General features: G+C 66.5%; 48 protein-coding genes, 5 tRNA genes and 1 pseudogene (2 of these 54 only partly in view). 21 read left to right on the forward strand and 33 right to left on the reverse strand.

The annotated features are described in order from the left end of the window. On the forward strand, positions 1-228 hold the end of the coding sequence (locus AC5P53_RS09425; protein ID WP_241886683.1) for a response regulator transcription factor. Its footprint begins 342 nt before the window's first position; only the last 228 of its 570 coding nucleotides appear in the window; its start codon lies beyond the left edge, outside the window; the stop codon is at positions 226-228. A 198-nt stretch (positions 229-426) separates the two neighbouring features. Here AC5P53_RS09425 and pgi read toward each other — a convergent pair whose 3' ends face one another. The 6 genes from pgi to pcnB form a co-directional block, all read right to left on the reverse strand. Next, complete coding sequence (gene pgi, locus AC5P53_RS09430; protein WP_049442316.1) at positions 427-1,941, reverse strand: glucose-6-phosphate isomerase; 1,515 nt, start codon at positions 1,939-1,941, stop codon at positions 427-429. Further along, positions 1,938-2,318, reverse strand: a complete 381-nt coding sequence (gene panD, locus AC5P53_RS09435; protein WP_014646751.1) for an aspartate 1-decarboxylase — start codon at positions 2,316-2,318, stop codon at positions 1,938-1,940. Before panD ends, pgi begins: the two co-directional genes overlap by 4 nt. Before the next feature lie 161 nt (positions 2,319-2,479). Further along, positions 2,480-3,319 (reverse strand): pantoate--beta-alanine ligase, encoded by an 840-nt coding sequence (gene panC, locus AC5P53_RS09440; protein ID WP_014646750.1) that lies wholly within the window; start codon positions 3,317-3,319, stop codon positions 2,480-2,482. Then, a complete protein-coding gene (gene panB / locus AC5P53_RS09445) occupies positions 3,316-4,131 on the reverse strand; it encodes a 3-methyl-2-oxobutanoate hydroxymethyltransferase (RefSeq protein WP_014646749.1) in 816 nt (271 codons plus the stop codon). Before panB ends, panC begins: the two co-directional genes overlap by 4 nt. Before the next feature lie 34 nt (positions 4,132-4,165). After that, entirely contained in the window at positions 4,166-4,651 is a 486-nt protein-coding gene (folK, locus tag AC5P53_RS09450; RefSeq protein ID WP_032960824.1) for a 2-amino-4-hydroxy-6-hydroxymethyldihydropteridine diphosphokinase, read from the reverse strand. A 3-nt stretch (positions 4,652-4,654) separates the two neighbouring features. Next, positions 4,655-6,034, reverse strand: coding sequence for a polynucleotide adenylyltransferase PcnB (gene pcnB, locus AC5P53_RS09455; RefSeq protein WP_241887015.1), 1,380 nt, complete (start codon positions 6,032-6,034; stop codon positions 4,655-4,657). Between the two features lie 52 nt (positions 6,035-6,086). On the opposite strand from pcnB, the gene AC5P53_RS09460 reads away from it, so the two are divergent. Then, a tRNA-Glu gene (locus AC5P53_RS09460) sits at positions 6,087-6,161 on the forward strand. 428 nt (positions 6,162-6,589) lie between these two features. Here the strand turns inward: AC5P53_RS09460 and AC5P53_RS09465 are convergent. Further along, complete coding sequence (locus AC5P53_RS09465; RefSeq protein ID WP_495227327.1) at positions 6,590-8,014, reverse strand: sugar porter family MFS transporter; 1,425 nt, start codon at positions 8,012-8,014, stop codon at positions 6,590-6,592. 180 nt (positions 8,015-8,194) lie between these two features. On the opposite strand from AC5P53_RS09465, the gene fdxA reads away from it, so the two are divergent. Beyond that, the gene (gene fdxA / locus AC5P53_RS09470; RefSeq protein ID WP_005409054.1) at positions 8,195-8,518 is read left to right on the forward strand and encodes a ferredoxin FdxA; all 324 of its coding nucleotides are present in this window, start codon (positions 8,195-8,197) and stop codon (positions 8,516-8,518) included. 119 nt (positions 8,519-8,637) lie between these two features. On the opposite strand, the gene AC5P53_RS09475 is transcribed toward fdxA, so the two are convergent. Both AC5P53_RS09475 and dapA read right to left on the reverse strand, forming a co-directional pair. Then, positions 8,638-9,153, reverse strand: coding sequence for a hypothetical protein (locus AC5P53_RS09475; RefSeq protein WP_049442314.1), 516 nt, complete (start codon positions 9,151-9,153; stop codon positions 8,638-8,640). A gap of 32 nt (positions 9,154-9,185) precedes the next feature. Continuing rightward, positions 9,186-10,079, reverse strand: coding sequence for a 4-hydroxy-tetrahydrodipicolinate synthase (dapA, locus tag AC5P53_RS09480; RefSeq protein ID WP_014646744.1), 894 nt, complete (start codon positions 10,077-10,079; stop codon positions 9,186-9,188). Between the two features lie 163 nt (positions 10,080-10,242). On the opposite strand from dapA, the gene AC5P53_RS09485 reads away from it, so the two are divergent. The 10 genes from AC5P53_RS09485 to AC5P53_RS09530 all read left to right on the forward strand — a co-directional run bounded on the left by AC5P53_RS09485 (position 10,243) and on the right by AC5P53_RS09530 (position 16,195). After that, positions 10,243-10,803, forward strand: a complete 561-nt coding sequence (locus tag AC5P53_RS09485; RefSeq protein WP_005409051.1) for a glycine cleavage system transcriptional repressor — start codon at positions 10,243-10,245, stop codon at positions 10,801-10,803. 91 nt (positions 10,804-10,894) lie between these two features. Continuing rightward, positions 10,895-11,374, forward strand: coding sequence for a peroxiredoxin (locus tag AC5P53_RS09490; RefSeq protein ID WP_014646743.1), 480 nt, complete (start codon positions 10,895-10,897; stop codon positions 11,372-11,374). An 84-nt stretch (positions 11,375-11,458) separates the two neighbouring features. Continuing rightward, positions 11,459-12,859 (forward strand): PhoH family protein, encoded by a 1,401-nt coding sequence (locus AC5P53_RS09495; RefSeq protein WP_014646742.1) that lies wholly within the window; start codon positions 11,459-11,461, stop codon positions 12,857-12,859. Then, on the forward strand, positions 12,856-13,362 hold the full coding sequence (locus tag AC5P53_RS09500) for a hypothetical protein (protein WP_014646741.1): 507 nt from the start codon (positions 12,856-12,858) through the stop codon (positions 13,360-13,362). Before AC5P53_RS09495 ends, AC5P53_RS09500 begins: the two co-directional genes overlap by 4 nt. A 12-nt stretch (positions 13,363-13,374) precedes the next feature. Then, positions 13,375-14,043, forward strand: a complete 669-nt coding sequence (locus tag AC5P53_RS09505) for a YoaK family protein (RefSeq protein WP_032957720.1) — start codon at positions 13,375-13,377, stop codon at positions 14,041-14,043. 108 nt (positions 14,044-14,151) lie between these two features. Continuing rightward, positions 14,152-14,961: a bifunctional hydroxymethylpyrimidine kinase/phosphomethylpyrimidine kinase gene (gene thiD, locus AC5P53_RS09510; protein ID WP_046429932.1), complete on the forward strand. Its 810-nt coding sequence runs from the start codon at positions 14,152-14,154 to the stop codon at positions 14,959-14,961. Continuing rightward, positions 14,958-15,884: an alpha/beta hydrolase family protein gene (locus tag AC5P53_RS09515; RefSeq protein WP_142234573.1), complete on the forward strand. Its 927-nt coding sequence runs from the start codon at positions 14,958-14,960 to the stop codon at positions 15,882-15,884. Before thiD ends, AC5P53_RS09515 begins: the two co-directional genes overlap by 4 nt. After that, positions 15,875-15,951, forward strand: a tRNA-Arg gene (locus tag AC5P53_RS09520). The genes AC5P53_RS09515 and AC5P53_RS09520 overlap by 10 nt, the downstream gene beginning before the upstream one ends. A 58-nt stretch (positions 15,952-16,009) precedes the next feature. Next, positions 16,010-16,086 (forward strand) — tRNA-Arg (locus AC5P53_RS09525). Between the two features lie 32 nt (positions 16,087-16,118). Beyond that, positions 16,119-16,195, forward strand: a tRNA-Arg gene (locus AC5P53_RS09530). A gap of 689 nt (positions 16,196-16,884) precedes the next feature. Here the strand turns inward: AC5P53_RS09530 and AC5P53_RS09535 are convergent. Further along, positions 16,885-17,805, reverse strand: coding sequence for a LysR family transcriptional regulator (locus tag AC5P53_RS09535; protein WP_046429929.1), 921 nt, complete (start codon positions 17,803-17,805; stop codon positions 16,885-16,887). A gap of 140 nt (positions 17,806-17,945) precedes the next feature. On the opposite strand from AC5P53_RS09535, the gene AC5P53_RS09540 reads away from it, so the two are divergent. Then, positions 17,946-18,647: a pirin family protein gene (locus AC5P53_RS09540; protein ID WP_241886681.1), complete on the forward strand. Its 702-nt coding sequence runs from the start codon at positions 17,946-17,948 to the stop codon at positions 18,645-18,647. A gap of 115 nt (positions 18,648-18,762) precedes the next feature. Here AC5P53_RS09540 and AC5P53_RS09545 read toward each other — a convergent pair. Then, positions 18,763-19,002 (reverse strand): annotated as a pseudogene (locus tag AC5P53_RS09545) (TonB-dependent siderophore receptor); the annotation flags it as partial. 27 nt (positions 19,003-19,029) lie between these two features. Next, positions 19,030-19,725: an alpha/beta hydrolase gene (locus AC5P53_RS09550; RefSeq protein WP_241886680.1), complete on the reverse strand. Its 696-nt coding sequence runs from the start codon at positions 19,723-19,725 to the stop codon at positions 19,030-19,032. A 184-nt stretch (positions 19,726-19,909) separates the two neighbouring features. Here AC5P53_RS09550 and AC5P53_RS09555 point away from each other — a divergent pair, with 184 nt between their 5' ends. Then, a complete protein-coding gene (locus AC5P53_RS09555; protein WP_032957729.1) occupies positions 19,910-21,049 on the forward strand; it encodes an MFS transporter in 1,140 nt (379 codons plus the stop codon). Between the two features lie 82 nt (positions 21,050-21,131). Here AC5P53_RS09555 and AC5P53_RS09560 read toward each other — a convergent pair whose 3' ends face one another. Further along, positions 21,132-22,250 carry an alpha/beta fold hydrolase gene (locus tag AC5P53_RS09560; RefSeq protein ID WP_014646733.1) on the reverse strand — a complete coding sequence of 373 codons (1,119 nt, stop codon included), beginning with the start codon at positions 22,248-22,250 and terminating at the stop codon, positions 21,132-21,134. A 184-nt stretch (positions 22,251-22,434) separates the two neighbouring features. Between AC5P53_RS09560 and AC5P53_RS09565 the strand changes: the two genes are divergently transcribed. The 4 genes from AC5P53_RS09565 to AC5P53_RS09580 all read left to right on the forward strand — a co-directional run bounded on the left by AC5P53_RS09565 (position 22,435) and on the right by AC5P53_RS09580 (position 29,315). Continuing rightward, positions 22,435-23,781 (forward strand): c-type cytochrome, encoded by a 1,347-nt coding sequence (locus tag AC5P53_RS09565; protein ID WP_014646732.1) that lies wholly within the window; start codon positions 22,435-22,437, stop codon positions 23,779-23,781. Further along, positions 23,778-24,704 (forward strand): c-type cytochrome, encoded by a 927-nt coding sequence (locus AC5P53_RS09570; RefSeq protein ID WP_014646731.1) that lies wholly within the window; start codon positions 23,778-23,780, stop codon positions 24,702-24,704. The genes AC5P53_RS09565 and AC5P53_RS09570 overlap by 4 nt, the downstream gene beginning before the upstream one ends. A 115-nt stretch (positions 24,705-24,819) precedes the next feature. Further along, on the forward strand, positions 24,820-27,198 hold the full coding sequence (locus AC5P53_RS09575; RefSeq protein ID WP_126411927.1) for a TonB-dependent receptor domain-containing protein: 2,379 nt from the start codon (positions 24,820-24,822) through the stop codon (positions 27,196-27,198). Positions 27,199-27,206: 8 nt separating this feature from the next. After that, positions 27,207-29,315 (forward strand): phosphocholine-specific phospholipase C, encoded by a 2,109-nt coding sequence (locus AC5P53_RS09580; RefSeq protein WP_069117229.1) that lies wholly within the window; start codon positions 27,207-27,209, stop codon positions 29,313-29,315. A gap of 108 nt (positions 29,316-29,423) precedes the next feature. On the opposite strand, the gene AC5P53_RS09585 is transcribed toward AC5P53_RS09580, so the two are convergent. The 4 genes from AC5P53_RS09585 to AC5P53_RS09600 all read right to left on the reverse strand — a co-directional run bounded on the left by AC5P53_RS09585 (position 29,424) and on the right by AC5P53_RS09600 (position 35,639). Beyond that, positions 29,424-31,019 carry an alkaline phosphatase D family protein gene (locus tag AC5P53_RS09585; RefSeq protein ID WP_126411925.1) on the reverse strand — a complete coding sequence of 532 codons (1,596 nt, stop codon included), beginning with the start codon at positions 31,017-31,019 and terminating at the stop codon, positions 29,424-29,426. A gap of 10 nt (positions 31,020-31,029) precedes the next feature. Then, a complete protein-coding gene (locus tag AC5P53_RS09590; RefSeq protein WP_241886677.1) occupies positions 31,030-33,963 on the reverse strand; it encodes a TonB-dependent receptor in 2,934 nt (977 codons plus the stop codon). Between the two features lie 141 nt (positions 33,964-34,104). Continuing rightward, positions 34,105-35,127 (reverse strand): FecR domain-containing protein, encoded by a 1,023-nt coding sequence (locus AC5P53_RS09595; RefSeq protein ID WP_241886676.1) that lies wholly within the window; start codon positions 35,125-35,127, stop codon positions 34,105-34,107. Continuing rightward, entirely contained in the window at positions 35,124-35,639 is a 516-nt protein-coding gene (locus AC5P53_RS09600; RefSeq protein WP_041863300.1) for an RNA polymerase sigma factor, read from the reverse strand. Before AC5P53_RS09600 ends, AC5P53_RS09595 begins: the two co-directional genes overlap by 4 nt. A 320-nt stretch (positions 35,640-35,959) precedes the next feature. Between AC5P53_RS09600 and aceE the strand changes: the two genes are divergently transcribed. Continuing rightward, entirely contained in the window at positions 35,960-38,635 is a 2,676-nt protein-coding gene (aceE, locus tag AC5P53_RS09605) for a pyruvate dehydrogenase (acetyl-transferring), homodimeric type (RefSeq protein WP_241886675.1), read from the forward strand. Positions 38,636-38,686: 51 nt separating this feature from the next. Here the strand turns inward: aceE and AC5P53_RS09610 are convergent, their stop codons facing one another. Then, positions 38,687-39,169: a LuxR family transcriptional regulator gene (locus AC5P53_RS09610; protein WP_075076276.1), complete on the reverse strand. Its 483-nt coding sequence runs from the start codon at positions 39,167-39,169 to the stop codon at positions 38,687-38,689. A 221-nt stretch (positions 39,170-39,390) separates the two neighbouring features. Between AC5P53_RS09610 and AC5P53_RS09615 the strand changes: the two genes are divergently transcribed. After that, complete coding sequence (locus tag AC5P53_RS09615) at positions 39,391-41,721, forward strand: TonB-dependent receptor domain-containing protein (protein WP_241886674.1); 2,331 nt, start codon at positions 39,391-39,393, stop codon at positions 41,719-41,721. 59 nt (positions 41,722-41,780) lie between these two features. Here AC5P53_RS09615 and AC5P53_RS09620 read toward each other — a convergent pair. The 15 genes from AC5P53_RS09620 to rlmE all read right to left on the reverse strand — a co-directional run. Continuing rightward, positions 41,781-41,873 (reverse strand) — tRNA-Ser (locus AC5P53_RS09620). A gap of 78 nt (positions 41,874-41,951) precedes the next feature. Then, the gene (gene csrA / locus AC5P53_RS09625) at positions 41,952-42,155 is read right to left on the reverse strand and encodes a carbon storage regulator CsrA (protein ID WP_004152909.1); all 204 of its coding nucleotides are present in this window, start codon (positions 42,153-42,155) and stop codon (positions 41,952-41,954) included. 147 nt (positions 42,156-42,302) lie between these two features. Further along, a complete protein-coding gene (alaS, locus tag AC5P53_RS09630; RefSeq protein ID WP_126411919.1) occupies positions 42,303-44,951 on the reverse strand; it encodes an alanine--tRNA ligase in 2,649 nt (882 codons plus the stop codon). Positions 44,952-45,060: 109 nt separating this feature from the next. Then, positions 45,061-45,552 (reverse strand): recombination regulator RecX, encoded by a 492-nt coding sequence (gene recX / locus AC5P53_RS09635; RefSeq protein WP_005409024.1) that lies wholly within the window; start codon positions 45,550-45,552, stop codon positions 45,061-45,063. 110 nt (positions 45,553-45,662) lie between these two features. Continuing rightward, entirely contained in the window at positions 45,663-46,700 is a 1,038-nt protein-coding gene (gene recA / locus AC5P53_RS09640) for a recombinase RecA (protein ID WP_005412937.1), read from the reverse strand. Between the two features lie 204 nt (positions 46,701-46,904). Continuing rightward, positions 46,905-47,540 (reverse strand): transcriptional repressor LexA, encoded by a 636-nt coding sequence (gene lexA, locus AC5P53_RS09645; RefSeq protein WP_032962190.1) that lies wholly within the window; start codon positions 47,538-47,540, stop codon positions 46,905-46,907. Between the two features lie 210 nt (positions 47,541-47,750). Further along, positions 47,751-49,433 (reverse strand): 2-polyprenylphenol 6-hydroxylase, encoded by a 1,683-nt coding sequence (ubiB, locus tag AC5P53_RS09650; protein WP_032962195.1) that lies wholly within the window; start codon positions 49,431-49,433, stop codon positions 47,751-47,753. 34 nt (positions 49,434-49,467) lie between these two features. After that, positions 49,468-49,962, reverse strand: a complete 495-nt coding sequence (locus AC5P53_RS09655) for a nicotinamide-nucleotide amidohydrolase family protein (protein WP_241886673.1) — start codon at positions 49,960-49,962, stop codon at positions 49,468-49,470. 119 nt (positions 49,963-50,081) lie between these two features. Further along, positions 50,082-51,392, reverse strand: coding sequence for a ribosome rescue GTPase HflX (gene hflX, locus AC5P53_RS09660; RefSeq protein ID WP_049405705.1), 1,311 nt, complete (start codon positions 51,390-51,392; stop codon positions 50,082-50,084). A gap of 14 nt (positions 51,393-51,406) precedes the next feature. Further along, complete coding sequence (hfq, locus tag AC5P53_RS09665; protein ID WP_004152891.1) at positions 51,407-51,682, reverse strand: RNA chaperone Hfq; 276 nt, start codon at positions 51,680-51,682, stop codon at positions 51,407-51,409. Between the two features lie 96 nt (positions 51,683-51,778). Further along, positions 51,779-52,732, reverse strand: coding sequence for a tRNA (adenosine(37)-N6)-dimethylallyltransferase MiaA (miaA, locus tag AC5P53_RS09670; protein WP_014646715.1), 954 nt, complete (start codon positions 52,730-52,732; stop codon positions 51,779-51,781). Continuing rightward, entirely contained in the window at positions 52,732-53,628 is an 897-nt protein-coding gene (gene folP / locus AC5P53_RS09675) for a dihydropteroate synthase (RefSeq protein ID WP_241886672.1), read from the reverse strand. The genes miaA and folP overlap by 1 nt, the downstream gene beginning before the upstream one ends. A 686-nt stretch (positions 53,629-54,314) precedes the next feature. Then, positions 54,315-54,500, reverse strand: coding sequence for a hypothetical protein (locus tag AC5P53_RS09680; RefSeq protein ID WP_014646713.1), 186 nt, complete (start codon positions 54,498-54,500; stop codon positions 54,315-54,317). A 99-nt stretch (positions 54,501-54,599) separates the two neighbouring features. Continuing rightward, complete coding sequence (ftsH, locus tag AC5P53_RS09685; RefSeq protein ID WP_005409015.1) at positions 54,600-56,534, reverse strand: ATP-dependent zinc metalloprotease FtsH; 1,935 nt, start codon at positions 56,532-56,534, stop codon at positions 54,600-54,602. 69 nt (positions 56,535-56,603) lie between these two features. Continuing rightward, on the reverse strand, positions 56,604-57,069 hold the 3' portion of the coding sequence (gene rlmE / locus AC5P53_RS09690) for a 23S rRNA (uridine(2552)-2'-O)-methyltransferase RlmE (protein WP_005409014.1). The gene runs 167 nt beyond the window's last position; only the last 466 of its 633 coding nucleotides appear in the window; its start codon lies off the right edge, out of view; its stop codon occupies positions 56,604-56,606.

The raw sequence follows: 57,069 nt of genomic DNA on the forward strand, positions 1-57,069 counted from the left end.
CTGCGCGCCCTCGGCGAGGAAGACGACGGCCCGGCCGACGATGGCGAAATGGAAGTGCCCGATGCGATGACGCCGATCAGCCGCCTGCAGTGGGAACACATCCAGCAGGCGATGCACGAGACCGGCGGCAACGTGTCAGCGGCCGCGCGCCTTCTCGGCATGCACCGGCGCTCGCTGCAGCGCAAACTGGCCAAGCGGCCAAGCCCGGAGCGCGACCCGAGCCGGTGACGCGGTAGTGCCGGCCGGTGGCCGGCAACCCATCCGCTGCGGTAGTGCCGGCCGCTGGCCGGCAACCCATCTGCTGCGGTAGTGCCGGCCGCTGGCCGGCAACCCATCTGCTGCGGTAGTGCCGGCCGCTGGCCGGCAACCTCATGAACGATTGAAGCATCACCTGGATGCCGGCCAGCGGCCGGCACTACCAGAGCATCAGCGCTTCAGCTGCGCCAGGATCTCGCGGGTCATCGGATCGGCAACCGCCACATCCTCGCCCTGCAGCGCCGGCAGCAGGCCACTGGCCAGTTGCTTGCCGAGCTCGACACCGAACTGGTCGAACGCGTTGATGTTCCAGATCACCGACTGCACGTACACGGCGTGTTCGTACATGGCGATCAGCGCACCCAGTGCCTGCGGGGTCAGCGCGTCGAGCAGGATCAGCGTACTCGGCCGCCCGCCCGGGTAATCACGGTGCGGATCGTCGCTGCTCTGGCCATTGGCCAGCGCCTCGGTCTGTGCCAACAGGTTGGCCAGCAGGGCCTGGTGATTGATCGTGTAGGGATCATCGTTGTGCACACAGCCGATGAAGTCGGCCGGAACGACGCTGGTGCCCTGGTGCAGCGCCTGGAAGAAGCTGTGCTGCACATCGGTGCCTGCCCCACCCCACCACACCGGCACGGTGTCGGTGGTGACCGGCGCACCATCACGCTGCACGCGCTTGCCCAGGCTTTCCATCACCAGCTGCTGCAGGTAGGCCGGCAGCAGCGCCAGACGCTGGTCGTAGGTCATCACCGCATGCGTGGCATGGCCCAGCAGGTTGCGGTTCCAGATGTCGGTCAGGCCATGCAGCACCGGCAGGTTGCGCTCCAGCGGTGCATCCAGCGCATGCGCATCCATCTGTGCGGCGCCTTCCAGCAGCTGCTCAAAGCGCTCGAAGCCGATCGCCAACGCGATCGGGAAACCGACCGCCGACCACAGCGAATAGCGGCCACCCACCCAGTCCCACATCGGCAGTACGCGATCGGCGGCGATCGCGAAGGCCTTGGCGGCGCGATCCGGATTGGCGCTGACTGCATACAGGCGCTCGCTGCCGCCCAGCCAGTCGTGCAGGATCTGGCCGTTGAGCAGCGTTTCCTGCGTACCGAAGGTCTTGGAGATGAGGATGCCGGCGGTCTTGGCCGGATCCAGCGTGGCCAGCGTGCGCTGCATGGCGGCGCCGTCCACGTTCGAGACGAAATGCACGCGCAGGCGCGCACCGCTGACCGGACGCAGCGCGTCGGCGACCAGGCGCGGGCCAAGGTCGGAACCACCGATGCCGACGCTGACCACATCGGTCACGCCACTGTCTTCCAGCGCGCGCACCAGCACGCCCATGCGCTGGCGGATCGCGCGCGCGGTGGCATAGGCCTCGGCCGCCACCGGCGCATCGACCACATCGCCGCGCAGCGCGGTATGCAGCGCGGCGCGCCCTTCGGTCAGGTTGACCTGTTCGCCGCGGAACAGGCGCGTGATGGCACCACCGACATCACGCTCGGCAGCCAGCGCCAACAGCGCCTGCAACGCCGCGGCATCGTATTTCTGCCGGGCGAAATTGACGTACAACGGACCGACCCGCAGCGCCAGCTCCTGTACACGGCCGGGTTCGGCGGCGAGCAGGCTGGGAATGCTTGCGCCCTTCAGGCGCTGGGCGTGGGAATGCAGCGAGTCGAATCCGTTGTTCGTTGTCATGCGGCCTGGGTCGGGATCGTGTCGTTGGTGTGGGTGATCTGGTTGTTGCCATCAACGTACACCAGCTTCGGCCTGAAGCTGTCAGCTTCCTGCTCGGTCATGCTGGCGAACGCGGCGATGATGATGATGTCACCGACCTGCACGTGGCGCGCGGCGCCACCGTTGAGCGAGACAACGCCGCTGCCGGCTTCGGCGCGGATGGCATAGGTCGAGAAACGCGCACCATTGGTCACGTCCCAGATGTGCACCTGCTCGAACTCGCGGATGCCGGTGGCAGCCAGCAGGTTGTCATCGATGGCGATCGAGCCTTCGTAGTTCAGCTCGGAATGGGTGACGGTGGCGCGATGGATCTTGGTCTTGAGCAGGGACAGGTGCATGGGGGCGCTGCAACGGCAAAGGAAAGAGCGGATTCTAGCACCCGCGCAGCGCGGGGCATCACGGCCGGCAACCTGTTCAGGTAGCCGGTGAAACCGGGGTCAGAACCCTTTTCCCCTGGAAAAGGGATCTGACCCCATGCATCGCGCGGCGCCGCCGGAACTCAGAACTCCAGGTTGTCGATCAACCGGGTGGTTCCCAGGCGCGCGGCAATCAGCGCCACGCGGCCACCGCCGTCGAAGGTCGGCTCGGCCAGCTCCGGGGTGCGCAGCACCGCGTAGTCGACCTGGAACCCGGCTGCCTGCAATGCGGCCGTGGCGTCGGCTTCGATGCGATCACGTGCCTGCCCCGCCACGTAGCCCTCGCGCATGCCCAGCAGGGTGCGGTGGATGGTGGTCGCGACCGGGCGCTGTTCGTCGCTCAGGTACTGGTTGCGCGAACTCTTGGCCAGGCCATCCTCGTCGCGCACGATCTCAGCACCGACGATCTGGATCGGGAACGACAGCTCGGCCACCATCTGCCTGATCACGGCAAGCTGCTGGTAGTCCTTGCGGCCGAACACGGCCACGTCCGGCTGCACCTGCAGGAACAGGCGCGCCACCACCGTGCAGACGCCATCGAAGTGCCCCGGGCGGCTGGCGCCTTCCAGCACTTCACTGACACCCGGCGCGTGCATGCGCGTGGTCCTGTCCACCCCCAGCGGATACATCGTCTCCACGCTGGGCAGCCACACGGCATCGCAGCCGACCTGCTCCAGCCCGGCCACGTCGGCCTCGGGCGTGCGCGGGTAGCGACTGAAATCCTCGTTGGGGCCGAACTGGGTCGGATTGACGAAGATGCTCGCCACCACCTTGTCGGCGTACTGGCGGGCCAGGGTCACCAGCGAATGGTGCCCCCCATGCAGGTTGCCCATGGTCGGCACCAGCGCCACGCGCAGGCCCTCACGCTTCCACTGGGCGATCTGCTCGCGCAACGCGCCGAGCTCGTTGAAGGTCTGGATCATTGGGCGTAGGCGTGCTGTTCGTCGGGGAAGCTGCCGTCGCGCACCGCGTCGGCAAAGGCGCGGGTGGCACCGGCCACCGAGCCACCTTCGGCAAGGAAATCCTTGACGAACTTGGGACGGCGATGGCCACTGTCCAGGCCGAGGAAATCGTGCAGCACCAGCACCTGGCCATCGCACTGCGGGCCCGCGCCAATGCCGATGGTCGGTACATCCACCGCAGCGGTCACCTCGGCAGCGACCGGGGTCGGCACGCATTCAAGCACCATGATGCTGGCGCCTGCGGCGGCCACGGCCCTGGCGTCCTCCACCAGCTGGCGCGCAGCATCGCCGCGGCCCTGGATCTTGAAGCCGCCCAGTCGCAGCACCGACTGCGGGGTCAGGCCGAGGTGCGCGCAGACCGGAATCTCGCGCTCGACCAGGTAGCGGATGATGTCGACCTTGAAGCCGGCACCTTCGATCTTGACCATCTCGGCACCGGCCTGCAGCAGCTGCAGCGAGGCATCCAGCGCGCGTTCCGGGGTGGCATCGGCGCCGAACGGCAGGTCGGCCACCAGCAGCGCACGCTGCAGCACGCGGGCCACGGCCCGGGTGTGGTAGACCATGTCGGCCACGGTCACCGGCAGGGTCGAATCATGACCCTGCACGACCATGCCCAGCGAATCGCCGATCAGGATCAGGTCGACGCCGTTGGCATCGAAGGTGCGGGCGAAGCCGGCGTCGTAGGCGGTCAACATGACCAGCTTCTGGCCATTGCGCTTGGCCTCGGCCAGGGCGGGAACGGTCCAGGGCTTGCTGTCTGCGTGGGTGCTCATGTGCTGATAACCGGGGGAGATAACCCGGGCATTATCACCCTATCGGCGCGATCCCGCAGGCATCGACCCGCATCACTGCATCCTGCACGCGTCCATGGCCAGGAATTGTCAGTTCCGGCGCGATTTCGGCCAGCGGCACCAGCACGAAGGCACGCTCGTGCAGGTACGGATGCGGCACCTTCAGCCCAGGCTGGTCGAGCGCCTGCGCACCATACAGCAGCAGGTCCAGGTCCAGCGCGCGCGGGCCCCAGTGCACTGCCGGATCACGCGTGCGACCGAAGCGCTGCTCCAGCGCCAGCATGGCCTGCAGCAGCTCATCGGCCGGCAAGGTGGTTTCGACCGAGGCCACCGCATTGACGAACGGCGGCTGGTCTTCATTGCCCCAGGCCGGCGTTGCGTAAAGCCGCGAGGCCTGGCGCAGCCGGGTCCCGGGCAGGCCGTCCAGCGCGGCAATCGCCGCGCCGACGGTGGCGGCCGCGTCGCCGAGGTTGGCGCCGAGGCCGATCCAGGCGAGGGTCATCGCTTACTCGCCCGCTGCACCGGCCGCGGCACTCGGACGACGGCGGCGACGGCGGCGCTTGCGCGGCGCTCCGCTCTCGTCATCGCCATCTTCGCTGTGCATCGCATCCAGCGACGACTCCAGCTCACGACCGGACTGCGCCTGCGCTTCGCGCCAGAACTCGACATCGGCGGCGTGCTCGGACGACGCCACCTGGCGCAGGCTGAGGAAATCGAACGCGGCACGGAAGCGCGGATGGGTCAGGGTGCGGAACACGCGCTTGCGCTGGCGCGAGCTGAAGCGCGACTGCAGCAGCCAGATTTCCTGCATCGGCAGCGAGAAGCGGCGCGGCAGCGCGATGGTGCTCAACTGCTGCACGGTGACGCGGTCGGCGGCGCGGCGCTGCGCCTCTTCCGGTGCCACGCCCTGCTTGAGCAGGGTCGCCTGTGCACGGCAGAACGCCGGCCACAGCAGCAGCGCGAACAGGAACGCCGGCGAGACCGGTTCGTCGTTGGCCACCCGCGCATCGGTATTGGCCAGGCCCTCGACCAGCATGCGGCGCAGCGCGCCGGTGCGGTTGGCTTTCAGCGCCTTGGCGCTTTCCGGGAACAGCACGTCGAGCAGGCCGTAACGCTCAAGGCCTTCGAAGCTGGCCACGCCGTGTCCGGACAGGAACAGCTTGAGCACTTCCTCGAACAGGCGCGCTGGCGCGGCTTCGTTGAGCAGGCCGGCCAGGTGCGGGATCGGCGCGGCAGTACCCTCTTCGATCTGGAAGCCGAGCTTGGCCGCCAGGCGCACCGCTCGCAGCATGCGTACCGGGTCTTCCTGGTAGCGCTGCACCGGGTCGCCGATCAGCTTCATCAGGCGCGCCTGCACGTCCTCGAAACCACCGGTGTAGTCGCGCACCGAGAAGTCCTCGATGGCGTAGTACAGGGCGTTGCAGGTGAAGTCGCGGCGGATGGCGTCGTCTTCGATGGTGCCGTACACGTTGTCGCGCACGAGCATGCCGTTTTCCATCTCGCGGTCGCCGCTGCCGTCATCGCTGTTGGCACGGAAGGTGGCGACTTCGATGATTTCGCGACCGAACACTACGTGGGCGAGGCGGAACCGGCGGCCGATCAGGCGGCAGTTGCGGAACAGCTGCTTGACCTGCTCGGGCGTGGCGTCGGTGGCCACGTCGAAATCCTTGGGTTGGCCATTGACCAGCAGATCGCGCACCGCGCCGCCGACAAGGTAGGCGCCGAAGCCGGCATCGCGCAGGCGGTAAAGCACGCGCAGGGCGTTCGGGCTGATGTCCTTGCGGGAGATCGTGTGCTGGTCGCGCGGGATGACGCGCAGGCTGAACGGTGATGTAGCAGAGGAAATGATGTTGGCGCTTCCGGTTGAAGTTTCGGGATTGCCCAATGGCATCGAGGTGCATATACTAGCGCTCCTGCCTCGGCAGCGACACAGTTACGCTCCCTTCGTCTAGTGGTTAGGACGTGGCCCTCTCAAGGCTAAAACAGGGGTTCGAGTCCCCTAGGGAGCGCCAGTCGCCGCAGCAGGAACCGAAAAAGCCCGCCTTGTGCGGGCTTTTCTGTTTTCCGGGATTGCAGTGATTGCGGTCGGGTTGGTCGCTTTGGCGCCTCCCTGCAATCGGCTCGAGCCGGTGGGGTCACCCAGGGCAGGACACGCCGTGAACCCATCCATGGGGGCTCGATGGCGCCATCCTTGGCGCCAACGGGTCCTGCCCTGGGTGACCCCCACCGACTCTGGACGGTTTCCCGCCAGCTGCGGCAACAACCGACCAGCGCTTCGCCGCATCCGCACGCACCATGAAACTGTCAGGAGGGGGCAGGCCGCCCTCTCCAGGACCGTGAGCACCATGGATGGGCTCTTGCGCGTCCTGGAGAGGGCGGCCTGCCCCCTCACACTCTGGACAAGCAGGCGCCAACGGAACGCAACCGAAGCCAGTCGCCGTCAGCCTTCCATCTGCTCCAGCTCCTTGCCCTTGGTCTCGCGTACGTAGCGGACCACGAAGACGATCGAGAGGATGGCCGCCACCGCGTAGATGCCATAGGCGCCGGCCAGGCCGATGCCGGCCAGCAGCATCGGGAAGGTCACGGTGATCGCGAAGTTCGAGGTCCATTGCGCCGCACCCGCCACCGCCAGCGCCGGGCCGCGGATCTGGTTGGGGAACATCTCGCCCAGCATCACCCACATCACCGGGCCCCAGGACATGTTGAAGAACACCACGTAGACGTTGGCGGCGACCAGCGCCAGCCGTCCCATGCCATCGGACAGCTGCAGGCGCCCGCCGGCCAGGCTGCCGCTGGCAAACGCCACCACCATCAGCACCAGCGCCACCGACATGCCGACCGAGCCGACCCACAGCAGCGGCTTGCGCCCGATGCGGTCGATCAGCAGCACGGTGAGCAGGCAGGCGCCGATGCTCAGCGCGCCGGACAGCACATTGATCAGCAGTGCGTCGCTTTCAGAGAAGCCCACCGCCTGCCACAGCACCGCGCCGTAGTAGAACACCACGTTGATGCCGACCAGCTGCTGGAACATGGCCAGGCCGATGCCCACCCAGAGGATCGGGCGCAGCCTGCCGGTAGCCCTGCTGCGCAGGTCGCCGAAGCGCGGCTTGTGCTGGTCCTGTGCCAGGCTGGCTTCGATCTCGGCCTGCTTGGCCCGGGCAGCGGCCTCGCCGTACAGTCGCGACAACACCACACTCGCCTGCCCCTGGCGGCCCTTCAGCACCAGGAAGCGCGGGCTTTCCGGAATCACCAGCAGCAACAGCAGGAACAGCGCGGAGGGCAGCGCCTGCATCCAGAACATCCATCGCCAGGCTTCGTGGCCCAGCCACAGCGGCTCGGTCGAGGCGCCGGCGGCGCGGGCCAGCAGGTAATTGCTGAGGAAGGCCGCGAACAAACCGCAGATGATGGCCATCTGCTGCACCGTGGCCAGCCGGCCGCGATAGCGCGCCGAGGCGACTTCGGCGATGTAGGCCGGTGACATCACGCTGGCCGCCCCCACCGCAAAGCCGCCCAGCACGCGGGCCGCGATGAACAGCCAGGACGCGTGAGCCGCCCCGGCGCCCAGCGCCGAGACCAGGAACATCAGCGCGGACACGATCAGGACACCACGGCGCCCCAGGCGGTCGCCCAACCAACCGGCCAGGAATGCACCGATCGCGCAGCCCAGCAGCATCGAGGCAACTTCGAAACCCAGCCCCGCCTCGCTGGAGTTGAAGGCCTGGCGCAGGCCATCGACCGTGCCGTTGATGACACCACTGTCGAAGCCGAACAGGAAGCCACCAAGCGTGGCCACGCAACTGATCAGGACGATGAACGCCGTGTTTTCACCACCGTGGGAGGCGGTGCGGGACGGGGCCTGGGACATGGACGATCCTGCTGGGAAGGGAGCCCGGCCACCAGGACCGGTTGTCGCGCAGCCTCGCACACGCCCTGCCGTGCCGCCAATGGCCGCGCCTGCCAGACGCCCGTTTTCCGTCCCATCCCGACACCGGGGGCCAACCTGTTCTAGAATTGGCGGGTTCAGGAATCGATCCACCCCCAGCCCATGCCCTTTGTCGTCACCGAAAACTGCATCAAGTGCAAACACACCGATTGCGTGGAAGTGTGCCCCGTGGATTGCTTCCACGAAGGCCCGAACTTCCTGGTGATCGACCCGGATGAGTGCATCGACTGCACCCTCTGCGAGCCGGAGTGCCCGGTCAACGCGATTTTCCCCGAGGACGACGTCCCCGCCGGCCAGGAAGGCTTCGTTGCCCTCAATGCCGAGCTGGCGAAGGAATGGCCGGTGCTGACCGTGCGCAAGGACCCGCCCGCCGACGCCGGCGAATGGGACGGCAAGCCGGACAAGCTGAAGCTGCTGGAGCGCTGAGAAGCGCCCGCGGCGGCAACGGAAAAGGGCGCCCATGGCGCCCTTTTCTGTTCTCGGTAGGTGCCAACCTTGGTTGGCACAAAAGCGCCGACCAAGGTCGGCCTCTACCAGGGCGGCCCTTACTGCGCCAGCTTCGCCTTCAGCGCGGCGATCAGCTTCACCGGCGCTTCGGCGGTGGCCGGCAGGCCACGCGGGTCGACCGCGGAGATGTAGGCACCTGCATCAACCGCCACCACGCGGACCAGGAAGTTGCTGCCTTCGTAGGCCACGTCGTACGAGCCCAGCAGCTGCGCGCGGCTGGCGATGGTCACGCCTTCGACGCCTTCCAGCGCGGTACCGACCTTGGCGAAGGCTTCATCCTTGCCACCGGCAACGGTGAAACCGGTGTTGCCCACCGCCGGGGCTGCGGCGACCGGCGCCGCCGGCTTGGTGGCCGAGGCCAGTGTCGGCACCTTGTTGTCGGTGGTGGCGTTGGGCAGGTTCAGGTCCGGCGGTACTTCCAGCGGGCGCATCTCCGGGGCCAGGGCGTAGTCGCCCTTGACGCCACGCTTGAAGCAGCCGGTGGTGCCGGCCGCAACAGCTACAGCAAGCAGGGCGTAGGACAGCACGCGGACAGTGGAAACGGATTGACGCATGTGAATCTCCTGGGTCAGACCAAGACGGAAGGTCAGTGGCTGGAAAGGGCTTCGAGGGCGGCGATGTCGCCGGCAAGGTGGTCGGCCGCGGGATGATGTGCTGCCGACAGCGGCAGCAGCGGCAGGCGCAGGTCATGGCCGATGCCGATGCGGCGCAGCAGCGCCTTGACCGGGATCGGGTTGGGTTCGACGCCACAGAAATCATGGAAGGGATGCAGGCGCGCGTCCCACGACTCGGTGGCTTCGTGGTCGTGCGCGGCAGCCAGCTCGCACATCCGGCGATACGCGCCCGGAAGCACGTTGGAACCGACCGAGATCAGGCCATCGATGCCGGCCCGGATCGAACGCGCGGCGGTGCCGTCGTCGCCACTGAGCACGGCGAACTTCGGGCTGCGCAGCGCCAGCAGCGCCTGCACCCGGCCGGTGTCACCCACCGCTTCCTTGATGCCGACGATATTGGGGTGGCTGGCCAGTTCGGCCACGGTCTCCGGCTGCATGTCGCAGCCGGTACGGCCGGGCACGTTGTACAGCACGACCGGCAGCCCGCCCTGGTCGGCCACCGCGCGATAGTGCGCGATCAGGCCAGCCTGGGTCGGCCGCACGTACGGCGGGGTGACCACCAGTGCGTGGCTGGCGCCAAGGGCGGCGGCGCGGCGGGTCTGTTCGATGGTCTTGGCGGTGCCCGACAGGCCGGTGCCGGCCATGACCGGGATGCGGCCGCCGATGCGTTCGACGGCGCTGGCCAGCAGCTGGTCGTACTCGGCATCGGTCAGGGTCGCCGCTTCGCCGGTCGAGCCAGCCACGACAACTCCATGGACGCCACCCTCCAGTTGCAGGTGCAGCAGGCGCTGCCAACCATCGGGATCGAGGGCGCCGTCGGCCCGGAACGGGGTCGCCAGCGCGGTGATGAGGCCGGAAAGGGACAAGGACGTGCTGCTCTTGGCTGGGAAGGGAAACGCCCGCCACGAAAGGCTGGGGGCGGCCTGAATGTTACTTGCGGCGCGAAAGCACGGGCAAGTATGCTGGACACCGGTGGATCCCCGCCTCTGGCGGGCATTCAGACTCACGCATGCATTACCCGGAATCGCCTTGACCGACACCACCCCGCGCCCCGCGCCGAGCGAAAACCACCTCCTGATCAACGCCTATACGACGCATCCGGAGTCCCCCCTGCTGTCCGTCACCCGCCGCATCGCCGACAGCGGCTGCAACCTGGTGGACGCACGCCTGGCCACGGTCGGCCGCGATGTCTCGGTCACCGCCCTGGCCACCGGCTCCTGGGACTCGGTGGCCAAGCTCGAGGCGATGCTGACCCGGCTGGAGCGCGAGGAGGGCCTGAAGCTGGTCTGGTACCGCACCGCCGCCAAGCAGGCGCAGTCCAACCTGCTGCCGTACATCGTCGAAGTGATCGCCGCCGACAAGCCGGGCATCCTGTTCCAGCTGGCCGACTTCTTCGACCGCCAGGGCATCACCATCGAGAACCTGCAGAGCACGCGCTACCGCGCCATGCAGACCGGTGCGGAAATGTTCAGTGCACAGGTCACCATCGGCGTGCCGGCCAACATGCACATCGCCGCGCTGCGCGACGATTTCCTTGAGTTCTGCGACCACCTGAACCTGGACGCGATCATGGACCCGATGAAGTTCTGAATGAATTCCTGATTTTTCGCGCGCCTCTCACGGGCGCGTGGCGTTTCATGCAATTGTCTTGGAAAGAACCCAGGCTCGACAGAAGGACCTCATGAACAACGGCGATACCCTGGACAGCACCACCCTCTCCCTGCCGCTGGCGCTGTCCGGTGGCGACCAGGCCACCCTCGGCGACTATGCCGGCCAGTGGCTGGTGCTGTACTTCTACCCCAAGGACAGCACTCCCGGCTGCACCACCGAAGGTATCGACTTCAACGCGCTGCTGCCGAAGTTCAAGAAGGCCGGCGCGGTCGTGCTGGGCGTCTCGCGCGATTCGGTGAAGTCGCACGACAATTTCTGTGCCAGGCAGGGCTTCGGCTTCCCCCTGGTCAGCGATGGCGACGAAGCGCTGTGCAGCGCCTTCGACGTGATCAAGATGAAGAACATGTACGGCAAGCAGGTACGTGGCATCGAACGCAGCACCTTCCTGATTTCCCCCGACAGCCGCATCGTGCAGTCCTGGCGCAAGGTCAAGGTCGCCGGCCATGCCGATGCCGTTCTCGCCGAACTGAAGGCCTCCCAGTCCAAGTGAGTCCCACTGCCTACTGTGTCTGCCATCACCCTGCCCGGCAGCAGGCCGTGGTGGTTTTTCCCTGTCCGTAACCAGGAATCGACGATGACCCGAGGCAAGCGCATCTACGTGCTGGATACCAACGTGCTGATGCACGATCCGACCGCGCTGTTCAAATTCGAGGAGCACGACGTTTACCTGCCCATGCAGGTGATCGAGGAGCTGGACAACGGCAAGAAGGGCACCTCCGAAGCGAGCCGCAACGCCCGCCAAGTGAGCCGCTTCCTCAACGAGCTGGTGCAGGCCTCCGGCCTGGACAACCTGGCCGACGGCATTCCGCTGCAGCGCCCGAATGGGCTGCAGCTGCGCGGCAAGCAGAGCGCCGGCAAGCTGCGCTTCCAGACCAGCCATTTCGACGCTGGCAAGAGCTTCGGCAAGGTGATCCCGGACAACGCCATCCTCGGCGCGATCCTGGCCCTGAAGGAAGAAACCCCCGACCTGCCGGTGGTGTTCGTCTCCAAGGACATCAACCTGCGGATCAAGGCCGCCATCGCCGGCATCGTGTCCGAGGACTACGAGAACGACCGCGCGCTGGACGATTTCAGCCTGCTCTACACCGGCGCTACCGAGCTGCCGGAAGACTTCTGGAAGCGCCACGGCGACGACCTGCGCAGCTGGAGCGACAAGGGCCGTACCCATTACGAAATCCAGGCGCAGGACGGCGAGGAGTGGTACCCGAACCAGTACGTCTACCTGCCCGGCGAAGATGAAGTCGAGCTGCGCGTCAGCCGCGTGGTCGGTGACGGCAAGGTGGTGCTGTCGCTGGTCGATGATTTCCGCCACGGCAGCCACGCCGTGTGGGGCATCAGCGCACGCAACCGCGAGCAGAACTTCGCCCTCAACGCACTGATGGATCCGGAGATCGACTTCGTCACGCTGCTGGGTACCGCCGGCACCGGCAAGACCCTGCTGGCGCTGGCCGCCGGCCTGGCGCAGACGATGGACCAGCAGCGCTACCGCGAGATCATCATGACCCGCGCCACGGTCAGCGTCGGCGAGGACATCGGTTTCCTGCCCGGCACCGAAGAAGAGAAGATGACGCCGTGGATGGGCGCGCTGACCGACAACCTGGAAGTGCTCACGCACAACCAGGAAGGCGGCACGTGGGGGCGCCAGGCGACCAACGACCTGCTGGCCAGCCGCATCAAGATCCGCTCGATGAACTTCATGCGCGGCCGCACGTTCCTGTCGCGCTACCTGATCCTGGACGAGGCACAGAACCTCACCCCGAAGCAGATGAAGACGCTGATCACCCGCGCCGGCCCCGGCACCAAGATCGTCTGCCTGGGCAACGTCGAGCAGATCGACACCCCGTACCTGACCGAGACCACCTCGGGCCTGACCTACGCGGTGGATCGCTTCAAGAACTGGCCGCATAGTGCACACATCACCCTGCGCCGTGGCGAGCGTTCGCGCCTGGCCGATTACGCTTCGGAGGTGTTGTGAACCGCCGCACCCGCCTGCTGCTGCCCACGGCTGCAATCACCCTCGCAGCCGTGCTGGGCGCCTGCACCACTACGCGCGGCCCGGCCAGTGTGCCCACCGCCGAGCGCACCGGCCAGTCCTGGGTGGTCACCCGCCCGATCATCGCCGCGCAGGTGCTCGACACCTGCTCTCGGCCCAGCCCCGGCCGCGAGGCCGGGCGGGTCAGCGGCTACTGGGCACCCAGCCGGCAGCAGATCGACCAGCTGGAAGCGAACCTGTCTTCGCTGGAGGCCCAGGTGCCGAAGGTGCTCGACTTTGACCGGCAGTACGTCGGCATCGAAAGCGCAGGCCGACGCCTGATCTACATCAATGCCTTCCACCTGCCCGACGACAGCGGCATCAATCCGGCCCGCGAAGCGATCCGCGTCTGCGATGGCGGCGCGCAGTTCTGGGGCGCGGTGTTCGACCCGGCCAGCAACACCTTCAGCGAGCTGCAGTTCAACGGCGGCTTCGGCGGGCCCTGACGGGCCCCGCCGATGGGAATACGCCTGCCCACCTGGGTCTGGATCGGCGCGGTCGCGCTCTCGTGCGTGGCCGGCATGGTCAACGTGGTCGGCTTCCTCGGTTTCGAGCACCAGGCGGTCAGCCACATGACCGGCAGTACCAGCCAGCTCGGCATGGCACTGGCCCAGGGTGACTGGCGCGCGGTCGGACACCTGTGGGGACTGCTGATCGCGTTCTCGCTGGGCGCAATGCTCAGCGGCCTGCTGATCCAGGACAGCACCCTGCAGCTGGGCCGACGCTACGGCGTGGCGCTGGCGCTGGAGTCAGCACTGTTGCTGGTAGCCATTCCGCTGTTCGAACGGCACCAGATATGGGGTGCACTGGCCGCTGCCATGGCCTGCGGCCTGCAGAATGCGATGGCCACCACCTTCAGCGGCGCGGTGGTGCGCACCACCCACCTCAGCGGCATGTTCACCGACCTCGGCATCGGCTTGGGCCACCTGCTGCGCGGGTTGCCACTGCAGGTACGGCGACTGACCCTCAGCGGCCTGATCATCAGCGGCTTCCTCGCCGGCGGCATCCTCGGCGCCTGGCTGTTCGTGCGCTGGCAGTACGACGCCCTGCTTGCCCCCGCCCTGCTGACCGGCCTGACCGGACTGGGTTATGTGCTGTACCAGCAGTGGGCGCGTTGGCGGCATTGAGAGCGGCGCTCCGGGGGGTCAGATCCCTTTTCCTGCGGAAAAGGGATCTGACCCCATCTATCAGCGGCGACGCTACCTCCTTTACGGTGACCACGGCACAATCGCTGGATGAGCCCGACCACTCCCGTTTCCGCCCTCACCATCGCCGGCTCCGACTCCGGTGGTGGCGCCGGCATCCAGGCCGACCTGAAGGCCTTCGCCGCACACCGCGTGCATGGCCTTTCCGCGATTGCTGCACTGACCGCGCAGAACACCCGCGGCGTCATCGCCGTGCATGTGCCGCCGATCGATTTCCTGCGCGCGCAACTGGACGCCTGCTTCGACGACTTCGACATCCACGCGGTGAAGCTCGGCATGCTGGCCAACGCCGAGGTGATCAATGCCGTCGCCGATGCATTGGAGCGCCATCGCCCGCCACACGTGGTACTGGACCCGGTGATGGTCGCCACCAGCGGCGCGCGCCTGCTGGAAGACAGCGCCCTGCAGGCGATGCGCGAGCGGCTGATCCCGCTGGCCACGCTGATCACCCCGAACACGCCGGAAGCAGAGCTGCTGGTCGGACGGAAGATCGGCAACGGCGATGACGCGGAGCGCGCCGCTTCCGCCCTGCTCGATCTGGGCGCCGGTGCGGTGCTGCTCAAAGGTGGCCATCTGCAGGAAGGCAACCGCGTGATCGACCGCTACTTCGACGGCGTCAGCAGCGAAGAATTCATCCATGCCCGCCTGCCGCTGGACGCACATGGCACCGGCTGCACGCTGGCCTCGGCCATCGCCGCGCAACTGTGCAACGGCTTGAGCCTGGCCAATGCCTGCGAAGCCGGTATCGACTACGTTGCACGCGGCCTGCAGCAGGGCTATGCCCCCGGCCGCAGCGAGGTGCTGGTGCTCGATCACTTCGGCGCGGCACCCCACGCATGAGCCTCACACCGGACGTCCTCGCCGTGCAGTGCGCTGATGGCCATCGCTACGAAGTGATTGCCTGCGTGCCTGCACAGCCCATCGCGCGCCTGCTGTGGCTGCCGGCACTGGGCGTGGCCGCGCGCCACTACCTGCCGCTGGCGCAGGCGCTGGCGGCGAAGGGCGTGGCGGTGTACCTGCACGAGTGGCGCGGCAATGGCAGCAGCTCACTGCGGCCGTCGCGCACGCAGGACTGGGGCTATCGCGAGGTACTCGAACAGGATCTGCCCACCAGCCAGGCGGTCCTTGTCGCGGCGGATGACGAGGCCGGCGCGCTGCCCTGGATCATCGGTGGCCACAGCCTCGGCGGTCAGCTGGCCTGCGTGCATGCCGGCCGCAATCCGCAGCACTTCAACCGCTTGTGGTTGGCGGCCAGCGGCTCACCGTTCTGGCGCGGCTTCCCGCCACCGCGGGGCTGGCTGCTGCCACTGGTCTACCGCTTCCTGCCGTGGATCGCACAGCGCCAGGGCGTGCTGCATGGCCGGCGCCTCGGCTTCGGCGGCACCGAAGCGCGCGGACTGATCGCCGACTGGGCGCGCGTGGGCCTGAACAACCACTATGCCGCGGCCGGCATGGACGAAGACCTCGACGCACAGATGGCGCGCGTGCATGGCAGCGCGCAGGCGGTGTTGATGGAACACGACTGGTTGGCACCGACCGGATCGATGCAGACATTGCTGGCCAAGCTGCCGAATGTGGACGCGCAGCTGCGCGTGCTGTCGGCGCAGGAACTGGGCACGCGTGCGGATCATTTCGCCTGGTTGAAGGCCCCTGACGCTGTGGCGGACCGCTTTTTCATTCAGTTGGATGAAAATTTTCACAAAACTGTTGACGGTACGCGCCGACATCCGCATAATTCCGCTCCTGTCGCAGGGCGCCCGTAGCTCAGTTGGATAGAGTACCTGGCTACGAACCAGGCGGTCGGGAGTTCGAATCTCTCCGGGCGCACCACTCGACAGGTTTTCAGCATCCGCCGCTGGAAATGCAGTAAAATTTGATTGTGTACCGCGCGCCCGTAGCTCAGTTGGATAGAGTACCTGGCTACGAACCAGGCGGTCGGGAGTTCGAATCTCTCCGGGCGCACCATACACAGTCAGCACAACAAGTTTATGTAATTGGCGCCCGTAGCTCAGTTGGATAGAGTACCTGGCTACGAACCAGGCGGTCGGGAGTTCGAATCTCTCCGGGCGCACCATTACACCGAAACAGCAGGCCTCGGCCTGCTGTTTTTTTATGCGTGTTTTTCGGCAGGGCTGCGCCCTGCACCCCTGGTAGTGCCGGCCGCTGGCCGGCAACCTCAACGACAACAGCAACAGCACGCATTCCGTGGGTTGGCGGGGCGGTGTCGGAGTGCGGGGACGCCGCAAGTACGTCCATGCAGGCTTGGCAGCCGCTTGCTCGTGTGCGCTTTCCTGCGCACACGGCAAGACCGGGGTTGGGCGTCCTGCCCAACCCGCCCGAGGCATGCCTCGGGCCCATGCGGCTGACACCCCGCACTCCGACACCGCCCCACCTTCGACAGGTTCACGCGGCTGTTGGTAGGTGTCGACCTTGGTCGACACATCTGTCAGATATCGAGTGAATTCAACCACGCATGACGTGGATCCACCGTGTCGACCAAGGTCGACACCTACCAGAGCAGTACGCCGTTCCGACAGATCGCGGAAAACTGTCGAAGGCGGGGTGGGTCCGGTTGCGGGGGCGTGAGCCGCATGGATGCGGCGACCGAGCTTACATGGACGTACTTGCAGCGGCCCCCGCAACCGGACCCACCCCGCCATCTCACGGAATGCACGCTTTTGCTGTTGCTGTTGCTGTTGCTGTTGCTGTTGCTGTTGCTGTTGCTTTGGCCTCGGCGGGTGCAGGGCGCAGCCCTGCCAAACCCTACCCCTTGGCCATTGCCTGCCACCACTGCGACAGCAGCTCCGGCCTGCGCAGGCGCTCGCGCCACCACCGCAGTGCCGCGCCGTCCTCGCCGGTGCGCCAGGCCAGCCAGAACGTTTCCTCCGGCTTGTGTTCCTCCACCTCGCGGATCACCAGCTGGCCACGCGCCACTGCAGCACGCGCGCACGGCTCGGGCAGGAAGCCGAAGCCCACACCTTCGCATTGCAGCTTCAGTTTGCTGGCCATGTCAGGCACGGTCAGCATCTCCTGCCCCATCAACAGGCCCACCGTGCGCGGCAGCAACCGCCGCGCCGAATCAGAAACGGCGATCGCGCAGTGCTCGACCAGCTGCTCGCGACCGAGCACGCCCGGCACCTTGGCCAACGGATGATCCGGTGCGACCGCGAACACGAACTCCACCGTGCCCAGCGGCTCGACCACGTAACCACCGCCACTGGGCCCCTCGCCCGGCGCCCCGACCAGCAGGTCGGCGCGGCGGTCCAGCAGGGCCTCCCAGGTGCCGGACAAGGCCTCGCCGATCAGCCGCAGCCGGGTCGGCGCCTCCGCCTCACGAAACGCGGCGATGTCCGGGCCCAGCAGCCAGGTCGGGAACACCGAGTCCACCGCCAGGGTCAGTTCGGTCTCCCAGCCCGACGCCACCCGGCGCACCCGCAGCTCCAGCTCGCGGGCCGCACGCAGGAGATGCCGACCCTCGTCCAGCAGGGCGCGTCCGGCCTCGGTCGGTTCGGCACGCGGGCCGACCCGGTCGAACAGCTGCACGCCCAGGTCCTCCTCCAGCTTGGCCACAGTGTAGGAAATGGTCGAGGGCACCTTGTGCAGCGCCTTGCCGGCGCCGGCAAAAGAGCCGCGGCGGTCGATGGCATCCAGGATCTGCAGGGCATCGAGGCTGAGCTTGAGCATTCGAATTTTTCGATGATGGCCGTCAAAACTATCCGTTTTTCAAACCCCGGGCGCAAGCAGATACTTCTCTCCAACGGGGAAACACGGCAACTACCGCCTCACCCCGCCCCATCGAAACCATCGAACAAGGAGATTCCATCATGCTGCAGATCCGCAAGAGCGCTACCCGTGGCCTGGCCGAGCATGGCTGGCTGTCCTCGCGCCATACCTTCTCCTTCGCCAACTACTACGACCCCCGCTACGTCAGCTTCGGCCCGCTGCGGGTGATCAACGAAGACAAGGTGATCGGCGGCCAGGGCTTCGGCACCCATAGCCACAGCAACATGGAGATCGTTTCCTATGTGCTGGGCGGCGCGCTGGAGCACAAGGACTCGATGGGCACCGGCTCGGTGCTGCGCTACGGCGACGTGCAGCGCATGAGTGCCGGTAGTGGTGTCAGCCACAGCGAATTCAACAACTCGGCCGACGAGACCGTGCACTTCCTGCAGATCTGGATCTTCCCGGACCGCGAGAACATCACGCCGTCCTACGAGGAGACCCACTTCGCCCCGGAGACCAAGCGCGGCCAGCTGCGCCTGATCGCTTCGCCGGACGGTGCCGACGGTTCGCTGCGCATCCACCAGGATGCCCGCATCTTCGCCACCATCCTCGATGGCGGCCAGAAGCTGCACCACGCGCTCGGCAATGGCCGTGGTGCCTATGTGCAGGTTGCCCGAGGCCAGCTGCAGGTCAATGGCATCACCCTGGAAGCCGGTGATGCACTGCAGGTCAGCGACGAAGCGCAGCTGACCCTGGAGAACGGCAACGACGCCGAAGTGCTGGTGTTCGACCTGCCGCTGTAACCACAACGCCCGCGATGCCGCAAAGCATCGCGGGCGCATTTCCGTAGAGCCGAGCCCACGCTCGGCTGCGGTGTGACAGCCAGCCGAGCGCGGGCTCGGCTCTACAGGACCCGCGTCAGAACCTGTACGTCATCGCCAGCCGCACATTGCGCGGCTCACCCCAGGTGTAGGTGCTGTACCAGCTGAAGATCGTGTAGTAGCGCTTGTCCAGCAGGTTGTTGACGTTGAGCGTGGCCGACAGGCGATCACTGAATTCATAACGCGCCATCGCATCCAGCAACCAATACGGTTGGGTGCGATGTACCACCTTGGCCTGCGTGGCCGGGTTGGTGATCTCGCCGAAGGTGGAATCCTGTCGTGCGGTGCGACGCGCCGCGCAGGCTCAGCCGCCGATGGCGGCGCAGGCCTCCAGGATCAGCGCGGTCACTTCCTTCGGCTGCGAGGCCAGCGAGGCATGGCTGGCATCCAGCTCCAGCAATCGCTTGGGCTGGATGCGCGTGGCCATGGCCTTCTGGTTGTCCGGCGCGATCATGCGGTCCTGGCGGGACAGCTGGTACCAGCTCGGCTTGTGCTTCCAGGCCGGATCGCTGACCGCATCACCGAAGGTGCTCGCCAACGGCGCCTTCTGGGTCACCGCCATCACCCGGCCCTCGTCGGCGCTCAGGTCCTGGCAGAAGCTCTCATGGAACCTGTCCGCACGCAGCCACAGGTAGCCATCGCTGTCGGGTGCCAGGTTCGGCGCTGCCTCCGGCAGGTGCTGCTGGGTGATGCCACCGGGGCTCTCGCCGGCATCAGGCGCGAAGGCAGCGATGTAGACCAGGCCCTTCACGTTGGGCTCGCTACCGGCCTGGCTGATCACCGCGCCGCCGTAGGAGTGGCCGACCAGCAGCACCGGCCCGTCGATCTGCCGGATCATTTTCCGGGTGCGTCCTGCGTCGTCGGCCAGCGAGGTAAGCGGCAGTTCCACCGCCTGCACGCGGTCGTGGACGTTGCGATGCAGTTCCAGGATCACCTTGGCCCAATGTGCGGCCCCGCCCCAGAATCCATGGACAAGGAGGATGGTCGGTGTCGTGCTCATGTACAGGTCTCCGGCAGCGGCCGGCGGGATGCCGACTGTGCAGCCACTGTCCGTGCGTGGCGTTAATCGCTGGTGACGCAATCGGGTCACTGCAATCGTATGCGTCGTTTGATGTCGGGCATGGCACTTGCCGACCTGGCCTGATAACGATTTCATGGAGCTCTCCCGGAGCTTCGCATCGCGCATGACGCCTTCATCCCCACGTGCCCAGCAGCACGCCACCCGTGCCGCCTTCTTCATTCCCGGCTTCGCCACCGCCGCGTGGGCGCCGATGGTGCCCTACGCAAAGGCCAAGGCCGGGCTGTCCGACGCCAGTCTCGGCGCCGTGCTGCTGTGCCTCGGGCTGGGTTCGTTGCTGGCGATGCCACTGGCAGGTGCGCTGACCGGGCGACTGGGATGCCGTCGGGTGATGGTGATCACCTGCGCGATGATGCTGGGCGCCCTGCCCTTGCTGGTGCTGGCACCCTCGCCCGTGGCGCTGGGCGCAGCGCTGTTCGTGTTCGGCGCCGGCGTCGGTGCATTGGATTGCGCGATGAACATGCAGGCCGTGGCAGTCGAGCGCGACGCCGGACGCGCGATGATGTCCGGCTTCCACGCCTTCTACAGCATCGGTGGATTCGTCGGCGCCGGCTGCATGACCGGGCTGCTGATCCTCGGCACGCCGCTGTGGCTGGCCGCGCTGCTTTCGGTGGCCGCGCTGCTGCTGGTTGCCGTGCTGTCGGCACCGCACTGGCGTCCGCAACGGATCCTGCACGAAGGCCCGCTATTGGCGCTGCCGCACGGCGTGGTCCTGTTCATCGGCGTGCTGGCCTTCGTGGTGTTCCTTGCCGAGGGCTCAATGCTGGACTGGAGTGCGGTGTTCCTGGCGGAAGTGCGGCAGGTACCGCGCGACCAGGCCGGGGCCGGCTTTGCGTTGTTCACCCTGGCGATGACCGCGATGCGCCTGTTCGGCGACGGCATCGTCGAGCGCCTCGGCCGGACCCGCACGCTGGTCATCGGCGGCATCACCGCTGCGGCGGGCTTCACCCTGGCCACGCTGGTGCCCTCGTTCCCGGTGGCGTTGGCCGGCTACGTACTGGTCGGGCTGGGCTGCGCCAACATCGTGCCGGCGCTGTTCTCGATGGCGGGCCAGCAGCGGGTGATGCCGGAGAGCATCGCCATCACCGCGGTGACCACACTGGGTTACGCCGGCATCCTCGCCGGTCCGGCAGCGATCGGCGCACTGGCGCATGCCACCAGCCTCGGTTTCGCCTTCCTGTGCGTGGCCGCGCTGCTGCTCGGCGTCGCGGCGTCTGCCCGCGCACTGGCACGACGCGTGGCCTGACAGAAAAAGGGGACGGAGGGGATTAAGTCGTTTCCCGCACACCTGGCCTGGAAACGACTTAATCCCCTCCGTCCCCTTTTTCTCAGCTGCGCGCCAGCCACTCAGCCTGGGCCGGCAGCTGCGGTGCCGGGCACGCGCTCTGCGGATGGTGCTCGTCGCGCGCCATCCAGTCATCGACCACGCCCGCCAGCAGGTCCAGCCGCAGCGGCAGGGTGATGTGGTCCTCGCCGCGCATTTCGATGTAGTGCGCGCGCGGGTTGGCCTGGGCCAGTTCGCGGCCCTGGCTGACCGGAATGTGCTGGTCGCCCTGCCCGTGCAGCAACAGCACGCAGGCGCGGGTATCGGCCAACGCACGCGCGACGTCCACGCGGTCCAGATCGACGTCGATGCGGCGGCTGGCGGCGGCGATCACCTGGTTGATGTCCTGGCCGCCGTAGCGCCAGCGCGCGTACGACGCCACCGCCTGCGCCTTCAGGCCTTCCGGCTGGAGCCCCATCAGGTGCGGGATCATGGTGCGGATCGCCACGCCGGCATTGGCGAACGATTCCATCGCCACCACGCCTTCGACCTGGTCACCCAGCTTGTCGGCGGTGAACACCGCCGTGGCCGCACCATAGGACACACCGAACAGGTACAGGGGCCCGGTCACTTCGCCGCGCGCGCGCAGCTCGCCGATCACATCGACCACGTCATCCGACTCATAGGTGCCATAGCCGGACGGGCCGGTGCCGGACTGGCCATGGTTGCGCAGGTCGAGCGTGACCACGCGGTAGCCGGATTCGGCCAGCTGCAGCGACCATGGCAGCATCGAATCACCGTTCATCATCCACCCATGCAGCAGCACCACGGTGCCGCGCGGCGCCTGCGCGCGGAACGGCTGCGGCACGGCCAGGCTCAGGCCGGTATCCAGCGGCAGGCCGTTCTCGTGGCGCTGCGGCAGGTAGCGGTAACGCGCGCCGTAGTCGCCCGGATCGAATACGCGCCAGAAGATCGGCACGCCATCGCGGCCCGCCGCGAAGCCATGGCGGTTGGGCAGTTCGGCGATGGCCGCGGCGATGCGCGGACGATCGAGCAGGGTCGACACGCCGCCCGGCGCGATCAGCTGATCGGCGAGTGAGGTGGACGAGGCGTTGATCGAGGATGAGCATGCGGCCAGCCACAGGCCGGCGCACGCCAGCAACAACAGCAGCAGGCGCTTCATATCACGTCATAGGGGTGAATCAGACAGATTGGGACGGTAACGCCCAATAGACCGGCCATCTATCGCGCACGGATGACGGCTTGATGACAACGCAGGAACGATTCAGTTTGGTGTAAAAGCTGTATCCGTTCAGTCATTGATCCGGATCAATGAACGCGCGCCCGGGAGTGCCCACAGTGCCGCCATGCGCATCTCGTTCAAGCTCGCCATTGCCCTGGCCGCCACGGTGGCCGCCGCCTACGGCATCGCCCGCAGCACGCCCTACTGGTTCGCACCGCGACAGACTGCGCAGGTCGACATCCACGATCCGGCGCTGATCGCGCAGGGGCGCTACCTGTCACGTGCCGCCGACTGCGCGGCCTGCCACACCGCGCCGGGCGGCAAGCCGTTCGCCGGTGGCCTGGGCATGCAGACGCCGATGGGCACGATCTATTCGACCAACATCACCCCCGATCCGGACTCCGGCATTGGTGCCTACGACTACGCCGATTTCGAACGCGCGGTCCGCCGCGGCATCCGCCACGACGGCCAGCCGCTGTATCCGGCGATGCCGTATGCCTCGTACGTGATCGCCAGCGATGCCGAGATCAAGGCGCTGTATGCCTATTTCATGGGCTCGGTGCAGCCGGTGAAGCAAAGCAACGCCGACAGCACGATTCCATGGCCGGCCAACATGCGCTGGCCTTTGGCATGGTGGCAGCTGCTGTTCGCGCGCCCGCGCAGCTTCAACCCGGATCCGTCGCTGGATGTGGGCCAGCAGCGTGGCGCTGAGCTGGTTGAGGGCCTGGCCCACTGCGGCGCCTGTCATACACCACGTGGGCTGGCGTTCCAGGAGAAGGCGATGGCCGACGATGGCAGCCGCCAGTTCCTGTCCGGCTCGGTGCTGGAAGGCTGGTATGCGAAGAACCTGCGCAATGAATCGACCGGCCTGGCCAGCTGGAGCGAGGGCGAGATCGTCGACTTCCTGCGCACCGGGCGCACCGATCGATCGGCAGCCTTCGGTGGCATGGCCGACGTGGTCGAGCACAGCACGCAGTACCTGTCCGACGCTGACCTGCTGGCCATGGCGCGCTACCTGAAGCAGCTGCCGGCGCGTGAGGGACGCAGTGCGCAGTGGTCGCCTGGTACCGACACCACCACCGCCGCGCTGCGTAGTGGCGACTATCGCGTGGCCGGTTCGCTGGCCTATGCCGAGCACTGCCAGGCCTGCCACCGTGCCGACGGGCGCGGCATGCCACGCGTCTATCCTGCCCTGGCAGGCAACTCGATCGTGTTCGCCGACGATCCCAGTTCGCTGGTGCAGGTGACCCTGATCGGGGGTCGCACCCCGCACACCCCGCACGACCGCATGGCCTTCACCATGCCCGGCTTCGAGCAGCTGCCGAACGCGCAGCTGGCACAGATCCTGACCTTCATCCGCAGCAGCTGGGGCAACCAGGCCAGCGCGGTGAGCGAGGTCGAGGTGGCACGCATGCGCCGGGTGGTGCGTGACAAGCCGGTGCACTTCGTTCCGCAGGAGGCCGCACGATGAAGCGTTCGCGCAAACGTTCCCGCCTGCTGCTCGGTAGTGCGATCACCGTGGTGCTGCTGGCCGGTGCGGGCACCCTCGCCTATCGTCACCTGCACCCGGGCCTGGATGCCGCCGTAGCCAGTACGATCGATATCCTCGATGCACAGGGCAAGGTGGTCGCCCACTACCACGCGCCCAGTGCCGAGGAGATCGCCGGACTGGGCAATGCCGAATCGGTGATGCTCGGCCGGCGCATCCTCAACGAGACCGCGCGCCTGCTTCCGGACAACGTCGGCAACGATCTGAACTGCAATTCGTGCCACATGGCCGAGGGCAAGCGACCGTTCGGCAACCACTACTTCAATACCGGCGGCGGTGCCTATCCGCGCTACATGCCGCGCCCGGGCAAGGTGATCGGGCTGACCGAGCGCATCAATGGCTGCCTGCAGCGCTCGATGAACGGCAAGCCGCTGCCGAAGGACGCACCGCAGATGCGCGCGATGCTCGACTACATGGCGTGGCTGAGCAGCCCGGTGCCAGAGGGTGCAAAAGTGGCCGCGCCCAGTGAGGGCCCCATCGACAGCACGCTGACTCCGGACCCGGTCCGCGGCCAGGCGCTGTATGCCGTGCAGTGCGCCGCCTGCCATGGCGACAACGGCGAAGGCCGACGCGATGCCAGCGGTGACATCGCCTTCCCGCCGCTGTGGGGCGACCACAGCTTCAACATCGGTGCCGGCATGGCGCGCCTGTACAAGGCGGCCGGTTTCATCAAGCACAACATGCCACCGGCAGTGACCCGCGCACCGCCGCTGGGGCAGCAGGTGATGCCGGACCAGGATGCGGTGGACATCGCCGGCTATTTCATCAACCAGCCGCGGCCGGACTTCGCCAACAAGGGCAAGGACTGGCCGCGTGACCCGAAGCCCAAGGACGCACGGTACTGAAGCAGGCGGCGGGTGCCGGCCGTCGCAGAACACGATTCCTGCATCGCCACGTCATGCCGATGTCATTGGCGCTGCCGACACTCCGGGGCTTCCCTGCTCTGAAGGTCCGGTCTCGATGCGAACGTCTGCGCGCTTTCCCCGTGTCTCGCTGCTTGCCCTGCTGATCGCTCCCGCACTGGACGCCCTGGCCGAAGCACCGCAGGGCGATGCCGCTGAAGCGCGCAGCAGTGAGGCCCGCACCCTCGACCAGGTGCAGGTGATCGGCCAGGCCACCAGCTATGCCAAGACTTCCGTGCGTGCGGAAACGCTGAACCGGCAGACCGTGATGAGCAGCGTCAACGACGCGCTCAACGAAGTGCCCGGCGTGGTGGTCAGCGAGGCCGATGCCACCGGCTCGTCGGTGTGGGGCACGCAGATCAGCATGCGTGGCTTCGTCACCAACCGTGATACCCAGCAGATCGGCACCACCATCGACGGCCTGCCCAATGGTGGCTCGGGTTACGGCGGCGGCTCGCTGGCCAACCGCTACATCGACACCCTCGACCTGGAAACGGTGGAAGTCAGCCAGGGCACTGCCGATATCTCCTCGCGCTCGAACGAGGCCCTGGGCGGCACGCTCAACTTCCTCACCAGCGATCCGCTGCAGGACAGCCGCCTGCGCTTCGTGGTCGGCGCCGGTGACAACGAGGCACGCAAGTACTACGTGCGCTACGACACCGGCCTGCTCGGCGGCCACACCCGCGCCTGGGTCAGTGCCTCGTCGGCGCGCGTGCATGACTGGATCGATGGCAGCGGCAAGACCAGCAATGACCACATCGCCGGCAAGTTCATCACCGAACTGGATCGCTGGACCCTGACCGGCTACCTGTCCTACAACGATGCGGACGAGCCGGAGTACACCAGCGTCTCACCGAAGGGCTTCGCGACCAATCCGGATCGCGACAACCTGGTCGGTACCCTCACCGGCATTCCCTACCTGGACCAGAACTACCGTTCCGGCTCGCGTGCGCTGCGCGAGAACACCTTCGGCTACCTGCGCGCGGCCTTCGACGGTGGCAACGGCTTCAAGGCCTCGGTGGCCGCCTACGGGCACCGCATGCAAGGCCGCGGCGACTGGCTGCCACCGTATCTGGCGCAGGTCAGCGATGACGGAGCCGGTCGCCCGGAGTCGGAATACCTCGGTGGCAAGACCGTGTACGGCGGCAGCAACCGTGGCCAGATTTTCTTCGTCAATCCCGATGGCAGTGCCGCGCAGCGCCTGGCCAGCTGCAGCCCGCGCCTGGGCTTCACCGCCGAGTACGATCCGAACTGCTACGCCGGCAACGTGCTGGGCGCGCAGTCGTATCGCCACACCCACTACGACAACGACCGCATGGGCGTTACTGCCGACGTCGAATGGCGCCAGACTTTCGGCGCAGTCGACAACACGATCCGCGGCGGCCTGTGGGTGGAGAAGCTGGACCGTTCGGCACGCCGCGACTGGCATCGCCTGCTCAACGTCGGCCAGGACATCGCCTTCGACCACCAGCCGTACTGGGTACAGTTCGAGGACAAGTACAAGGTCGACGAACAGATGTACTACGTCGAGGACGTGGCCCGCTTCGGCCCGTTCAGCGCGCGCCTCGGCGTGAAGCAGTTCTTCGTCGACCAGTCGCGCCGCCGCGTGATCGGTGCCAGCGAGCACGTCACATCCGACTCCAGGTCCGATCCGCTGCTGTCCACCGGCTTCACCTGGGCGCCCGGCGTGGAAGGCATGGAGCTGTTCGCGGGCTTCTCGCAGAACTTCGCCGCCATCCCCTCCGGCGTGCTCGGCGAGACCGACCCGCAGCGCTTCCGCAACGTCGAGCCGGAGACCGCCGACAACATTGAAATGGGCATGCGCATCAGCCGCTGGCCCCTGACCGCCTCGGTCACGCTGTACAACATCAAGTTCGACAACCGCATCGTCTACCTGCCGGCCGGCTTCGTCAGCGGCATCGACTACCTGGGCGAGACCGACGGCGTCTACGAGAACTTCGGCGGCGTGGAAAGCAACGGCCTGGAAGCGGCGTTCGGCTATGGCTGGGACAACGGCTGGCGCCTCAACGCCGCCTATACCTACAACCGCTCCAAGTACCTGGGCAGTGGCGATGCCGCGCGTGATACCCAGCTGGGCATCGTCGACGGCGCCAAGGTGATCGGCCAACCCGAACAGACCCTCGTACTCTCGGCGGACTGGCAGGGCGAGAACTGGAACTTCGGCCTGTCCGGCCGTTACCTGGGCACCCGCTACCTCGACGCCGCCAACGTCAACAAGCTGCCCTCGGCCACCGTGTTCAACGCGAACATCGGCTTCGACCTGCAGGGCCTGTCGCCGCGCCTGAAGGGCATGGGTGCCAACCTGGTGGTGAGCAACCTCACCGACAAGCGGTATCTTGCGGGGGTGGACGGCCGCGACAACGCCTTCATCGGCGCTCCGCGCACCGTCGGCATCTCCTTCCGTGTGGACCTGTGAGTGAGCCCGTGACCGATATCGGCCGACGCCGGTTGTTGCAGGCCGGCGTTGCCGCCGGCCTTTCCCCGCTGCTGCCCAGCATCGCCCGGGCCGCCGCGATCGCCCCCGCCGCGCAAACCCGCAGCCTGGAAGACCTGCAGCACATCGTGGTGTTCATGCAGGAGAACCGTTCGTTCGACCACTACTTCGGCACGCTGCCGGGTGTGCGGGGTTTCGGCGATCGCTTCGTCGCTCCGGCGCAGGCACTGCAGGCCGGCGCCCGCGCGCGCAGCCTGTGGCTGCAGCCCGATGCCAGCGGCAAGCGCGCGATTGCGCCGTTCCCGCTGGATACCGCCGCGCACTTCGGCTACATGCGCGTGGAAGGCACGCCGCACACCTGGCCGGATGCACAGCGGGCCTGGGACCACGGACGCATGGGGCAATGGCCGAAAGCCAAGCAGAACCACTCGATGGGCTACTTCCAGCGCAGCGACCTGCCCTTCCAGTTCGCCCTGGCCGATGCCTTCACCATCTGCGACGCCTACCACTGCGCGATGCAGGCCGGAACCAACCCGAACCGGGTGTTCCTGTGGACCGGCCACAACGATGCTGCCGCCCGCGCCGGCGGCCCGGTGATCGCCAACTCGCACGACAACTTCCCCGAGCACGGCGGGCATCCTGCGTCGTACCGCTGGGCCAGCTATGTCGAACGCCTGCAGAAGGCGGGGGTATCCTGGCAGATCTACCAGGACATGGCCGACAACTTCACCGACAACCCGCTGGCCGGCTTCGAGGCGTTCCGCCAGGCCTACCGCGCTGCGCCGGGGCATGACCCGCAGCTGCGCGCACGCGGGGTCAGCACGCGTGGCCTGGCGCAGCTGCGCCAGGACGTCATCGACGGACGCCTGCCGCAGGTCAGCTTCATCATCGCCGACGCGGCCGGCAGCGAGCATCCCGGCCCCTCCAGCCCGGCCCAGGGCGCGGCCTATACCGCACGCGTGCTGGATGCACTGACCGCCGATCCGCAGGTGTGGAGCCGCACTGCCCTGCTGCTGATGTTCGATGAGAACGACGGTTTCTTCGACCACATGCCACCACCGGCACCGCCTTCGCCGGTGGACGGTGGCTGGGCGGGTGCGTCCTCGGTCAGCACTGAAGGCGAGTACCACCGCCATCCGGCACCGGGAGATGAGAAGTACGACTTCGCCGAACTGCGCGGCCGCCCGTATGGACTGGGCCCGCGCGTGCCGCTGTACGTGATCTCGCCCTGGAGCCGCGGTGGCTGGGTCGATTCGCAGGTGTACGACCACACCTCGGTCATTCGGCTGATCGAACGCCGCTTTGGTGTGTCCGCGCCGGACATCTCGCCGTGGCGCCGCGCGGTCTGCGGCGACCTCAGCACTGCGTTCGACTTTGCCCAGCGCGATACCCGCCCGTTCGTCCGCGGCCTGCCCGACGTGAGCGCGGTGGCCGCACGCGCCGCTGCTTTGCCGGGGCGCACCGTGCCCGCGCTGCCAGAGGGGCTGAAGCCAGCGAAACAGGAAAGCGGTGTACGCCCGGCGCGCGCCCTTCCCTATCGACCGCAGGCATCGATTGCTGCGGTCGACGTCGCGGGCGTTGACCTGGCGTTGTCCTGCGAGGGCGCAGCGGCAGTGCTGCATGTCTACGATCGGCTGCGGCTGGAGGCGGTGCCGCGCCGTTACACGCTGCTGCCGGGCATGCCGCTGCGCGAGCGTTGGCCGCTGGACGCCCAGGGCCGCTATGACCTGTGGCTGCTCGGTCCGAACGGCTTCCACCGCCACTTTCAGGGTGCGGCCAAGGCTCCTGCCGTGCAGGCTTCAATCGATCGCGCGGATGGCCAGCTGCGGCTGCACCTGCGCAATCTGGGTGACAGTGCACAGCAGGTGCGCGTGCATGGCGGCGCCTATGCAGGACACATGCCCGAACAGACATTGGCGCTGCCCGCACATGCGCAGACTTCATTGGCGTGGGATGCAACGCCTACCGCCGGCTGGTATGACCTGCGCATCAGCGCGGGTGGGAGTGTGCTGCGTTTGGCCGGCCGCGCCGAGGATGGTCGCCCCGGCACCAGTGACCCGGCGATGGGCACCGAACCGCTGCGGTTCGAGCACGATTGAAGAATCCCTGTAGAGCCGAGCCCATGCTCGGCTGCTTTCGCCCCGGTCGCATTGCCCCGAAAGAAGCAGCCGAGAGTGGGCTCGGCTCTACAGCGCAGACCGCTAGATTCAGGCCTCCTGCAGCCCCGGCCGGCCGTGCTCCACCGCGTAGCGCTTCCAGCTCTGCACGGTACCGTTCGGTCGCATCACCGTATCCAGCGTCTTCATGTCGCCGATCCACGCATCACGAGTGACATCGCACAGCACATAGCCACGCTTGTCGGTGGTCGCCTTCAGATTGGGGCTGTGCGCAAGCTGGTTGCGGGCGTAAGCGTCCACGCCCTGGCCATCGGCCCCCGAAGTGATCGAAGTGGCAAGGAACTCGCTGGAGACCACGCCCGAATCACGATGGTCCTGCACCAGGTCGCTGGCGTAATGCCGGTGCGCGTCGCCACAGGCGGTCACCACGTTGCCGAAGCCGACCTTCTGGATGTGGTCGAGCAGGCGCCGGCGGCTGTCCAGGTAACCCGACCATTGGTCATCGGACGACTGCACCACGCCGTCCTTCTCGCGCATGTAGTTGCCCAGCGCCACCTGATGGGCGATGGTGTGCCAACGCGGCGCGGCATCGGCCAGGCCATCGAACAGCCAGCGCTCCTGCTTCGCACCGACGATGCTGCGCTCCGCCGATTCCACGTCCTCACGCAGCGCCATGTTCACCTGCTTGCTGCGGTACTGGCGTGTGTCGAGCAGGTGCAGGTCCATCAGCGTTCCGTAGCGTGCGCGCCGGTACAGCTGCATGTGGCCATCGCGCGGGAATGCCGAACGGCGCAGCGGCATGTTCTCGTAGTAGGCCTGGAACGCCTGTGCGCGCCGCAGCAGGAACACTTCGCTGGGCGTATCGTCCTGGTCTTCGGCGCCGGCCCAGTTGTTGTCCACTTCATGGTCATCGAAAGTGACGAACCACGGTGCCGACGCATGCGCGGCCTGCAGGTCGGCATCGCTCTTGTACTGGGCGTAGCGGCGGCGGTAATCATCCAGCGTGTAGGTCTGCGGGCCGACGTGGTTGCGCAGGTTGGTGAACGGCTGGCCGTTCATCTTCCGCAGGCCAGGCTGGCTTTCACCTTCGTAGATGTAATCACCGTAGTGGAAGACGAAATCCAGCGGTTCCTCGGCGATGCGCCGCCACGCGGTGTAGTGGCCTTCTTCGTAGTGCTGGCAGCCGGCCACCACAAAGCGCACGCGATCCACCGCTGCCGCGGCTGCCGGCAGCGTGCGGGTACAACCGACTGCGCTGGCGTGGCCACCCACGGTAAAGCGGTACCAGTAGGGCCGTCCGGGCGCCAATCCTTCCAGTTCCACGTGCACCGCGTGGCCGAGTTCGGGATGCGCGAGCGCCGAACCCTGGCGTACCACTTTGCGCATGCCTTCGTCCGCTGCCAGCTGCCATTCGACCACCATCGGCCGGGTCGGCATGCCACCGCCGAACACCAGCGGCTCCGTCGCCAGCCGCGTCCACAGCACCATGCCGTCGGCCGTGGGATCACCCGAGGCCACGCCCAGGGTGAAGGGCGTGCTGGCAAAGCGCGGCTTGGCCAGCAGGTTGCGCGGGTTCAGCGTGGTGGCATCGGCCTGCGCGGCCAGCGCGCGTGCCGTGCCCATCCAGGCGCCGGCAGCGGACAGGCCGGCCAGGGCCAGGAATCGCCTGCGATTGATCGTCTCCACGGCTGTGCCCTCAGTTGTAGATGATGTGGAAGTAGAAGAAGCGGCCGTAGTCGTCGATCTCGGTACGGAAGCGCCCGTTCGGGCCGGTGCTGTAGGTCGGCTGGGTGTTGAACAGGTTCTTGGCTTCGTACTTCAGCGTCACGTGCCTGCTGACCTTGTGGCTGAAGGCCATGTTGAAGGTCATGTACGGGTCGTAGTACGAGTCCAGCCACTGGGTATCGCCGAAGTCGACCAGCATCCGGCTGCGGTAGGTTCCGGACAGGCGCAGTTGCGAGTTCTTCCACGGCATGCGCCAGATCACCGAACCATTGAGCGACCAGTCCGGCTGGTACAGCAGCCGGTCCAGGCGTCGCTCGGTGCCATCGGTGATGCGGTAGTTGGTCCTGCCTTCCAGCCGCGTGGCGTTGAAGTACATGTCGAAGCGCTGGCGGCCCCATTGCAGGTTGCGGTTGGCCACCGCGAACTCGACGCCGCGCAGCCTGGACTCATCGGTGTTCATCGGTTGGGTCACCCGGTAACGGGTATCGCCCACGTTCTCGAAGGTGGTCAGGGTGTAGATGTCGTCCTTGATTACCTTGTCGAACAACGCCACCGAGACCAGGCCGTTGTTGCCGTTGAAGTACAGGTCCCATGCAAGGTCGATGTTGGTGGAACGGCGCGGCTGCAGGTTCGCATTGCCCTGCTTGATGGTGCAGAAGCCCCTGCCCTCCTCGTCATCGCCACAGCTGGTGCTGGTGGCCTGGGCAATGTTGCTCGGCGTCGGCCGGCCCAGCGTGCGGCTGGCGGAGAAGCGCAGGCGCTGGTCCTCGCTCAGCTTGAACGTCGCATTCAACGAGGGCAACAGGTTGTTGTAGCCACCGCTCGTGTTGCGGAAGGCGGAGGTATAGGTGGTGCCGCCATCATTGCTGAACGGGCTGTAGGCATCGAAGCGGGTGTGGTCATGGCGCAGGCCACCGATCAGCAGCAGCCGGTCCCAGGCGTAGTGCGCGGACACGTACGCATTGGTGATGTCCTCCACGTACCTGTAGTCACTGGTGAAGTTGGCATTCGGATACGCCGCATTGTTGTTGCCCAGTTTCGGTAGCAGTTCCTCGTTCCACTTGCGGTTGTCGATCAGCGGGAAGCCCGGCACGCTGCCCAGCAGCGTCGATCCCGGATACAGGTAATCGTTGAGCGTGGCGCTGCTCCTGAAGTAGTCGAAGTCGATGTCCTGCCAGATCTTCAGGTGGCGGTATTCGGCGCCGGTGGCCAGGCCGAAGCCACGCGCATCGGCGTCGATGTTGTAGCTGAAGTCGGCGCGCAGGTTGTCGATGCTCTCCTTGGCATCGCGCGGGGAGACATAAGCCTGCGCCGGATTGAGCTTGAACGCCGAGCTGGTCAGCAAGCTGGAATCGGACACCGCCACCGCGTTGGGGAAACCGTGGCTGTCGTTCTCGTAGTCGACGAACAGGCTGCTTGGGTAGGCGCGCACACCCCAGTAGACCTGGTTGTTGTGGAAAGTCTCTTCGGTATGGCCGCCGCGCAGGGTCAGCCGCGAACGGTCGCCGATGTCCCAGTTGAATCTGGCGATGGCGCCGCGGTTGCTGCGGTCCCATCGGTCGTGTCGGTTCTTGATGTAGATGCTGTTGATCTGGGTGGTGCCGCTGTCCTCGGTCTGGTTGCGGATCGGAAACTTGGCGTTGCCGTACAGGTCGGTCTTGTTCATCGTCGAGTTCTCGTAGAACCGGTACGAGTACAGCAGCAGCGATGCGTAGAACGGATCGTCCGACGGCTTCCATTCCAGCTTGGCCGAGCCGCCGAAGTTGGTGATGAAGTTGGTGTAGGTGCCGGTGCTGAAATTGCCGGGCGCACGCAGCCCGTTCCAACCCTTGGCCTCATCCGGCCCGGTGGTGCCGTCGGTGAGGTACTTGCCGGCGTCGTTGTAGTAGTAGTTCGACTCCACCCAGCGCTTGACGCTGTTGCGCGAACGCTGCTCATAGCGTGCCACCGCAACGATGCCGAACTCCTGCCCGGCGCCGAACTGGTTGGAGAACACCATCTTGGCGCTCTTGCCGAAGTGGCCCAGGGTTTCGTGGTTGCCGCCAGCGCTGCGCTCGACGTTGGTCTCGGCCGTGGAATAGATACCTGCCACGTCGGCAAACACGTACTTGCCGGACCGGTCGAAGGCACTGCGGCTGATGATGTCGATCACGCCGCCGATCGCATCCGGTGCCTGCTCCGCACTGAAGCTCTTGTAGATGTCGGTACGGGTGCCGATGTCGCTGGGAATCAGCTGCAGGTTGTTCATGCGTTCGCCGGAGCCACTGCCACCCACGCTGGCAATCGCGATGCCATCGATGGTGGTGTAGTTGAGGTTGGCCTGTACGCCGCGCACCGTCACGTAACGTGGCTCGCCGGCATCCTCCACCGCACTCAGGCCTGGAGCGGCCATCAGGCTCTCGGCCAGGGTCTCGTCGCCGTAGCTGTCCATTTCGTCGTAGACCACCGAATCCTTGATTACCGGTGAGGTCTTCTTCTGGTCGATCACCTCGTGCGCGGCAATCACCTTCACCGTGTCCAGGGTCGGCGCCACCACCGCCTCGGCCTCGCGCGGCTTCGGTGCGCCGGGGTTCGGCGCGTTGCGTACCGGTGCCGGATCGATGGCGATGACATTGCCATCCACCACGGTGTAGCCCAGGCCGGTACCGGCCAGCAGTGCATCCAGCGCCTGCCTGACGGTGGCACCGCGCGGCACCGCACCGGCCATGCGGGCATCGCCATCGGCCGAGTACAGGAACTGCACCCCGGAACTGCGTGACAACTGCTCCAGTGCACGCGCCAGCGGCTGTGCCGCGATCGGCGTGGACACACGCGCCTCCAGGCCATCGGCGGCGGCGGCGAAGGCCAATGGCATGCTGCCGGGAGACAGGGCGAGGATGATCGACAGGTAGAGCGTGTTGCGCATCACGGGTCCTTGGAAGAGAGAAGGCAGCAGGCGCCGCTGCGCGGATCGGCAGCGGCTTCTCCCAAGTAAGAGCCCGCATCCACCAAAGTGGAGAACGCGGATTCAATGAATTTTTTCTGACAGTCCACGGCCACCTCGGCCTCAGCGGCTGCCAACCCGCACTGTGTCGCCCTCGCGGCTCACCACGAAGCGCGGGTCACGTTCGAGGAAGGCCTGCAGCGCACCGATGCGATGCGCATCGAGGCTGCCGGACAACCGTGCCGATGCCGCGCCCTCGTCCAGCACGCGCACCTGCACCTGGTTGTGCCGGTTGAAGGCAGCAGCCACTTCGTCCAAGCGTTCGTCAAGGAAGGACACTTTGCGCTGCTGCCAGTCCAGCAGCATCGACAGTGGCATGTCCAAGGACTCCACCGCATGGCTGCGCGCGTCGACCTGCACCACCCGGCCCTGCCCCAACTGGGCCAGGCGGCGGGCACCCGCGCCCTGGCTCCAGACCTCGACCTCGCCGGAAACCACACCGATGCGCGTGCTCTGCAGCCGTCGCGACACGTCGAAGACTGTGCCGATGTCCCGGATCTCCAGGCCGTTCACCTGCACCTGGAACGGGCGGCGGTCGCGTGCGATGTCGAACGTCGCCTCGCCCTGCAGCAGTTCCGCCTTGCGACTGAACCAGCCCATGCGTACCCGCAGGCGGCTGTCCGCGTTGAGCCGCACCTGTGTCCGGTCAGGCAGCACCAGGTCACGCAGTTCACCGTGGTCGGCGCTGTACAGCTGTTCGGTGGGCATCAGCTGCGGAACCAGGCCCACGCCGAGCAGGGCGATGCAGGCTGCGGCAGCCATCACCCACCCGCGCGTGCGGCGGCGCAGCGGCGCGGTGTGCGGCGCGGCGGGGGCACTATCGAACAGAGGCACCACTTTGGCGGCCGCCTGCCGTGGCGGCGCCGGCGCCTCTTCCGGCAACGGCGATTGCAGTGCCTCGCCGACCTGCCGGTGCAGCGCGAGGGCGTGCATATAGGCGCGCACGTGCTCGGGCGAGCGCTTCATCCAGTCCAGGAACGCAATCCGCTCGGCCTCGTCCAGCACTCCCTCGCGATTGCGCAGAAACCAGTCCATTGCCTCGCAGGCGACCGTGTCGTCGGCCATGGGCGATGCGTTCCGGTTCATGCGTGCTCCCTGGCGCCCAGCGCCTTCCTGCAGGCCTCCAGACCCTTGCCGATGTGCTTGCGCACCATGTGCACCGACACCTGCAACTGCTGGCTGACTGCCGGGCAGTCCAGCCCGTCGCGGTAATGCAGCTCCATCACCCGTCGCGTGGTCGCCGGCAGACGTGCGATGGTGCTGCGGATATCGTTCCAGCGCTGCGCGCGCTCGAACTCGCCCTCGATGTCTTCTTCGCTTTTCAGCACTTCGGCCAGCTGATCCACGTCTTCCAGCGGCGGCAGCGACAAGCGCGCGCGCGCGTGCTCGCGTGCCAGGTTGGCCGCGACCGTGAACAGGTAGGCCTCCGGGTTCTCGATCGCTGCGGCATTCTCGCCGGTGGCCCGCAGCAGCCGCAGGTACACCTCCTGCGCCAGGTCCTCGGCGTCTTCGCTGGCAGAACCGCGACGCAGGAAGAAGCCACGCAGCAGCCGTCGGCGCAGCGCGTAGCTCTTCTCCCAGATCCTCACGCTGTTCACGGCCGGCCAACACCCCGAGGCTGGAAAGCCCCGCAGGGTGACGACCATCGATGACAGTGGCGTTGCAGCAGGCGGCCATGCCAGGCACTCTCCGCCCGGCACATTCGCCCATGATATGGCGCACCGTGCCAACCCTTGCTTGCCAGAGACCCAAGCCGGGCCCGCCTATCGAAGCCGCGGGGCCAGGCCTACGCTTGCCTCCCCGGTGGCCGCCACGGTCGCCCTTCGCGTCACGGCTCCGCCATTGCGACCCCGCTCCAGTGCTGTGCGCCCTGCCGGTGTTGTCGCCCAGGCAGAGTCGGCGCCCTCTGGAGACAGTCATGAACCAAGCCCTGACCCCCTTCGATACCGACCCGCTGGAAACGCGGGAGTGGCGTGAATCGCTGGAGGCGGTGATGCAGGCCGGTGGCCGGCCACGCGCGCATTACCTGATCGACCAGCTCAGCGAGCTGGATGCGCAGCGGCACGGCGACCTGCATGCGCGCGCGTGGACCGCCTACGTCAACACCATCCCGCCGGAGCGCCAGCCGGCCTACCCGGGCGACCTGGCCATCGAGCGCCGCCTGAACGCGATGATCCGCTGGAATGCGATGGTGATGGTGCTGCGCGCCGGCAAGCACTCCAACGTCGGCGGCCACATCGCCACCTACCAGTCGGCGGCGGTGCTGTACGACGTGGGCTTCGACCACTTCTTCCGTGGCCGTACCGACACCTTCGACGGCGACATGATCTACATCCAGGGCCATTCCGCGCCGGGCATCTATGGCCGTGCGTACGTGGAAGGGCGCATCGATCCGGCACGGATGGACAACTTCCGCCGCGAAGCCGGTCGTGACGGCCTGTCTTCGTATCCACACCCGCGCCTGATGCCGGAGTTCTGGCAGTTCCCCACCGTGTCGATGGGGTTGGGCCCGCTGACCGCCGCCTACCAGGCGCGCTACATGCGTTACCTCGAGTACCGCGGCCTGAAGCAGCACCAGGACCGCAAGGTCTGGGCCTTCCTCGGCGACGGCGAGATGGACCAGCCCGAATCGCTGGCGGCGATTTCGCTGGCCGGCCGCGAGCGGCTGGACAACATCGTGTTCGTGGTCAACTGCAACCTGCAGCGCCTGGACGGTCCGGTGCGCGGCAACGCCAAGGTCATCCAGGAACTGGAAGGCACGTTCCGCGCGGCCGGCTGGAACGTGATCAAGCTGATCTGGGGCAGTGGCTGGGACGACCTGCTGGCCCGCGACCACAGCGGCCTGCTGCGCCAGCGCATGATGGAATGCGTGGATGGCGACTACCAGACCTTCAAGTCGCAGAGCGGTGCTTACGTGCGCGAGCATTTCTTCGGCCGTTACCCCGAGCTGCTGGAGCTGGTCGCGCACATGAGCGACGACGACATCTGGGCGCTGGCACGTGGTGGCCACGATCCGCAGAAGGTGTACGCCGCCTACCAGCAGGCGGTGAACACCCGCGGCCGGCCGACGGTGATCCTGGCCAAGACGGTCAAGGGTTTCGGCATGGGCGAAGCCGGCGAAGGCCAGAACATCAACCACCAGCTGAAGAAGATGAGCGCCGATGCAGTACGCGCCTTCCGCGACCGCTTCAACCTGCCGGTCAGCGACGAGCAGCTGGAGGAGATGCCCTATCTGCGCCCGGAACCGGGCAGCGCCGAGGCCGCCTACTTCGCCGAACGCCGCCGCATCCAGGGTGGGCAGCTGCCGGCGCGCCTGGCCAAGGTGGATCCGCTGCCGCTGCCGCCGCTGTCGATCTTCAACACCCAGCTGCAGGGCAGTGGCGATCGCGGCCAGTCCACCACCATGGGCTTCGTGCGCATCCTCACCAGCCTGCTGAAGGACCCGGATCTGGGCAAGCTGGTGACTCCGATCGTGCCCGATGAATCGCGCACCTTCGGCATGGAAGGCCTGTTCCGCCAGATCGGCATCCACTCCTACCTGGGCCAGCTGTACACCCCGCAGGATGCCGGCCAGCTGAGCTATTACAAGGAAGCCAAGGACGGTCAGATCCTGCAGGAAGGCATCAACGAATCCGGTGCGATCTGTTCATGGATCGCCGCCGGCACCGCCTACAGCAACCACGGCCTGGCCACGATTCCGTTCTACATCTTCTATTCGATGTTCGGCCTGCAGCGCGTCGGTGACCTGGCCTGGGCCGCTGCCGACGCGCGTACCCGCGGCTTCCTGCTCGGTGCGACGTCGGGCCGCACGACGCTGATGGGCGAAGGCCTGCAGCACGATGACGGCCACAGCCACGTGCTGTCGTCGGTGATCCCGAGCTGCGTGTCCTACGACCCGACCTACAGCTACGAACTGGCGGTGATCATCCACGACGGCCTGCGACGCATGTATGTCGACCAGGAAGACATCTACTACTACATCACCGTACTCAACGAGAACTACCCGCAGCCGGCACTGCCCGAAGGCACCGAAGCCGGCATTCTGAAGGGCCTGTACCTGCTGCATCCGGCAGCCGCCGACAACGCCTTGCAGCCACGCGTGCAGCTGATGGGCAGCGGCTCGATCCTGCGCGAAGTGGAAGCCGCGGCAGACCTGCTGCAGCAGGACTTCGGCATCGCCAGCGATGTGTGGAGCGCGACCAGCCTGACCGAACTGCGCCGCGACGGGCTGTCCGCCGAGCGCTGGAACCTGCTGCATCCGGCCGAAGAACCGCGCGTGCCCTACGTGCAGCAGTGCCTGCAGGGTCATGAAGGCCCGGTGGTGGTGGCCACCGACTACATGAAGATCGTCGGCGACCAGATCCGTCCCTTCATCAACGACCGCCGCTTCACCGCATTGGGCACCGATGGCTTCGGCCGCTCCGACACGCGTGAATCGCTGCGCACGTTCTTCGAAGTGGATCGCCACTTCATCGTACTGGCGGCCCTGAAGTCGCTGGCCGACGAAGGCCGCATCGAACGCTCGCGGATGCAGGACGCGATCGACAAGTACGGCATCGACACCGGCAAGCGCGATCCGGCCGCCGCCGTGTAAGGCCGTTGCATTCACCACGCCTGCCCTGCGGGCGTGGTGAATGCAGCATCGCTACGGCATGCGCTTGAACAGGTTGGTCTGCAGGATCGGCGTGCCGTCATGACCGTAGAACGCCTTGGTCTCGGTCATCGTCGCCTGGTCATCCGCCACGGTGTAGATGCGGGTGGAGGCCGGCGTGCCATGGTCCACCAGCTGCATCACCAGCGTGTTCGGTGCAGGCAGTTTCAGGTTGGCCTTGTCCGCGCCATAGGTGCCGGACAGGGCGCCGGGCGTGCCATCCAGGGCCAGCGTGCCGTCGGATTTCATGGTCTTGCCGTCGTTCAGGACGATGTCCACGTGCGAGCTCCAGCGGCCACCACCGGCGTCCTTGAACTCGAGCACCACGTGCTTCGGGCGCTGCGCTTCGGGTAGCGCAGACGTGGCGATATCCAGCGACCAGCGCCCCAGCAGGGGGGAAGGCGAAGTCTCCACTGCCAGCGCCGGAACGGCGGGGAGTGAAAGCGCAGACAACAACACAGCGGACAACAGCTTCATACGTTGCTCCGTTCCAGTGAAGAAGATTCTGCGTGACGCGCTGTGGGGCGCAGCGCCTCGGATCGTGCACAGCATCGGCGCCCGGCGCAAGGCGGGGCGCTGAACACGCGGCAACCTCATTCGCGCCCCCGCGATTTCGGTCTGGCCGCAAGGTCTCATCCGTCCTTGCCGATACAAAGAGTTACGTTATAACATTTCACGTCGCCTTCACGAGTCCTGCCATGCGTCGCCACCTGCTTGCTGCTGCCATTCTGTTCGCCGTCCACACCGCCCAGGCCGCGGACGAACCCACCCTCCCCACCCTCCAGGTCCAGGCTTCCCAGCCCTCGCGCATCGACAGCCGGGTCACCGTCGACAATCCGCAGGCGCAGAACCGCACCCTCGGCGGCCTGCTCGAACACGTCTCCGGCGTGCAGAACAGTGCTTTCGGGCCGAACGCGGGCGCCCCGGTCATCCGCAGCCTCAGCGGCAACCGCGTGCAGATCCTGCAGGACGGCCAGTCCATCCTCGGCATGAACGCGATCAGCGGCGACATCAACATTCCGTTCGATCCACTGTTCGTGCGCAGCGTCACCGTCAACAAGTCTTCGGACACGGTGCGCTATGGCGGCAATGCGATCGGCGGCAGCGTCGAGATCGATTCGGGCCTGATCTCGCGCAGCATGGAAGACAAGGACCAGTCGATGGAACTGGTCCTGCGCAAGGGCTTCAATGCCGCCGATGCGCAGGGCTTCCGCATGAACTTCAACAACCAGCGCAACCTCTCGACCAACCTGCAGGTCTCGCGCCAGCGCATCTCGCACTACGACATCCCCGGCAACAGCAAGGCCCGTGTCTGCAACACCCGACTGTTCCCGCCGACCGGCGGCGTCAACTCGGCGCTGGCCGACAGCTGCCAGAAGGAAGCACGCGTACAGCAGATCTACAACAAGGCCTCGCAGCCTTACATCGACCAGTTCATGACCGAGAATCCTGACTGGGCCGATGGTGAATTCTCGTTCTACACCAACAACCCGACCTCGGTCTGGCAGCGCCGCACCTATATCAACCCGGTCAACCCTGCCTATGTCGCCGGCACGCCGTCATACGTGCAGAAGCAGATCAACAATGATGTGACGCCCGACTACCATCATCGGCTGGGCAACAGCCATGCGCGCAACTCGCAGGTGGCCTTCGGCTCGACCCTGTTCTTTGACCGCGGCTACGTCGGTGTCAGCATCGATGCCAAGGACAGCGAGTACGGCGTGCCGGGCTTCTCGATGCAGAACCTGTCGTTCGGTTCCAACCATGCCGATGGCCTGCCGGTGGGCGTGGTGATCAAGCAGCAGCGCTACGCGCTGGACGCCCTGCTGCGTGATCCGCTGCCGTGGTTCGAGCGCGCGGAACTCCGCGTGTCCAGGCTGGACAACACTTCAGGCGAGCGGCTGGGTACCACCAAGGCAAACGACTACGATTTCGAGAGCACCCAGGCCGAGTTGCTGCTCAGCCATCAACGCGTCGGCCCGCTCAGCGGCCTGGTCGGTTTCAGCCACCAGTCGCGTGATGTCACCGGCAGCGGCTCGCAGCGCTACCTGCCGGACGTGGACACCCGCAGCAATGCGGTATTCCTGAAGGAAACGGTGGACGTCGGCTGGGTTACCTTCGATGCTGGCGTACGCCACGAACGGGTCGACCACGCACTACAGCCCAGCCGCTTCAAGACCGCGCGCAATGCCGCCAACACGAAACTGCAGGACCGCGACTACCGGCTCAACAGCTACAGCCTCGGCTCGTACGTCGAGCTCGGCCCCTGGTTCGCGGCCAAGGTCCGTTACTCATCCTCACAGCGCGCCCCGGAGATCAACGAGCTGTATGCCAGCAACGCGCACTATTCCGTGATGACACAGGAAGAAGGCAACCAGAACCTGGAACCGGAGCGCGCGAAGAACCTGGAACTGACCGGCCTGTTCCACCTCGGCGGTTTCGAGCTGTCCGCCACCGCGTACCGGATGCGGTACGAGAACTACCTCTATCTCGGCTATTCCGGCCTGCAGACCGCCAACCGCCTGCCGCTGAAGTACTGGAAGCAGACCGACACCACGGTGAAGGGCTTCGAGATCGACGCGTCGCAGGCATTGGACCTGGGCCGCTATGGCACGTTGAACGTCTCCGCCTTCGCCGACCTGGTGAAGAACAAGGCCGACCACCCGGATTCGCTGCGCGCCCACAACGACGGCGAGTATCTGCCGAACATGCCGACCAACCGCTACGGCGCCAACCTGCAGTGGCAGCGCGAAGGCTGGAAGGCACAACTGTCCAGCACCTACTACGACGCGCAGAAGTACCTGGGTCGCAATGTCAGTGAGGAAATTCCGCTCGACGCATTCAACCTGGTCGACCTGCAGGTCAGCCGCGAACTTCCAGTGCGCAACAGCTACATCGCAGGCGTGGAAGTGTTCGTCAATGGCAGCAACCTGCTCAATGAAGAAGCGCGGCCGCACAACTCGCCGCTGAAGTACATCGCGCCCCTGCCGGGGCGGGGCTTCCAGGTCGGCGTGACGATACGGCTCTGAAGGCTGGCCATAAAGAAAAACACCTGCAGATCGAGGATCTGCAGGCGCTTCTTTGTATCTGGCGGAGTGAGAGGGATTCGAACCCTCGATAGAGCTTTTGACCCTATACTCCCTTAGCAGGGGAGCCCCTTCGGCCACTCGGGCATCACTCCGGGGTATTCTCCGCGTCTGGTGCGTTGCACCTCAGCGGGGCGTGAATCATAACGTTAATCGAGTGCGAAGGTAAAGCGTTATTCGGCAGAATTTTCGCTACCGGTGCCACCGGCTTCATCACCACGCTGGATGCGCTGGTAGATCTCTTCGCGATGCACAGCGACGTCCTTCGGCGCAGTGATGCCGATACGCACCTGGTTACCCTTGACGCCAAGCACGGTGACGCTCACCGAGTCACCGATCATCAGGGTTTCGCCGACGCGGCGAGTCAGGATCAACATTTTTGTAAGTCTCCATGGAACCGTGTGGAAGGGTATCCCCCACCGGCTTGACGCTCCGTCAAGAAGCGCTACCACGACAAAGGGAAAAGATTCGCAATGGTACCGTCAGCCGTCCCGCTCCTACAAGGAGGGGGACGGCAGGGTTCATCACAGGCGGGGGCTGACCCATTCGACGACTGCAGCCAGCGCAGTGGCAAGGGCGGGCCCGTCCTCGCCACCACCCTGGGCGAGGTCCGGGCGTCCGCCGCCCTTGCCCCCGATCTGACCGGCGATATGGGACAACAGTTCCCCGGCCTTGACTTTGCCCATTGCGCTGCCGTTCACACCCGCGACCAGGGCGGCCTTGCCGTCCTGGGCACCGGCCAGCACGATCACCGCGTCGCCCAGCTGCTGCTTCAGGCGGTCCATGGCGTCACGCAGGGCCTTGGCGTCGAAGCCCTCCAGGCGGGCCGCCAGCACCTTCACGCCGGCGACCTCGACGGCCTGGCCGGACAGGTCGGCCGTGGCACCGGCCGCGACCTTGGCCTTCACGGCCTCCAGTTCGCGTTCCAGCTGCTTCTGGCGCTGGCCGAGGGCACGGATCTTCTCGACCACGTCGGCAGCGCTGCCACCGAGCAGTTCAGCGGCCTCGGCCAGGCGGGCCTCTTCGGCGTCCACGTAGTCCAGGGCACCCTGGCCGGTAACCGCCTCGATGCGGCGCACCCCGGCGGAAACACCGCCCTCGGAGGTGATCTTGAACAAACCGATGTCGCCGGTACGGTTGACGTGGGTGCCACCGCACAGCTCGGTGGAGTAGTCACCCATCTTCAGCACGCGCACGTGCTCACCGTACTTCTCGCCGAACAGGGCCATCGCGCCGAAGTCCAGCGCTTCCTGCATGGCCATGGTGTGCACTTCAGCGGCGTTGTTGGCACGCACCTGCTGGTTGACCTTGCGCTCGATCACCGCCAGCTCTTCCGCGCTGATCGGCTGGAAGTGCGAGAAGTCGAAACGCAGGCGGTCCGGCGCGACCAGCGAGCCCTTCTGCTGCACGTGGGTGCCCAGCACTTCGCGCAGCGCGGCGTGCAGCAGGTGGGTGGCCGAGTGGTTGAGGATGGTGGCGCCACGGCGCTCGCCATCGACCTGGCCGGACAGCACATCGCCGACCTTCAGGCCGCCTTCGGACAAGGTGCCGACGTGGCCATGGAACTGGCCGGCGAACTTCTGGGTGTCCTCCACCGCCAGGCGCACGCCGTTGCCGGCCAGCACGCCGGTGTCACCGACCTGGCCGCCGGATTCGGCATAGAACGGGGTCTGGTTGGTGATGACGATGACCGAATCACCGGCATCGGCCGACTGCACCGGACGACCGTCCTTGAGCAGGGCCAGCACGCTCAGACCGTCGGCCTGCAGGCGGTCATAGCCCAGGAACCGGGTCGGGCTCAGCGTTGCCACCAGCTCGGCCGGCAGGGTCACGCCGCCGCCGAACTTGCCGGCCGCCCGTGCGGTTTCGCGCTGCTGTTCCATCGCGGCATCGAAGCCGGCGATGTCGACGGTCAGGTCGCGCTCGCGGGCAATGTCCTGGGTCAGGTCGAGCGGGAAGCCATAAGTGTCGTACAGGCGGAACGCGTCAACGCCCGGGATCACGCCATTGCTGGCCTTGCCGGCCACGTCCTCGAAGATCTTCATGCCGGCGTCGAGGGTTTCGGCGAAACGCTCTTCTTCGGCCTGCAGCGCACGGGTGACGGTGTCCACCGCCGCCGGTAGCTCTGGATAGGCCTCGCCCATCTGCTCGACCAGGGTCGGCACCAGCTTGCTGAAGAACGGCTGGCGCACACCCAGCATCCAGCCATGGCGCAGGGCGCGGCGGATGATACGGCGCAGCACGTAACCGCGGCCTTCGTTGGACGGCAGCACGCCATCGACGATCAGGAACGAACAGGCACGGATGTGGTCGGCAATCACGCGCAGCGACTTGTTCTCCAGGTCGGCGGTGCCGGTCAGCTCGGAAGCCTTGCGGATCAGCGCCTGGAACAGGTCGATCTCATAGTTGGTGTGCACGTGCTGCAGGATCGCCGCCAGGCGCTCCAGGCCCATGCCGGTATCCACGCACGGCGCCGGCAGCGGCACCAGGGTGCCGTCGGGCTGGCGGTCGAACTGCATGAACACCAGATTCCAGATCTCGATGAAACGGTCGCCGTCTTCGTCCGGGGAACCCGGGGGACCACCGGCAATATGATCACCGTGGTCGTAGAAGATCTCGGTGCACGGGCCGCACGGGCCGGTGTCGGCCATCTGCCAGAAGTTGTCCGAAGCGAACGGCGCGCCCTTGTTGTCGCCGATGCGTACGATGCGCTCTTCCGGAACGCCGACCATGTCGCGCCACAGTTCGTAGGCTTCGTCGTCGGTCTGGTACACGGTGACCAGCAGGCGTTCGGCCGGCAGCTTCCAGACCTGGGTCAGCAGCTCCCAGGCCCAGGCGATCGCGTCCTTCTTGAAGTAGTCGCCGAACGACCAGTTGCCCAGCATTTCGAAGAAGGTGTGGTGGCGCGCGGTGTAGCCGACCTGGTCGAGGTCGTTGTGCTTGCCGCCCGCGCGCAGGCAGCGCTGCACGTCGGCCGCGCGCACGTAGCTGCGCTTTTCCGCGCCAAGGAACACGTCCTTGAACTGCACCATGCCGGAGTTGGTGAACAGCAGGGTCGGATCATTGCCCGGCACCAGCGGCGCCGACGGCACGATGGTGTGGCCTTTACCCTTGAAGAACTCAAGGAAGTCGCTGCGGATCTGGGATGTCGTGAATTTGGCGGATGCGTTCATTGGGGGCTGGCAGTCTGCGGGCCGGCGGACCCGGACCACCGGCCGCGTTGGCCAGGGTCGCGAGGGACCGCCGAAAACCTAAAGGGTATCAGGCCCGGCGCCGCCAGTCTCAGTCATCCGGGTCGTAGCGGGTCGCGCGGCGGATGCTGTCGCCGTCGAAGCCCCGCCGGGCCAGCAGATCGGCAGCCTTGCGCCGCTGCGTCAGGTCCTGCGGGCCGGCCTCGCCAAAGCGTCGGCGGACCAGATCACGGGCGTTTTCCTGCCAGTCGCCTTCGTAGCTGTCCATCGCTGCGGCAATCGCGGCACTGTCCAGGCCATGGGTCCCCAGCTCGGCGCGGACATGGATCGGCCCATAACCGGTGTTGGCGCGCATCCTCACCAGGTTCTCGGCAAAACGGGTGTCGTCCTGCCAGCCGGCCTCGGTCAACTTGGCGACAGCGGCCTGCGCGGCTTCGTCTTCGATGCCACGGGCCGTCAGCTTGCGGGTGAGTTCCTTGCGCGAGTGCTCGCGGCGGACCAGCAGGCCCAACGCCCGTTGCACGGGGGTCTGCTCACGCGGCCGGCGCTTGCGGCCGGTCGGAATGTCTTCGGCGTCGGACATGGGTACTCCAAGGGTGGCGCCATCCGTGGCGCCCAGCCCATCCCTGGGCGATTCGAACCTGCGGGACAGGGCGACGTCACTGACGGCGCCACCCTGCCCCACAGCAAGCCTTATTCGTCTTCGCCTTCGTCGTCGCCTTCCTCGCGGGCCGCTTCGGCCGGCTGGAATTTCTCGCGCAGCTCGGCCTCGAGCTTGGCGGCGACAGTCGGGTTGTCGCGCAGGTAGCCGCGGGCGTTGTCCTTGCCCTGGCCAATGCGTTCTTCACCGTAGCTGTACCAGGCGCCAGCCTTCTCCACCAGCTTGGCATCCACACCCATGTCGATCAGCTCGCCTTCACGGCTGATGCCTTCGCCATACAGGATTTCGGTGATGACCTGCTTGAACGGAGGTGCCAGCTTGTTCTTGACGACCTTGATCTTGGTCTGGTTACCGATGATCTCGTCACCCTTCTTGATCGCGCCGATACGGCGGATGTCCAGGCGGACCGAGGCGTAGAACTTGAGCGCGTTGCCACCGGTGGTGGTTTCCGGGCTCTGGCCCGGCATCATCACGCCGATCTTCATGCGCAGCTGGTTGATGAAGATCACCAGGGTGTTGGAGCGCTTGATGTTGCCGGTCAGCTTGCGCAGCGCCTGGCTCATCAGGCGGGCCTGCAGGCCTGGCAGCTGGTCGCCCATCTCGCCTTCGATTTCGGCCTTCGGGGTCAGCGCGGCAACCGAGTCGATCACCAGGATGTCCACCGAACCCGAACGGACCAGCATGTCGGCGATTTCCAGCGCCTGCTCACCGGTGTCCGGCTGCGACAGCAGCAGGTCGTCCACGTTCACGCCCAGCTTGGCGGCGTAGATCGGGTCCAGCGCGTGCTCGGCGTCGATGAAGGCCGCGGTGCCGCCCATCTTCTGGCATTCGGCGATGGCCTGCAGGGTCAAGGTGGTCTTGCCCGAGGATTCCGGCCCGTAGATCTCAACGACACGGCCCTTTGGCAGACCACCAATGCCCAGCGCGATGTCGAGCATCAGCGAACCGGTCGGGATGGCTTCGACGGGCTCGACCACGCGGTCGCCCATGCGCATCACCGAGCCCTTGCCGAACTGCTTTTCGATCTGGCCCAGAGCTGCAGCGAGGGCGCGCTTCTTGTTCTCGTCCATCGGATTGGTCCTTGCAGAGGTCGTGTCGTTGGAGGTGCTGTCTTTGGGGGTCTTCTTTGCCATGGGCTCACTTTAAGTCGGACGTATCGCACAGGCTGAGATTCTGCCCGGCGCTCTGAAAAGAATTATCGGACATCCGTACCAACCTCAGTGGAACCAGAGAATCGCCACAAAAGACCGCGGGGTAATGCGCTACGGAACGGGTCAACGGTTGGGCCGCAACAGGCCGCAATAGAGGCCCTCGATCGCGAAGTCCTGATCCGGCAGCACCTCGATCGGCTTGTAGTCGGGATTGCGCGGCAGCAGGCGGATGCGATCCTTGGCGATCTTCAGCAGCTTGACCGTGATCTCGTCATCGATGCGGGCCACCACGATCTGCCCGGAATGGGCGTCGCGGGTGCGGTGCACGCCGATCAGGTCACCGTCGAAGATGCCCTCATCGATCATCGAGTCGCCCTGCACCTTCAGCAGGTAGTCCGGCGCCGGCGAGAAGAACACCCGGTCCAGCACCACGAAATCGTCCGAGCCGATGTCGGCGCCGATCGGCAGGCCGGCTGCAACCCGGCCCAGCACCGGCAGCCGCAGCACGCTGTCGGCCAGGCCCGGCTCGGCCAGCTTCTCGACCGGCGGTGCCTGCACCAGGCGGATGCCGCGGGCCTGACCCGGGATGCGACGGATCGCGCCGGCCTGCTCCAGGGCTTCCAGGTGGTACTGGGCCGCGCGCACGCCCTTGAAGCCGAATGCGCGTGCGATTTCAGTCTGCGACGGCGGTGCGCCTTCGCTCTCGATACGCTCGGCGATCAACTGCAGGATCGCCTGCTGGGTGTCGGTCAGGTCCATGGTTAGTAGTATTACTACTAATATGCGCGACTGCAAGTGCCGGGGCGACACGGGTGATGCGGGCCTGCTGGGCCGAGGCACGCTTGGCAAGCGCGCGAACGACGGGGCCGACCCAGGCAAGAGCAGCCGAGCATGGCTCGGCTCTACAGGAATCGCTGCGCGATTCTGCGGTTCCTGTGGAACCGCAACAGGCGCACTTCGTGCACCTGCCTACGTGTGCTTGCCGCTTCTCCATATCGAAACCAGGATCCATACGCCGCAGAAGCCGGCGCCGATGAATCCGCACACGCCCAGCGCCAGCAACCAGCGGCTGGAAACCCCGCCGACGCTGTGCATCACGATCGACGAGCCGATGATCAGCGCGGCCGTGATCACGCCCACCACCAGTCGGTTCGCGGCCCGGTTCACCTGCTCGCCAAAGCCCTGCAGCGCGGTGGTCTCCACCTTCAGCTGGAGGCGCCCACGGCGCGCTGCCTGGACCAGCTTGCGCAGGTCGCGCGGCAACTCGCCGGCGAAGTCGACCAGGCCCAACAGGCTGCGCCGGCCGCGCTTGAGCAGCGCCCTGGGCGCATAACGCTGCAGCACCACGCGCTCCAGGAACGGGCGGGCGGCGCTGGCCATGTCGAAATCCGGATCCAGCTGCCGGCCCATGCCTTCCAGGGTCAGGAAGGCCTTGATCATCAGTGCCAGGTCGGCCGGCAGGGTCAGGCTGTAGCTGCGCAGCAGCTGGGTGATGTCGCCCAGCATCAGGCCGATGCGCAGGTCCTTCAGCGGCACGCCACGGTACTGGTCGACGAACTGGCTGATGTCGTGCTGCAGCCGGTTCTCGTCCACTTCCACGCCGCCGGCCCAGTCCAGCAGCACGTCCGCCACGCCCTGCGGGTCCTGCTCGACCAGGCCGTGCAGCAGTTGCGCGACCTGGAAGCGGCGCACTTCGGACAGCGCACCGACCATGCCGAAATCGATCACGCCGATGCGGCCGTCACGCAGGTAGATGATGTTGCCGGGGTGTGGATCGGCGTGGAAGCTGCCGTCCTCCAGCACCATCTTCAGCACGATGCCGGCACCACGCCGCGCCAGCTCGCGCCGGTCCAGGCCCGCCGCATCGACGCCGGCCAGATCGCGGCCGGGAATGCCGTCGACGAAGTCCTGCACGTTCAGGCTCTCGCAGGTCCACTGCCAGTGCACCTTCGGAATCAGTATGTCGTCACGGCCGCTGAAGTTGCGGGCGATGCGTTCGGCATTGCGGCATTCGGCGGCAAAATCCAGCTCGCGGCGCAGCGATACGGTGAACTGCTGCACGACCTCGGCCGGGCGATAGCGACGCAGGTCCGGCAACCGGGCCTCGACGATCTCGGCCAGCCGCGCCAGCAGCCGCAGGTCGGCCTCGACCACGTCGCGGATGCCGGGACGCCGCACCTTCAGCACCACCTCACGACCATCATGCAGCCGGGCGCGATGGGCCTGCGCCAGCGAGGCGGCGGCCATCGGGGTTTCGTCAAGGAAGGCGAATACCTCCGCCGGCGACGCGCCCAGGTCGGCTTCGAGCTGCCCGCGGATCTCGGCGTACGGCAGGGCCGGCACCGCGTTCTGCAGTTCGGACAGCTCGGCAATCCACTCCGGCGGCAACAGGTCGACGCGCGTTGCCAGCACCTGGCCAAGCTTGACGAAGGTCGGGCCAAGATCCTGCATCGCACTGCGCACGCGCACCGGTGCGGTCATCCGCAGCAGCTCCTGCCGGTCCTCGTTCCAGTGCAACAGGCGCCCTGCCCGCTCCAGCGTGCTGGCCAGGCCGATGCGCCGAACCACGTCGCCGAAGCCGTAGCGGATCAGGACAACGGCGATTTCCTGCAGTCGGCCCAGGTCACGGACCGTGCCCAGCGTTTCCCACATCATGCGTGCTCCGGACGGTTACCGGAGCAGCATGTCACAGCTGGGCGTCGATACCGCGCAATGCCGCCGCCACGGTTTGCCGGCGGATGGCTTCGCGGTCGCCATCGAACTGGAACAGCTCGGCGCGGGCGTAGCCACCGCGGCGCTTCCAGCCGATCCAGACAGTGCCGACTGGCTTGTCCGGACTGCCACCGCCGGGGCCAGCGATACCGGTCACCGCCACGGCGATGCCGGCACCGGAATTGACCAGCGCACCGGACACCATCTCCAGAACGGTTTCGCGACTGACCGCGCCGAACTGTTCCAGCGTCTGCGCACGCACGCCCAGCAGGCGCTGCTTGGCTTCATAGCTGTAGACCACCATGCCGCAGTCGAAGAACGCCGAAGAACCGGCGATGTCGGTCATGCACTTGGCGATCCAGCCGCCACTGCAGCTTTCGGCCGTGACCAGCTGCAGCGAGGCCTGTTGCAGGCGCTGCCCGAGCGCGGCGGACTGGGCATTGAGATCGGCGTCGGTGGGGATGGACATCGGCATGACGGTGGGGTGAAGAACCCCGTTGTACCGCAGATGACAGCCGGATGTCGCGCCCCTCCGGCACGATTGCGTTGCCGGCCAGCGGCCGGCACCACCAGCCATGGGCCGCTAGCTCACCACTCCGGCAGTTTCTCCGGCAACAGCGCCCGGATCGGCGCGCCATCGGCACTGGCGGCCAGCTTCTCGGCTTCGGCAATCGGCAGGTCCACCTGCAGCAGCCAGCCCTCTTCATCGGCCTGTTCGCTGCGGATCACTTCCAGCTGGTGCAGGCGCGCACGCAGGCGGCCGGCATCCGGCGGCAGGCGCAATTCACCGGTCACGTGCTGCAGGCCCAGGCGCTTGCCCAGCACTGCCTGCAGCAGCTCAAGGCCCTGCCCGTCACGCGCGGAAATCCAGACACGTTCACGACGCGACTCGTCGGGCACGCCATCCTGGCCATCGTGGCGGACGTCGGCACCGTCGATGCGGTCGATCTTGTTGAACACCAGCAGCTGCGGCAGGTCACCGGCACCGACCGCGGTCAGCACCTCGTCCACCTGGGCGATGCGCTCCTCGCGGTGCGGATCGGCGGCGTCGACCACATGCAGCAGGAAATCGGCCTCGCGTGCCTCGGACAGCGTCGAGCGGAACGCGGCGACCAGATCATGCGGCAGGTCGCGGACGAAACCGACGGTGTCGGCCAGCACCACGCTGCCGCCCGGGACCGCGATGCGGCGCACGGTCGGGTCCAGCGTGGCGAACAGCTGGTCGGCGGCATAGGCCTCGGCGCCGGTCATGGCGTTGAACAGGGTCGATTTGCCGGCGTTGGTGTAGCCCACCAGGGCCACGCGCGGCAGCTCGCTGCGCACACGCGCACGGCGCATCTGGGTGCGCTGCACTTCAACCTTCTCCAGGCGCTTCTGCAGCTGCTCGACCCGCTTCTGCAACAGGCGGCGGTCGGTTTCCAGCTGGGTTTCACCCGGGCCACGCAGGCCGATCGAACCGCCGCGCTGGCGCTCCAGGTGGGTCCAGCCGCGAACCAATCGCGTAGCCAGGTGACGCAGCTGCGCCAGCTCGACCTGCAGCTTCCCCTCGTGGCTGTGTGCACGCTGGGCAAAGATGTCCAGGATCAGACCGGTGCGGTCGATCACCCGGCGCTCGAGGAAGCGTTCCAGGTTGCGCTCCTGACCCGGGCTCAGCGCATGGTTGACCAGGATCAGGTCGGCGCCACTGGCATCGGCCGCGGCCTTGATCTCGTCCAGCTTGCCGCTGCCGATCAGGGTTGACGGATTCGGACGGTCCAGGCGCGCGGTGATCGTCGCGGCGATGCTGGCCCCAGCCGAGCGGGCCAGATCACCGAACTCTTCCAGCACATCGTCTTCCAGCTTGCCGAAATGGGGCTGGATCAACAGGGCGTGTTCGCCCTTTTTCGAGCGGTCAAACATTCACCGCTCCGGTATTACTCGTCTGCTTCATCACCTGCCTGACCACCTTCACCCGACTGCACGTAACCACCGCCCGGACCGACCTTCACGTTGCGTGCCGGAACCACCGTGGAAATGGCGTGCTTGTAGACCATCTGACTGACCGTGTTGCGCAGCAGGACCACGAACTGGTCGAACGACTCGATCGTGCCCTGCAGCTTGATGCCGTTCACCAGGTACACCGAAACCGGCACGCGCTCGCGCCGCAGTGCGTTCAAGAAAGGATCCTGCAGCGATTGCCCCTTGGACATTGCACACTCCTGATTATTGTTCTTATTGGGTTGCCGACGGTTGCCACGGCCCCCGAGCCGCCCGCCGACCGATGATGTTACACGGCTGGCGGGGGTTCAGCGTGCGACGAAGGCCGACACCGCGCCGGCGAGGCGCTCCTGGTCGATATGGGGGTCGAACCAGCGCGCATCAAGCTCGCCGCGCAGCCACGTCAGCTGGCGCTTGGCCAGCTGGCGGGTGGCGAAGATCGCCTTGTCACGGAAACGGGCGGCATCACCCTCCCCGTCCAGGTACTCCCAGGCCTGGCGATAGCCGACCGCACGCACCGCCGGCAGGTCCAACGGGGCCTCCACGGCGGCCATTTCCGGCATCGCGCGCAGTGCCCGCACTTCGTCCAGGAAGCCCTGCGCCAGCATGGTGTCGAAGCGCGCCTCGATGCGCTGGTGCAGTACCGCGCGGTCACGCGGGGCCAGGATCAGCTTGAGGGTGCGCACCGGCAGCGGCGCCACGCCCGGACGGCGCTGCCATTCAGTGATGGGCGTGCCGGTCAGGCGATAGACCTCCAGTGCCCGCTGGATGCGTTGCGGGTCGGTGGCATGGATGCGTGCGGCGGCGGCCGGATCGACCTCGGCCAGCTCTGCGTGCAATGCCGCCCAGCCCCGCTCGGCCGCCTCGGTGCTGAGTGCTTCGCGCATCACCGGGTCGGCCTCCGGCATCGGCGACAGGCCCTGCAGCAGGGCCCGGAAGTACAGCCCCGTGCCACCTGCCAGGATCGGCGTTTTGCCGCGTGCCACGATGTCGGCCACGACCCGGCCGGCATCGGCGGCGAACTCGGCCGCCGAATAGGTCTGCCAGGGATCGCGCAGGTCCAGCAGATGGTGCGGCGCCTGTGCACGCTCGGCCGCATCAGGCTTGGCCGAGCCGATGTCCAGGTGGCGGTATACCAGCGCCGAATCGACGCTGACGATTTCGCCGTCCAGTTGCTGTGCCAAAGCGATTGCGGTGGCGGTCTTGCCACTGGCGGTCGGCCCCATCACGGCGATCGCCAGCGGCCGCCGATCGACGCCCATCAGTCTTCGTCCGGCCAGCGGATCGTCGGCGCAGCGTCGGCACGCGGCGTCGGCACGGCCTCCACTTCCTGCCAGATCTTCAGCGCATCGACGGTGGCCGCCACGTCATGCACGCGCACGATGCGCGCGCCACGCTGGACCGCGATCAGGTGCGCGGCCACCGAAGCCGCCACGCGTTCGGAGGGCGTGTCGCGGCCAGTGAGTTCTCCCAGGCTGCGCTTGCGTGACAGGCCGGCCAGCACCGGCACCCCCAGCTCCAGGAAACGCTCCGAACGCGCCAGCAGGGTCATGTTGTGGGCGGTGCTCTTGCCGAAGCCAAAACCAAGGTCGATCAGCAGGTTCTTCTTCGCAATGCCCGCCATCTCGGCAGCGAACAGGCGCTGCACCAGGAAACCATGCACCTCGGCGACCACGTCGTCGTAGTGCGGATCGGCCTGCATGTGGCCCGGCTCGCCCTGCATGTGCATCAGCACCACCGGCACGCCGGTTTCGGCGGCAGCTTCAAGCGCACCGCCCTGGCGCAGGGCGAAGATGTCGTTGATCATGCCGGCGCCAGCGGCCACCGCCGCGCGCATCACCTCCGGCTTGAAGGTATCGATGCTGATCGGCACCCGGGTGCGGGCGGCCAGCTGCTCGATTACCGGAATCACCCGGCGCAGTTCCTCCTCGACCGAGACCGGCGCAGCGCCCGGGCGGGTCGATTCGCCGCCGATATCGAGCAGGTCGGCGCCCTCCTCGACCAGCTTCAGGCCATGGGCGACCGCAGCCGCGGTGGTGTCATGCGCGCCGCCATCGGAGAAGGAGTCCGGGGTGACGTTGACGATGCCCATGACCCGGGCACGGTCGAGGCGCAGGATGCGGCCGGCGCAATCGAGCTGGGGCGAGGTATCGAACATGGGCAATCCTGCAGGGACGACGGCGGCTAGTTTAGTTCGGCAGGGCGGCGCCCTGCACCCGCAGAGGCCTGGGCTACAGCAACAGCTGAAGCAACAGCCGAAGCAACAGCAGGTGTACTGAGGGATGGCGGGGTGGATCCGGTTACGGGAGACGCCGTAAACCCCCCAGGCCGGCCCAGCCGCTGGCGGCTGTGCGTTCGGGCGCTTGCGAAGCAGTGCTTCGCAAGCAAAGCGCCCTCACCCATGGGGGCTTGGCCGCGGCATCCATGCCGCGGACACTCCCGCAACCGGGCCCGCCCCGCCTTCGACAGGTTCTCGCGATCTGTCGGAATGGCGTGGGGTCAGATCCGTTTTCCTACGGAAAACGGATCTGACCCCGAATTGATTCGATATCTGACAGAGATTCATCCACGCATGGCGTGGATCTACCGTGTCGACCAAGGTCGACACCTACCAACAGCGGCCGGAATCTGTCAGAGGTGGGGCGGTGTCGGAGGGCGGGGTGTCAGCCGTATGGATGCGGCTGCCAAGCCCCCATGGATGGGTTCACGGCGTCCCCGCCCTCCGACACCGCCCCACCAAATCGCGGAATGCAGCTGTTGCTGTTGCTGTTGCTGTTGCTGCTGAGGTTGCCGGCCAGCGGCCGGCACTACCGCGGGTGCAGGGCGCAGCCCTGCGGACACCCCTCAACGGCGGCGGCGCTTGCGGTCCACGTACAGGGTTCTGGCGATGCTCAGCACGATGCCGACACCGATACCCACCACGCAGCCCAGCAGCAGGTTGTCGGCGCCCAGCCCTACGCCCACGCCGACCACGGTGGCGATGATCATTTCGGCGGTGTGGGAAATCGGTTCAGGCTTCGGGGCGGACATGCAGGCTCCAGCATCAGTTCGGTTCGGAAGGGGCCGAAGGCCCGGAAACGACAAGGCCGGGTTTCCCCGGCCTCGTCTGGTGTTACGTGCAGCGGGCCGTCAATGCGATTCGGCCGGGCCTGCGATCGGCGGCAGCGGGCGGGCGTCGCCGCCCTTGTCGTTGCCACCGTCCTTGTTCGACTTGCTCCAGCCCGCCGGCGGCGGCGGATCGCGGCCTTCCATGATGGCGTCGATCTGCGGTGCGTCGATGGTCTCGTACTGCAGCAGCAGCTGCGACATCGCATGCAGCTTGTCGATGTTCTCGGTCAACAGCTGGGTGGTGCGGGCATAGGCCTTGTCGAGGATGTTGCGCACTTCCTCGTCGATCCGGCGCGCCGTGTCGTTGGACACGCTCTTGTGCTGGGTGACCGAACGCCCCAGGAACACCTCGTCGTCCTCTTCGCCATAGGCGATCGGGCCGAGCTGCTCCGACAGGCCCCACTTGGTGACCATGTTGCGGGCCATCTTGGTTGCGCGCTCGATGTCGTTGGAGGCGCCGGTGGTGACCTTGTCCTCGCCGAAGATCAGCTCTTCGGCGACACGGCCGCCGTACAGGGAGCACAGCTGCGACTGGATCGCCACGCGGTTCATCGAGTACTTGTCGCCTTCCGGCAGGTACATCGTCACGCCCAGCGCACGGCCGCGCGGAATGATGGTGACCTTGTAGACCGGATCGTGCTCGGGCACCAGGCGGCCGACGATGGCGTGACCCGCTTCGTGGTACGCGGTCAGGGTCTTCTCGTCCTCGCTCATGGCCATCGAGCGGCGCTCGGCACCCATCAGGATCTTGTCGCGGGCACGGTCGAAGTGGTCCATGCGGACTTCCTTCTCGTTGCCGCGCGCGGCGAACAGGGCCGCCTCGTTGCAGAGGTTGGCCAGGTCGGCGCCGGAGAAGCCCGGGGTACCACGTGCGATCACCATCGGCTCGACATCGTCGGCCAGCGGCAGCTTGCGCATGTGGACCTTCAGGATGTGCTCGCGGCCCTTCACGTCCGGCAGGCCGACCACCACCTGGCGGTCGAAACGGCCCGGACGCAGCAGCGCCGGATCCAGCACGTCCGGACGGTTGGTCGCGGCGATCACGATCACGCCTTCGCCGCCTTCAAAACCGTCCATCTCGACCAGCAGCTGGTTCAGGGTCTGCTCGCGCTCGTCATGACCGCCGCCCAGGCCGGCGCCACGGTGGCGACCGACGGCGTCGATTTCGTCGATGAAGATGATGCACGGGGCGTGCTTCTTGGCCTGCTCGAACATGTCACGCACGCGGCTGGCGCCCACGCCGACGAACATTTCCACGAAGTCCGAACCGGAGATCGAGAAGAACGGCACCTTGGCTTCGCCGGCAATGGCCTTGGCCAGCAGCGTCTTGCCGGTACCCGGCGGGCCCACCATCAGCACGCCGCGCGGAATCTTGCCGCCCAGCTTGGTGAACTTGGACGGGTCGCGCAGGAAGTCGACCAGCTCGCCCACTTCTTCCTTGGCCTCGTCGCAGCCGGCGACGTCGGCGAAGGTGACCTTGATCTGGTCCTCGCCCTGCAGCTTGGCGCGCGACTTGCCGAAGGACATCGCGCCCTTGGCACCGCCGCCACCGCCCTGCATCTGGCGCATGATGAACAGCCAGAAGCCGATGATCAGGATGACCGGCAGGAAATTCATCAGGATCGCGCCCAGGGAAATGCCGCTGGACGGCTCCTCCTGCACGATCTCCACGTTCTTGGTGCGCAGCACGTTGATCAGGTCACGATCGAACGGCGCGGTGATGGTGGACGACTGCCCACCGCGAGTGGTGTAGGTCAGCTGGCTGGTGCCGCCGCGCATGTCGCCGCCGAAGGCGACCTTCTGCACGTTGCCGCTGTCCACCTGGTCCAGGAACTGCGAGTACGACGCGCCCTGCGCGCCGGCCCCGGAGGACTTCGGCGAGAAGCTCTGGAAGACCACCATCAGCACGACGGCGACGACCACCCATAGCAGGAGGTTCTTGGTCAAGTCGTTCATCCTCATTGGCTCCGGTGTTCCTCTCAGTGCTGGCGTTGCGTTGGGGTCGAACTTGCGTACGTTGCGAGCTTACTTCATGTGGGCGCGTTTTCCCTGACCCAAGGCATACACCTCGGGAGAGCGCTTGCGCGACGCCTCCGGCTTGCGGATGGAGACCTTGTCGTAACGGCGGCGCATGTCGCGCACGTAGTCGTCAAAGCCCTCACCCTGGAACAGCTTGATCAGGAACGCCCCACCGGTCTTCAGGTGGTTGTCGGCAAAATCCAGGGCCAGCTCCGCCAGGTGCATCATCCGCGGCTGGTCGACCGCGCCTACACCACTCTTATTGGGGGCCATGTCCGACAGCACAAGGTCTACCGGCTGATCCCCGAGCATGGCTTCAAACTGCGATAGGACGGCTTCTTCCCTGAAGTCACCATGAAGGAACTCCACGCCGGCCAGCGGCGGCATGTCCAGGATGTCCAGCGCCAGCACGCGACCGGTGTCGCCGATCTGTCTCCGGACCTGCTGAGACCAGCCACCGGGGGCCGCGCCA

The organism is Stenotrophomonas sp. YJH_SMC_82, from assembly GCF_059368875.1.

What these genes read in the sequence shown, in the direction of transcription:
- AC5P53_RS09615 (WP_241886674.1), top strand. Translation starts at nt 39,391, where the DNA reads ATGCGTCGCCACCTGCTTGCTGCTGCCATTCTGTTCGCCGTCCACACC.
- hflX (WP_049405705.1), bottom strand. Translation starts at nt 51,392, where the DNA reads ATGTTTGACCGCTCGAAAAAGGGCGAACACGCCCTGTTGATCCAGCCC.
- aceE (WP_241886675.1), top strand. Translation starts at nt 35,960, where the DNA reads ATGAACCAAGCCCTGACCCCCTTCGATACCGACCCGCTGGAAACGCGG.
- panD (WP_014646751.1), bottom strand. Translation starts at nt 2,318, where the DNA reads ATGCACCTGTCCCTGCTCAAGACCAAGATCCATCGCGCCACCGTCACC.
- pgi (WP_049442316.1), bottom strand. Translation starts at nt 1,941, where the DNA reads ATGACAACGAACAACGGATTCGACTCGCTGCATTCCCACGCCCAGCGC.
- thiD (WP_046429932.1), top strand. Translation starts at nt 14,152, where the DNA reads ATGAGCCCGACCACTCCCGTTTCCGCCCTCACCATCGCCGGCTCCGAC.
- panB (WP_014646749.1), bottom strand. Translation starts at nt 4,131, where the DNA reads ATGAGCACCCACGCAGACAGCAAGCCCTGGACCGTTCCCGCCCTGGCC.
- ftsH (WP_005409015.1), bottom strand. Translation starts at nt 56,534, where the DNA reads ATGAACGACTTGACCAAGAACCTCCTGCTATGGGTGGTCGTCGCCGTC.
- AC5P53_RS09565 (WP_014646732.1), top strand. Translation starts at nt 22,435, where the DNA reads ATGCGCATCTCGTTCAAGCTCGCCATTGCCCTGGCCGCCACGGTGGCC.
- folP (WP_241886672.1), bottom strand. Translation starts at nt 53,628, where the DNA reads ATGTTCGATACCTCGCCCCAGCTCGATTGCGCCGGCCGCATCCTGCGC.
- AC5P53_RS09680 (WP_014646713.1), bottom strand. Translation starts at nt 54,500, where the DNA reads ATGTCCGCCCCGAAGCCTGAACCGATTTCCCACACCGCCGAAATGATC.
- panC (WP_014646750.1), bottom strand. Translation starts at nt 3,319, where the DNA reads ATGATCCAGACCTTCAACGAGCTCGGCGCGTTGCGCGAGCAGATCGCC.
- miaA (WP_014646715.1), bottom strand. Translation starts at nt 52,732, where the DNA reads ATGGGCGTCGATCGGCGGCCGCTGGCGATCGCCGTGATGGGGCCGACC.
- csrA (WP_004152909.1), bottom strand. Translation starts at nt 42,155, where the DNA reads ATGTTGATCCTGACTCGCCGCGTCGGCGAAACCCTGATGATCGGTGAC.
- folK (WP_032960824.1), bottom strand. Translation starts at nt 4,651, where the DNA reads ATGACCCTCGCCTGGATCGGCCTCGGCGCCAACCTCGGCGACGCGGCC.
- AC5P53_RS09495 (WP_014646742.1), top strand. Translation starts at nt 11,459, where the DNA reads ATGACCCGAGGCAAGCGCATCTACGTGCTGGATACCAACGTGCTGATG.
- AC5P53_RS09555 (WP_032957729.1), top strand. Translation starts at nt 19,910, where the DNA reads ATGACGCCTTCATCCCCACGTGCCCAGCAGCACGCCACCCGTGCCGCC.
- AC5P53_RS09550 (WP_241886680.1), bottom strand. Translation starts at nt 19,725, where the DNA reads ATGAGCACGACACCGACCATCCTCCTTGTCCATGGATTCTGGGGCGGG.
- alaS (WP_126411919.1), bottom strand. Translation starts at nt 44,951, where the DNA reads ATGAACGCATCCGCCAAATTCACGACATCCCAGATCCGCAGCGACTTC.
- fdxA (WP_005409054.1), top strand. Translation starts at nt 8,195, where the DNA reads ATGCCCTTTGTCGTCACCGAAAACTGCATCAAGTGCAAACACACCGAT.
- AC5P53_RS09505 (WP_032957720.1), top strand. Translation starts at nt 13,375, where the DNA reads ATGGGAATACGCCTGCCCACCTGGGTCTGGATCGGCGCGGTCGCGCTC.
- lexA (WP_032962190.1), bottom strand. Translation starts at nt 47,540, where the DNA reads ATGGACCTGACCGACACCCAGCAGGCGATCCTGCAGTTGATCGCCGAG.
- AC5P53_RS09465 (WP_495227327.1), bottom strand. Translation starts at nt 8,014, where the DNA reads ATGTCCCAGGCCCCGTCCCGCACCGCCTCCCACGGTGGTGAAAACACG.
- AC5P53_RS09560 (WP_014646733.1), bottom strand. Translation starts at nt 22,250, where the DNA reads ATGAAGCGCCTGCTGCTGTTGTTGCTGGCGTGCGCCGGCCTGTGGCTG.
- AC5P53_RS09575 (WP_126411927.1), top strand. Translation starts at nt 24,820, where the DNA reads ATGCGAACGTCTGCGCGCTTTCCCCGTGTCTCGCTGCTTGCCCTGCTG.
- AC5P53_RS09655 (WP_241886673.1), bottom strand. Translation starts at nt 49,962, where the DNA reads ATGTCCATCCCCACCGACGCCGATCTCAATGCCCAGTCCGCCGCGCTC.
- hfq (WP_004152891.1), bottom strand. Translation starts at nt 51,682, where the DNA reads ATGTCCAAGGGGCAATCGCTGCAGGATCCTTTCTTGAACGCACTGCGG.
- AC5P53_RS09570 (WP_014646731.1), top strand. Translation starts at nt 23,778, where the DNA reads ATGAAGCGTTCGCGCAAACGTTCCCGCCTGCTGCTCGGTAGTGCGATC.
- AC5P53_RS09540 (WP_241886681.1), top strand. Translation starts at nt 17,946, where the DNA reads ATGCTGCAGATCCGCAAGAGCGCTACCCGTGGCCTGGCCGAGCATGGC.
- AC5P53_RS09515 (WP_142234573.1), top strand. Translation starts at nt 14,958, where the DNA reads ATGAGCCTCACACCGGACGTCCTCGCCGTGCAGTGCGCTGATGGCCAT.
- AC5P53_RS09595 (WP_241886676.1), bottom strand. Translation starts at nt 35,127, where the DNA reads ATGAACCGGAACGCATCGCCCATGGCCGACGACACGGTCGCCTGCGAG.
- AC5P53_RS09535 (WP_046429929.1), bottom strand. Translation starts at nt 17,805, where the DNA reads ATGCTCAAGCTCAGCCTCGATGCCCTGCAGATCCTGGATGCCATCGAC.
- AC5P53_RS09475 (WP_049442314.1), bottom strand. Translation starts at nt 9,153, where the DNA reads ATGCGTCAATCCGTTTCCACTGTCCGCGTGCTGTCCTACGCCCTGCTT.
- recX (WP_005409024.1), bottom strand. Translation starts at nt 45,552, where the DNA reads ATGTCCGACGCCGAAGACATTCCGACCGGCCGCAAGCGCCGGCCGCGT.
- ubiB (WP_032962195.1), bottom strand. Translation starts at nt 49,433, where the DNA reads ATGTGGGAAACGCTGGGCACGGTCCGTGACCTGGGCCGACTGCAGGAA.
- AC5P53_RS09490 (WP_014646743.1), top strand. Translation starts at nt 10,895, where the DNA reads ATGAACAACGGCGATACCCTGGACAGCACCACCCTCTCCCTGCCGCTG.
- AC5P53_RS09590 (WP_241886677.1), bottom strand. Translation starts at nt 33,963, where the DNA reads ATGCGCAACACGCTCTACCTGTCGATCATCCTCGCCCTGTCTCCCGGC.
- AC5P53_RS09610 (WP_075076276.1), bottom strand. Translation starts at nt 39,169, where the DNA reads ATGAAGCTGTTGTCCGCTGTGTTGTTGTCTGCGCTTTCACTCCCCGCC.
- recA (WP_005412937.1), bottom strand. Translation starts at nt 46,700, where the DNA reads ATGGACGAGAACAAGAAGCGCGCCCTCGCTGCAGCTCTGGGCCAGATC.